The 56,705-nt window shown below is 72.9% G+C and carries 51 protein-coding genes (1 of these 51 cut by a window edge); 31 read left to right on the plus strand and 20 right to left on the minus strand.

The annotated features are described in order from the left end of the window. Positions 1-50 precede the first annotated feature (50 nt). Entirely contained in the window at positions 51-3,074 is a 3,024-nt protein-coding gene (locus ACFU97_RS23925; protein ID WP_384259863.1) for a glycosyl hydrolase, read from the minus strand. 138 nt (positions 3,075-3,212) lie between these two features. Continuing rightward, positions 3,213-4,640 (minus strand): DHA2 family efflux MFS transporter permease subunit, encoded by a 1,428-nt coding sequence (locus ACFU97_RS23930; protein ID WP_384259865.1) that lies wholly within the window; start codon positions 4,638-4,640, stop codon positions 3,213-3,215. A gap of 111 nt (positions 4,641-4,751) precedes the next feature. Between ACFU97_RS23930 and ACFU97_RS23935 the strand changes: the two genes are divergently transcribed. Further along, positions 4,752-5,153 carry a winged helix-turn-helix transcriptional regulator gene (locus ACFU97_RS23935; protein WP_384259867.1) on the plus strand — a complete coding sequence of 134 codons (402 nt, stop codon included), beginning with the start codon at positions 4,752-4,754 and terminating at the stop codon, positions 5,151-5,153. Between the two features lie 36 nt (positions 5,154-5,189). Here ACFU97_RS23935 and ACFU97_RS23940 read toward each other — a convergent pair whose 3' ends face one another. From ACFU97_RS23940 to ACFU97_RS23955, 4 genes are all read right to left on the minus strand, one after another. Next, positions 5,190-5,612 (minus strand): acyl-CoA thioesterase, encoded by a 423-nt coding sequence (locus ACFU97_RS23940; RefSeq protein ID WP_384259870.1) that lies wholly within the window; start codon positions 5,610-5,612, stop codon positions 5,190-5,192. A 64-nt stretch (positions 5,613-5,676) separates the two neighbouring features. Next, positions 5,677-6,312 (minus strand): hypothetical protein, encoded by a 636-nt coding sequence (locus tag ACFU97_RS23945; RefSeq protein ID WP_384259873.1) that lies wholly within the window; start codon positions 6,310-6,312, stop codon positions 5,677-5,679. Positions 6,313-6,362: 50 nt separating this feature from the next. After that, positions 6,363-6,962 (minus strand): histidine phosphatase family protein, encoded by a 600-nt coding sequence (locus tag ACFU97_RS23950; protein WP_384259875.1) that lies wholly within the window; start codon positions 6,960-6,962, stop codon positions 6,363-6,365. Between the two features lie 43 nt (positions 6,963-7,005). Further along, the gene (locus ACFU97_RS23955) at positions 7,006-8,214 is read right to left on the minus strand and encodes a pyridoxal phosphate-dependent aminotransferase (protein WP_384259877.1); all 1,209 of its coding nucleotides are present in this window, start codon (positions 8,212-8,214) and stop codon (positions 7,006-7,008) included. Between the two features lie 82 nt (positions 8,215-8,296). On the opposite strand from ACFU97_RS23955, the gene ACFU97_RS23960 reads away from it, so the two are divergent. Beyond that, positions 8,297-8,923: a winged helix-turn-helix transcriptional regulator gene (locus ACFU97_RS23960; RefSeq protein WP_384259880.1), complete on the plus strand. Its 627-nt coding sequence runs from the start codon at positions 8,297-8,299 to the stop codon at positions 8,921-8,923. A gap of 112 nt (positions 8,924-9,035) precedes the next feature. Here the strand turns inward: ACFU97_RS23960 and ACFU97_RS23965 are convergent, their stop codons facing one another. Genes ACFU97_RS23965 through ACFU97_RS23975 form a run of 3 tightly spaced genes read right to left on the minus strand, consistent with a single transcriptional unit; the run spans position 9,036 to position 12,682 of the window. Beyond that, the gene (locus ACFU97_RS23965) at positions 9,036-9,845 is read right to left on the minus strand and encodes a hypothetical protein (RefSeq protein ID WP_384259882.1); all 810 of its coding nucleotides are present in this window, start codon (positions 9,843-9,845) and stop codon (positions 9,036-9,038) included. Next, positions 9,845-11,107 carry a VWA domain-containing protein gene (locus ACFU97_RS23970; protein ID WP_384259884.1) on the minus strand — a complete coding sequence of 421 codons (1,263 nt, stop codon included), beginning with the start codon at positions 11,105-11,107 and terminating at the stop codon, positions 9,845-9,847. Before ACFU97_RS23970 ends, ACFU97_RS23965 begins: the two co-directional genes overlap by 1 nt. Positions 11,108-11,152: 45 nt before the next feature. Next, positions 11,153-12,682: an IucA/IucC family protein gene (locus ACFU97_RS23975; RefSeq protein ID WP_384259887.1), complete on the minus strand. Its 1,530-nt coding sequence runs from the start codon at positions 12,680-12,682 to the stop codon at positions 11,153-11,155. A 93-nt stretch (positions 12,683-12,775) separates the two neighbouring features. Between ACFU97_RS23975 and ACFU97_RS23980 the strand changes: the two genes are divergently transcribed. Further along, positions 12,776-14,290 (plus strand): IucA/IucC family protein, encoded by a 1,515-nt coding sequence (locus tag ACFU97_RS23980; RefSeq protein WP_384259889.1) that lies wholly within the window; start codon positions 12,776-12,778, stop codon positions 14,288-14,290. 15 nt (positions 14,291-14,305) lie between these two features. Then, a complete protein-coding gene (locus ACFU97_RS23985; RefSeq protein ID WP_384259892.1) occupies positions 14,306-15,211 on the plus strand; it encodes a HipA family kinase in 906 nt (301 codons plus the stop codon). Between the two features lie 43 nt (positions 15,212-15,254). Here the strand turns inward: ACFU97_RS23985 and aceB are convergent, their stop codons facing one another. Further along, the gene (gene aceB / locus ACFU97_RS23990; protein WP_384259894.1) at positions 15,255-16,880 is read right to left on the minus strand and encodes a malate synthase A; all 1,626 of its coding nucleotides are present in this window, start codon (positions 16,878-16,880) and stop codon (positions 15,255-15,257) included. Positions 16,881-17,064: 184 nt separating this feature from the next. Further along, the gene (locus ACFU97_RS23995; protein ID WP_384259897.1) at positions 17,065-17,664 is read right to left on the minus strand and encodes an NTP transferase domain-containing protein; all 600 of its coding nucleotides are present in this window, start codon (positions 17,662-17,664) and stop codon (positions 17,065-17,067) included. 213 nt (positions 17,665-17,877) lie between these two features. Between ACFU97_RS23995 and ACFU97_RS24000 the strand changes: the two genes are divergently transcribed. After that, the gene (locus ACFU97_RS24000; protein ID WP_384260213.1) at positions 17,878-18,165 is read left to right on the plus strand and encodes a DUF5955 family protein; all 288 of its coding nucleotides are present in this window, start codon (positions 17,878-17,880) and stop codon (positions 18,163-18,165) included. A 74-nt stretch (positions 18,166-18,239) separates the two neighbouring features. Here ACFU97_RS24000 and ACFU97_RS24005 read toward each other — a convergent pair whose 3' ends face one another. Next, positions 18,240-19,037: an IclR family transcriptional regulator gene (locus tag ACFU97_RS24005; protein WP_384259900.1), complete on the minus strand. Its 798-nt coding sequence runs from the start codon at positions 19,035-19,037 to the stop codon at positions 18,240-18,242. Between the two features lie 253 nt (positions 19,038-19,290). Here ACFU97_RS24005 and allB point away from each other — a divergent pair, with 253 nt between their 5' ends. Then, the gene (allB, locus tag ACFU97_RS24010) at positions 19,291-20,631 is read left to right on the plus strand and encodes an allantoinase AllB (protein WP_384259904.1); all 1,341 of its coding nucleotides are present in this window, start codon (positions 19,291-19,293) and stop codon (positions 20,629-20,631) included. A gap of 47 nt (positions 20,632-20,678) precedes the next feature. Next, positions 20,679-21,794, plus strand: a complete 1,116-nt coding sequence (alc, locus tag ACFU97_RS24015; protein ID WP_384259908.1) for an allantoicase — start codon at positions 20,679-20,681, stop codon at positions 21,792-21,794. Between the two features lie 152 nt (positions 21,795-21,946). Here the strand turns inward: alc and ACFU97_RS24020 are convergent, their stop codons facing one another. Continuing rightward, positions 21,947-22,693 (minus strand): SDR family NAD(P)-dependent oxidoreductase, encoded by a 747-nt coding sequence (locus ACFU97_RS24020; RefSeq protein ID WP_384259911.1) that lies wholly within the window; start codon positions 22,691-22,693, stop codon positions 21,947-21,949. Positions 22,694-22,831: 138 nt separating this feature from the next. Between ACFU97_RS24020 and ACFU97_RS24025 the strand changes: the two genes are divergently transcribed. From ACFU97_RS24025 to ACFU97_RS24035, 3 genes are all read left to right on the plus strand, one after another. After that, on the plus strand, positions 22,832-23,641 hold the full coding sequence (locus tag ACFU97_RS24025) for an AIM24 family protein (protein ID WP_384259914.1): 810 nt from the start codon (positions 22,832-22,834) through the stop codon (positions 23,639-23,641). A gap of 88 nt (positions 23,642-23,729) precedes the next feature. Continuing rightward, positions 23,730-24,341, plus strand: coding sequence for a dihydrofolate reductase family protein (locus ACFU97_RS24030; RefSeq protein WP_384259917.1), 612 nt, complete (start codon positions 23,730-23,732; stop codon positions 24,339-24,341). Positions 24,342-24,464: 123 nt separating this feature from the next. Continuing rightward, on the plus strand, positions 24,465-24,869 hold the full coding sequence (locus ACFU97_RS24035; protein ID WP_384259919.1) for a ribonuclease domain-containing protein: 405 nt from the start codon (positions 24,465-24,467) through the stop codon (positions 24,867-24,869). Between the two features lie 58 nt (positions 24,870-24,927). Here ACFU97_RS24035 and ACFU97_RS24040 read toward each other — a convergent pair whose 3' ends face one another. Further along, entirely contained in the window at positions 24,928-25,128 is a 201-nt protein-coding gene (locus ACFU97_RS24040) for a hypothetical protein (RefSeq protein ID WP_384259922.1), read from the minus strand. A gap of 179 nt (positions 25,129-25,307) precedes the next feature. Between ACFU97_RS24040 and ACFU97_RS24045 the strand changes: the two genes are divergently transcribed. The 4 genes from ACFU97_RS24045 to ACFU97_RS24060 all read left to right on the plus strand — a co-directional run bounded on the left by ACFU97_RS24045 (position 25,308) and on the right by ACFU97_RS24060 (position 29,077). Next, entirely contained in the window at positions 25,308-26,555 is a 1,248-nt protein-coding gene (locus ACFU97_RS24045) for a sensor histidine kinase (RefSeq protein WP_384259924.1), read from the plus strand. Positions 26,556-26,605: 50 nt separating this feature from the next. Beyond that, positions 26,606-27,286 carry a response regulator gene (locus ACFU97_RS24050; RefSeq protein WP_384259927.1) on the plus strand — a complete coding sequence of 227 codons (681 nt, stop codon included), beginning with the start codon at positions 26,606-26,608 and terminating at the stop codon, positions 27,284-27,286. 70 nt (positions 27,287-27,356) lie between these two features. Continuing rightward, on the plus strand, positions 27,357-28,541 hold the full coding sequence (locus tag ACFU97_RS24055) for a cytochrome P450 (RefSeq protein ID WP_384259930.1): 1,185 nt from the start codon (positions 27,357-27,359) through the stop codon (positions 28,539-28,541). Between the two features lie 35 nt (positions 28,542-28,576). Next, positions 28,577-29,077, plus strand: coding sequence for a hypothetical protein (locus ACFU97_RS24060; RefSeq protein ID WP_384259933.1), 501 nt, complete (start codon positions 28,577-28,579; stop codon positions 29,075-29,077). Here ACFU97_RS24060 and ACFU97_RS24065 read toward each other — a convergent pair. Further along, entirely contained in the window at positions 29,070-30,092 is a 1,023-nt protein-coding gene (locus ACFU97_RS24065) for a Gfo/Idh/MocA family oxidoreductase (protein WP_384259935.1), read from the minus strand. The two genes, ACFU97_RS24060 and ACFU97_RS24065, sit on opposite strands and share 8 nt — an antisense overlap. A 129-nt stretch (positions 30,093-30,221) precedes the next feature. On the opposite strand from ACFU97_RS24065, the gene ACFU97_RS24070 reads away from it, so the two are divergent. From ACFU97_RS24070 to ACFU97_RS24110, 9 genes are all read left to right on the plus strand, one after another. Next, complete coding sequence (locus tag ACFU97_RS24070; protein WP_384260215.1) at positions 30,222-30,959, plus strand: GntR family transcriptional regulator; 738 nt, start codon at positions 30,222-30,224, stop codon at positions 30,957-30,959. A 185-nt stretch (positions 30,960-31,144) separates the two neighbouring features. Continuing rightward, positions 31,145-32,293 carry an ROK family glucokinase gene (locus ACFU97_RS24075; protein ID WP_384260218.1) on the plus strand — a complete coding sequence of 383 codons (1,149 nt, stop codon included), beginning with the start codon at positions 31,145-31,147 and terminating at the stop codon, positions 32,291-32,293. Beyond that, positions 32,290-32,868 carry a sugar kinase gene (locus tag ACFU97_RS24080; RefSeq protein WP_384259938.1) on the plus strand — a complete coding sequence of 193 codons (579 nt, stop codon included), beginning with the start codon at positions 32,290-32,292 and terminating at the stop codon, positions 32,866-32,868. The genes ACFU97_RS24075 and ACFU97_RS24080 overlap by 4 nt, the downstream gene beginning before the upstream one ends. Before the next feature lie 100 nt (positions 32,869-32,968). Further along, positions 32,969-35,794: an SNF2-related protein gene (locus ACFU97_RS24085; RefSeq protein ID WP_384259940.1), complete on the plus strand. Its 2,826-nt coding sequence runs from the start codon at positions 32,969-32,971 to the stop codon at positions 35,792-35,794. After that, the gene (locus tag ACFU97_RS24090) at positions 35,791-37,827 is read left to right on the plus strand and encodes an SWIM zinc finger family protein (RefSeq protein WP_384259943.1); all 2,037 of its coding nucleotides are present in this window, start codon (positions 35,791-35,793) and stop codon (positions 37,825-37,827) included. The genes ACFU97_RS24085 and ACFU97_RS24090 overlap by 4 nt, the downstream gene beginning before the upstream one ends. A gap of 144 nt (positions 37,828-37,971) precedes the next feature. Beyond that, complete coding sequence (locus ACFU97_RS24095) at positions 37,972-38,961, plus strand: hypothetical protein (RefSeq protein WP_384259945.1); 990 nt, start codon at positions 37,972-37,974, stop codon at positions 38,959-38,961. 103 nt (positions 38,962-39,064) lie between these two features. Continuing rightward, on the plus strand, positions 39,065-40,366 hold the full coding sequence (locus tag ACFU97_RS24100) for an alpha/beta fold hydrolase (RefSeq protein WP_384259948.1): 1,302 nt from the start codon (positions 39,065-39,067) through the stop codon (positions 40,364-40,366). 26 nt (positions 40,367-40,392) lie between these two features. Further along, positions 40,393-41,028 (plus strand): MBL fold metallo-hydrolase, encoded by a 636-nt coding sequence (locus ACFU97_RS24105; RefSeq protein ID WP_384259950.1) that lies wholly within the window; start codon positions 40,393-40,395, stop codon positions 41,026-41,028. A gap of 51 nt (positions 41,029-41,079) precedes the next feature. Then, positions 41,080-41,859 carry an exodeoxyribonuclease III gene (locus ACFU97_RS24110; protein ID WP_384259952.1) on the plus strand — a complete coding sequence of 260 codons (780 nt, stop codon included), beginning with the start codon at positions 41,080-41,082 and terminating at the stop codon, positions 41,857-41,859. 38 nt (positions 41,860-41,897) lie between these two features. Here the strand turns inward: ACFU97_RS24110 and ACFU97_RS24115 are convergent, their stop codons facing one another. After that, positions 41,898-43,658, minus strand: a complete 1,761-nt coding sequence (locus ACFU97_RS24115; protein WP_384259955.1) for a GDSL-type esterase/lipase family protein — start codon at positions 43,656-43,658, stop codon at positions 41,898-41,900. A 166-nt stretch (positions 43,659-43,824) separates the two neighbouring features. Here ACFU97_RS24115 and ACFU97_RS24120 point away from each other — a divergent pair, with 166 nt between their 5' ends. The 3 genes from ACFU97_RS24120 (at position 43,825) to ACFU97_RS24130 (ending at position 44,674) form a co-directional block, all read left to right on the plus strand. Then, positions 43,825-44,232, plus strand: coding sequence for a DUF6278 family protein (locus ACFU97_RS24120; RefSeq protein ID WP_384259957.1), 408 nt, complete (start codon positions 43,825-43,827; stop codon positions 44,230-44,232). 126 nt (positions 44,233-44,358) lie between these two features. Further along, positions 44,359-44,544, plus strand: coding sequence for a hypothetical protein (locus tag ACFU97_RS24125; protein ID WP_384260230.1), 186 nt, complete (start codon positions 44,359-44,361; stop codon positions 44,542-44,544). A 4-nt stretch (positions 44,545-44,548) separates the two neighbouring features. After that, positions 44,549-44,674 (plus strand): hypothetical protein, encoded by a 126-nt coding sequence (locus ACFU97_RS24130; RefSeq protein ID WP_384259959.1) that lies wholly within the window; start codon positions 44,549-44,551, stop codon positions 44,672-44,674. 36 nt (positions 44,675-44,710) lie between these two features. Here ACFU97_RS24130 and ACFU97_RS24135 read toward each other — a convergent pair whose 3' ends face one another. Continuing rightward, the gene (locus tag ACFU97_RS24135; RefSeq protein ID WP_384259962.1) at positions 44,711-46,276 is read right to left on the minus strand and encodes a CocE/NonD family hydrolase; all 1,566 of its coding nucleotides are present in this window, start codon (positions 46,274-46,276) and stop codon (positions 44,711-44,713) included. Positions 46,277-46,392: 116 nt separating this feature from the next. Further along, positions 46,393-47,154 carry a hypothetical protein gene (locus ACFU97_RS24140; RefSeq protein WP_384259964.1) on the minus strand — a complete coding sequence of 254 codons (762 nt, stop codon included), beginning with the start codon at positions 47,152-47,154 and terminating at the stop codon, positions 46,393-46,395. Between the two features lie 105 nt (positions 47,155-47,259). On the opposite strand from ACFU97_RS24140, the gene ggt reads away from it, so the two are divergent. Continuing rightward, the gene (gene ggt, locus ACFU97_RS24145; RefSeq protein ID WP_384259966.1) at positions 47,260-49,074 is read left to right on the plus strand and encodes a gamma-glutamyltransferase; all 1,815 of its coding nucleotides are present in this window, start codon (positions 47,260-47,262) and stop codon (positions 49,072-49,074) included. On the opposite strand, the gene ACFU97_RS24150 is transcribed toward ggt, so the two are convergent. After that, entirely contained in the window at positions 49,075-51,618 is a 2,544-nt protein-coding gene (locus tag ACFU97_RS24150; RefSeq protein ID WP_384259969.1) for an ATP-dependent Clp protease ATP-binding subunit, read from the minus strand. It abuts the gene before it with no gap. 157 nt (positions 51,619-51,775) lie between these two features. After that, positions 51,776-52,549: a type I methionyl aminopeptidase gene (map, locus tag ACFU97_RS24155; protein WP_384259971.1), complete on the minus strand. Its 774-nt coding sequence runs from the start codon at positions 52,547-52,549 to the stop codon at positions 51,776-51,778. A gap of 70 nt (positions 52,550-52,619) precedes the next feature. Between map and ACFU97_RS24160 the strand changes: the two genes are divergently transcribed. The 4 genes from ACFU97_RS24160 to ACFU97_RS24175 form a co-directional block, all read left to right on the plus strand. Further along, positions 52,620-52,871: a helix-turn-helix transcriptional regulator gene (locus ACFU97_RS24160; RefSeq protein WP_351500554.1), complete on the plus strand. Its 252-nt coding sequence runs from the start codon at positions 52,620-52,622 to the stop codon at positions 52,869-52,871. 134 nt (positions 52,872-53,005) lie between these two features. Beyond that, complete coding sequence (locus ACFU97_RS24165; protein WP_384259974.1) at positions 53,006-54,538, plus strand: hypothetical protein; 1,533 nt, start codon at positions 53,006-53,008, stop codon at positions 54,536-54,538. Positions 54,539-54,716: 178 nt separating this feature from the next. Next, the gene (locus ACFU97_RS24170; RefSeq protein WP_384259976.1) at positions 54,717-55,559 is read left to right on the plus strand and encodes a nitrilase-related carbon-nitrogen hydrolase; all 843 of its coding nucleotides are present in this window, start codon (positions 54,717-54,719) and stop codon (positions 55,557-55,559) included. Further along, positions 55,556-56,705, plus strand: partial view of an aspartate aminotransferase family protein gene (locus ACFU97_RS24175; protein ID WP_384259979.1) — the 5' portion only. 134 nt of this gene lie beyond the right edge of the window; only the first 1,150 of its 1,284 coding nucleotides appear in the window; its start codon is at positions 55,556-55,558; the stop codon falls past the right edge of the window. The genes ACFU97_RS24170 and ACFU97_RS24175 overlap by 4 nt, the downstream gene beginning before the upstream one ends.

Genomic DNA, 56,705 nt, shown 5'->3' on the forward strand with positions numbered 1-56,705 from the left:
GAGGAGGGGCGGGCGGGCAGCACGTCGCGCGGGTGCCGCCCGCCCGCCGCTCAGGCCACGCTCCGCTGGACGTACGGCACCAACTGCACCGGTCCGACCAGGCCGTACGCCTGCCGGGCCGCCGTGCCGAACACCGCGGGGTTGCTGACCCGCAGCCGGTTGAACAGCGGTACGGCCACCTCGATCTCGATGGTGTTGTCGCCCTTGCGCAGACGGCCGCCGAGGTCCACCACGGGGTTGACGCGGTCGACCGGATCGAGCCGGGTGCCGTTGACCGTGACCCGGCAGGTGTCGGTGACGGTGCCGAGCCGCAGCAGCGCCCCGTCGGCCGAGGACCAGGTCTTCGGCAGGGTGACCGTGGTCCGGTAGGTGCCGATGCCGCCGGCGTCGGCCAGCTCCGGTATCTGCGACCAGGGCAGCAGGGTGTCCAGGGTGAGGCTGTGCCGGACCACCTCGGTGCCGGTCGCGTCGGCGCCGGGCCGCCAGTCGTCGACCGAGAGCGCCCAGGTGCCGGGCGTGACGGCCGCGGGCACGTCGGCGACCTTCGTGGTGACCTTGCGCCCGGTCGACAGCGTGGTGGTGAAGGTGCCGGCCGCGAAGGCGCGCACGGCGGGCGAACCGTCCGCGAACAGCGCGCCGTCCGCGTCGGTCGCGACGACGTGCGGACGGCTGCCGTCGCGGTCCCCGAACAGGCCCGGCCGGCCCAGCGCGACCACCGTCGTCTCGCCCGGCTGCAACGTCACCCGGAACGTGAACGCGTCGCCGTCCTGGGTGTACCGGGCGAGCCGGGTGACCCGGCCCGACCACGGGTCCAGCAGGTACGGCACGGTGGCCGCGCCGGTGCGTACGGTGCTGCGCACCGTCACGTCGTGGTCGATCGCGGCGACGGGAGGCTTGACGGTCTCCGCGTGCTTGCCGTTGCACAGGTGGTAGAAGTCGCCGTCGTCGGTGGCCCGGTGGGCGTTCAGGAGCGTCGAGGACACCGCGTGGGTGACGTCGGGGGTCACGCCGAGCTCCGCGAACGCCGCGCCCACCAGCGTCTTGTCGGTGACCTTGCGGACGTTCGGCAGCGCCAGCAACTGGGCGGTCAGCGCCCGCACTTCGTCTGTCTCGCCGTCGTCGGGGACGCCCGGGGTCAGGGCCTGGTCGAAGGCGCCGAGCAGCACGGTGGGCAGCCCGGCGCGCGCGAACTTCAGCAGCCTGCGGGCGTCGTCCACGGCCAGCGTGGGCGTGGAGCCGTAGAAGAAGTCGCCCTCCAGGAACAGGGCCTTGTAGGCCGGGCCGTCCGGGGCGAGCCGCTTGCCGGACACCTTGGCGGCGGGCAGGTCGAGCAGCGGGCCGCTGAGGAACTGGTGGGTCCAGCCGAGCGGGACGCCGGTCGAGGTCAGCCAGGACGCGCCGATGCCGGTCGCGGTGTAGCCGGTCTGCCGGAAGACCGCGACGTCCGCGCGGGCGGTGCCCGACTGCAGCACCTGCTGGATCCGGCCGATGTAGCCCGCGACGTCGGCCACATGGTGCCAGGTGGGCTGCCTCGGCCCCCACGACTCGCCGTACCCGGGCGCCCCGCTGTACGGGCTGAACGCGGCGAAGCCGGGCCAGCTGACGCCGGGTGCGGTGGCGTAGGAGAAGCCGTGGATCACCGTCTGGTTGACGCCCGCCGCGTACGCCCCGCCCATGGTGCGCAGGAACTTGTCCCAGGTGGTGTTGTAGGCGCCGCCGGCGTAGGCCCCCGACTCGCAGGACAGCACGCGGCCGCCCGCCATGTCGCGGCCGCCGGCCAGGCAGCGGTAGTCGTCCAGGTTCTTGAAGCCGAGCGACTCGCCCTCGGGGATGTCGAGCAGGGCGGCCGAGGCGATGGCGTCGGTCTGCAGGCCGTACGGCTGCGAGCGCAGCTTCATGCCGTGTCCGTGGGCCCACGTCTTCAGCGCGCCGAGGTGGTGCTCGTTGAACAGGCCGGAGACGGTCTCCCAGAAGTCGTGCCGGATCTCCTGGGTGAGCCGGGCCTCGAAGGCGAAGACCTGGTTGCTGCTGTCGAGGATCACGGCGGGCAGATACGGCAGCAGGTCGCGCCCGGTGTGCGCGCGGAAGGCGGCGGGCAGTCCGGGCGTCCACTGCAGGCCCTTGGTCTCCAGCTCCACGGAGTCCTCGAAGAAGGCGCAGCCCGCCACCGTCAGCAGCTTGCGCAGCGTGGCGTCGAGGATCGTGGCGTCCCAGTAGCGGGTGACGGCGGCGGTGCCGGCCGCGCTGAAGTGGTCGACCACGTAGGCGGCGGGGGAGGAGTGCGGTCCCGCCTCGGGCTGCTGGCCCGAGCCGCGCTGCCAGTACGAAAGGATCACCCAGGTCGACGAGTCGGGCGGGGTCCAGCTCAGGCTGCCGCCCGACACCCGGCCGGTGAGGTCGGTGACGCTGTCGGCGTCCAGGCCGGTGGCCTTGCCGCTGGAGTAGGCGGTGTTGACGCGGGCCGCCTGCACGGCGAACAGCTTCTGCACGGTCACGCCCGAGGCGGCGTCGTGGACGGGGGCGGGCACCGGGCCGTCGAAGGCGGCGCCGCCGGCCAACGTGGCCTTGCCGTAGGCGAGTTCCTTGATCGCGGCCTCGTCGTCCGGGGTGACGCCCGGCACCGCGACCGGCCAGCTCGGGCCGAGCGTGAGGTCGACGGTCAGCCCGCGTCTCGCGGCCTGTCTCAGCGCCGCCTTCACACCCTCGCGCCAGGGGGCGCTGCCCCACCCGTGGTGGGCGGTGTCCAGCACGGAGGTGTCGGTCACGCTGTGGTGCACGGCCGCGATCTCGGCGCCGCCGAAGCCCGCGTCGGCCATCTGGTCGATCTCCCGGGCGATCTCGGCCGGGTCCACCAGCCCGTCCGGCCACCACCAGCGGAACTTCGGCCGGACCGCCCTGCCCGGAGCGGCGAACCAGCTCGCCGTGGGGGCGGTGCCGGCCGAGGCGGCGGTCCGCGCGGGGGAGGCGGCGGCGCTCGCCGCCGGGCCGAGTGCCGCGACAACACCGGTCGTCAGACCGGCCGCGAGCACGGACCGCCGTTTCATGCCGCTGCGGCGCGGGTGGGTTTCGTGCATGGTTCAGCCCCAAGTGGTCACGGGTGAGCGGGTATTGAATCGTTTCAAACACCATGAACTCGGGAACGGTAAATCGGTGCGGTGAGGGAGGTCAATAGGGTCGACAACGATTCAAAGGAGACCCGCCCAGGCCGCGCGTCAGCTCTTCGGGGTCCGCAGTGCGGTCGCCGCCAGGGCGAGGGCCGCCACCGCCACGGCCGTCGCCACCCGGAACGCCAGCCGGTACCCCTCCGCCGTGGCCGGGACCAGCTCCGCGCCATGGCCGAGCAGTCCGTCGGTACGGGTCGCCGCCAGCGTGCTCAGCACCGCAAGACCGAGTGAACCGCCCACCACCTGTGTGGTGTTGAAGAGCCCGGACGCCAGCCCCGCGTCCTCCTCCCGTGCGCCCGACATGGCGAGCTGGGTCAACGGGGGCATGGCGGCGGCGAATCCGGCGGCCAGCAGCAGCATCGGCGGCAGTACGTCGGTGGCGTAGGAGCCGTGCGCGGGGGCCCGGCTCAGCAGTGCCATGCCGCCCGCGATCAGTACGAGCCCGGCCAGCAGCACCCGGTACGCCCCGAAGCGGCCGATCGAGCGCGCGGAGAGGGTCATCATCAGGAGGCCGATCGCCACGGGGGCCGGCAGGAAGGCGAAGCCGGTCGTCAACTCGTCGTACCCCAGGACGCGTTGGAGGTAGAGCGCGCCGATGAACTGGAAGCCGTACATCGTCGCGATCATCAGGATCTGCACGGTGTTGGCGCCGGTGAGCAGCCGGGAGCGGAACAGGCTCGGCCGCAGCAGCGGGCGGGCGGTGCGTGCCTGGCGTACGGCGAACGACGCGAACAGGGCGGCGGCGAGCAGGGCGAGGAGCAGGGTCGTCGTGGTGCCGCGCTGGCCGGAGCCGACGATGACGTAGACCGTCAGCATCAGCGCACCGGTGACCAGGGCCGCGCCCGGGTAGTCGGCGCCGTCGCGCAGGCCGGCGCCGCGCTCCGGCGCGAGGATCCGGACCGCCGCCAGCCAGGCGGCGATGCCGATCGGCAGGTTGATGAGGAAGATCCAGTGCCAGCTCAGCAGCTGGGTGAGCGCCCCGCCGAGGAAGGTGCCGAGCGTCGCGCCCACCGAGCCGACCGCGCTGAACACCGCGATGGCGCGGGCCTGTTCGCGCGGTTCGGGGAACAGCGCCACCAGCATGCCGAGCACCACCGCCGAGGCCATCGCTCCGCCGGCGCCCTGCACGGCCCGCGCGGCGATCAGCAGGGCCTGGCTGTTCGCCGTCCCGCACAGCACGGACGCGGCGGTGAAGACGGCGAGGCCGGCCGTGAACATCCGCTTGCGGCCCAGCAGGTCGCCCAGCCGGCCGATCAGCAGGAGCAGGCCGCCGAAGGGGATCAGATAGGCGTTCACGACCCAGGCGAGGCCGGCCCGGCTGAAGCCGAGGTCGCTCTGGACGGCCGGCATGGCCACCGTCACGATGGACCCGTCCAGGATCGTCATCAGCGCGCCCGCGCACAGGACGACGAGGGACGCCCATCGGGAGTACGTCCGCTGCGGCTGTCTCGCCGGGGACTCGGTCAGGGTGGACATGGCTGCACGGCCTCCGTGTTCGCTACGGATCCAAGTCGTGTCCTTGGTGCACGACTTGTAACGGAGACCATCGTGAGTGACCATGAGGGGGCGAGGTAAGGAGGCAGTCCGATGTCCCAGAGGAACACCGGTGTAACCGTCCAGGTCGTGAACGCGCACGCGTGCCCGGTCCGCGAAGTTCTTGACAGGGTGGCCGGCAAATGGAGCGTCCAGATCCTGGTCGCGGCCGCCCACGGGCCCATCCGCTTCACCGAGTTGGAGCGCAGCATCGAGGGCATCAGCCGCCGCATGCTGACGCTCACCCTGCGCAACCTGGAGCGCGACGGCCTGGTCACCCGCACCGTCCACCCGACGGTGCCGCCGAAGGTGGAGTACGAACTCACCCCGGTGGCCCTGGAGTTGCACGAGACGCTGCAGCGCCTGACCGACTGGGCGGAACGCAACCGCGTCTACGTCGCGGAGTCGCGGGCGGCGTACGACGAGGAACACGCGCCGGAACTGACGGACGCGTGAGGGCGGTTGGCGGGAGTTCGGGCCTGGCCCCGACGGTCAGAGGCCGAACAGGGACGGGTCCGTGGCCAGTTCCTTGAAGTACTTCTGGGGGTCGGGGAGCAGGCGTCGCGCCTTGAGGTCCATCAGGCCGCCGACCGCGGTGATCTCGGCCGCCACCGTGCCGTCCGGCTTGCGGATCGTCTGCTCCATGCGGAACGTCTTGCCCTCGCCCCACAGGAAGGCGCACGTCACCTCGACCTCGTCGCCCGCGAGCAGCTCCCGCCGGTAGCGGATGGTCGTCTCCAGCGCCACCGGCCCGACGCCTGTGCCTATCAGCTCCGCCTGCCCGATCCCCGCCGCGCGCAGCAGCGACCAGCGGGCGTGCTCCGCGTAGTTGAGGTAGACGGCCTGGTTGAGGTGGCCCTGGACGTCGGTCTCGTATCCGCGGACGGTCACCGGGACGGAAAACGGCTCGCTCACTGCGTTCCCTTCTCGTACGGGGTTCTCGCACCTGCTGCAACGATCACTGATCTTGGCATGCGCCTCACGTCCTCAGGGGCGATGCCAGCAGATAGCGCGTTCCGGTGCGCGGCTCCGCGTACTCGCCGGCCTGCCAGCCGGCCCGCTCCAGCGTCGCCGCGCAGGCCCGCCGCGCCGCGTCCGCCGGTTCGTACACCGCGACCGCCTCCGGCTGCGGGGTCGCGCGCACCCGGTAGCCGTCCGTCCCCTCCGGCCCGGCCGGGCGGTGGCCCGCCGCCTCCAGGGCGAGTGCGGCGGCCTGCACCAGATGGGTGCGCTCCCAGCCGCACGGCCGCTCCACGGACCCGTCCGGACGGGTCATCCGGCGCAGCTCCAGCAGCCCCTGCCAGGCACTGTGCACCTCCCGCGCACGGGCCGGGCCGCTCTCCGGCGGCCGCTCCTCACCGCCGACGCGCGCGGTGAACACGCCCGGAGTGGCGGCGGGGGCCGCGGGCTCCGCCGGCGCCGGCCGATCGACGGTCTCCCGTATCCGATGGCCGGCCGGTGTCAGGAAGTGGTCGTGCGGCGGCCGCGGGTGCCGGAACGCGAGGCCCCGCTTCACCAGGGCCGCAAGCTGCGACTCCGTGCCCCGCAGCCGCCCGGTGACGGGATCGGCGTTGTCGATCACACGCCGCTGCGCGGCGGTGGGCGGTGGCGTCACGGCGTGCTCCTTCCCGGCGCTGGGTGTCCTGCTCCCACCTGCTTCGAAGGCTACGACGAGGGTCTGACATTCCACCCGGCGATCACCGGCCGCCCGTGCTCCGTCCCCAGCCGGCACACCGTGCCCGTCGCCAGCTGGAACAGGGCGCCGCCCGACGGCGGCAGCCCCAGCCGCCGGGCCGTCAGCACCCGCAGGAAGTGGCCGTGGGCGACGAGCACCACGCACCCCTCGGTGTTCGCGAACGCCGCGTCCACCTTCGCGAGCATCCGGTCCGCACGCTCGCCGACCTGCTCGGGGCTCTCCCCGGGGTGCTCGGGCGGCCCGGGCGCCACCCCGTCCCGGAACAGGAACCACTCCGGCCGCTCGCGCTGGATCTCGACGGTGGTGATGCCCTCGTAGCCGCCGTAGTCCCACTCCCGCAGGTCCACGTCGATCCGCACGTCCTGGAGCCCGATCAGCTCCGCCGTCTCCCGCGCCCGCTGCGACGGGCTGCAGAAGGCCGCCCCGATCCGGTGCGACCGGATCAGCGGCACCAGCCGCCGCGCCTCCTCGCGCCCGCGCTCGGTCAGCGGGACGTCGCTCCACCCGGTGTGCCGCCCGGACCGCGACCACTCGGTCTCACCGTGCCGGACGAGAAAGACGTCGCTCATGCCAACAGGCTAGGAGCCCGGCGGTCCGGGCGCCCGTCGCGCACTACTGCCGGTACCCGCTCAGGAAGCGGCCGATCCGGCCGATCGCCGCCTCCAGGTCGTCGGCGTGCGGGAGGGTGAGGATGCGGAAGTGGTCCGGGGTGGGCCAGTTGAAGCCGGTGCCCTGGACGACCTGGATCTTCTCCCGCAGCAGCAGGTCCAGGACGAACTTCTCGTCGTCCTGGATCTTGTGGACCTTGGGATCGATGCGAGGGAAGGCGTACAGCGCGCCCTTCGGCTTCACGCACGAGACCCCGGGGATCTCGTTGAGCTTCTCCCAGGCCACGTTCCGCTGTTCGTGCAACCGGCCGCCGGGCGCGGTCAGTTCGCGGATGGACTGGCGGCCGCCGAGCGCGGCCTGGATGGCGTACTGGGCCGGGGCGTTGGCGCACAGCCGCATGGAGGCCAGCATGGTCAGGCCCTCCAGATAGCTGCGGGCGTGCTGCTTGGGGCCGGTCACCACCAGCCAGCCCGAACGGAAGCCGGCCACCCGGTAGGTCTTGGACAGCCCGCAGAAGGTCAGGACGACCAGGTCGGGGGCGAGCGCCGCGGCCGAGTGGTGCACGGCGTCGTCGTAGAGGACCTGGTCGTAGATCTCGTCGGCGAAGACCATCAGGCCGTGGCGGCGGGCGAGGTCGAGGATGCCCTCGACGACCTCCTTGGGGTAGACCGCGCCGGTGGGGTTGTTCGGGTTGATGATGACCACGGCCTTCGTCCGGTCCGTGATCTTCGACGCCATGTCCGCCAGGTCCGGGTACCACTCGGCCTGCTCGTCGCACAGGTAGTGGACCGCCTTGCCGCCGGCGAGGGTCGTCACCGCGGTCCACAGCGGGAAGTCGGGTGCGGGTACGAGGATTTCGTCGCCGTCCTCGACCAGCGCCTGCACGGCCATGGAGACCAGTTCGGAGACGCCGTTGCCCAGGAAGACGTCGTCGACGTCCACCTGGAGGCCGAGGGCCTGGTAGCGCTGGGCGACCGCGCGGCGGGCGGAGAGGACACCGCGGGAGTCCGTGTATCCGTGCGCCTGCGGCAGCATCCGGATCATGTCCTGGAGGATCTCCTCCGGCGCCTCGAAGCCGAACAGGGCCGGGTTGCCGGTGTTCAGGCGCAGCACGCTGTGGCCCGCCTCCTCCAGCGCGTTGGCGTGCTCGATCACCGGGCCGCGGATCTCGTAACAGACCTCGCTGAGCTTGTTCGACTGCCGGAACTCCATTGCGCCCCTCCGGTATCTGGTGTTGCTTGGTTTTACCAAGTGGGTGCTTGGAAAGTCCAATGACATGTCTAGACTGCGTCGCATGTCACGACGCCGAAGCTACGACCAGTACTGTTCCGCGGCCCGCGCCCTCGACCTGGTCGGCGACCGCTGGACCCTGCTGATCGTCCGTGAGCTGCTGGCCGGGCCCCGCCGCTACACCGATCTGCACGCGGACCTGCCGGGCGTGAGCACGGACGTCCTCGCCTCCCGGCTCAAGGACATGGAGCGCGACGGCCTCGCGACCAGACGCCGGCTGCCGCCGCCGGGCGCGGCCTACGTCTACGAACTCACCCTCCGGGGGCAGGAGTTGCTGCCCGTGCTGCAGGCGCTCGGGACGTGGGGCGAGGCCGAGCTGGGGGAGCGGCGGGCGACGGACGCCCTGCGCGCCCACTGGTTCGCGCTCCCGCTGCTGCGCTCGCTGGAGGGCGAGGGGCTCGTCGAAGTCCGGCTGGAGGAAGGCGACTTCCATCTGCACGTCGGTGCCGCGGACGGTCCGGTGTACGGCGACGGGCTCGCTCCCCGCGAGCCCGACGCGCGGCTGGTCCTGGACGCCGGGACCTGCGCGGCGCTGGGCCGCGGCGAGCTGGCCCTCACGGACGCGGTACGGGACGGCCGCGTCACTGTGACGGGCGAGGGCACCTTGGCGAAGGCGCTGCGGGAGGTGTGAGCCGCGGGAGGTGTGAGCTGCGGGAGGTGTGAGCTGCGGGAGGCGTGAGAAAGGCCCGCCGTACCGAGTGCGGCGGGCCTTTTGCCGATCCCCAGGATCTTCTGAGAGACCGTCAGGCCCCGGGCGGCATCCGGGAAGGACGCCCCGACCCCCGCGTCAGCGCGTACCCGCCGATGCCCGCGAGCGCGGCCAGCGCCGCGCCCACCGCGGTCCACACCCAGCGGTCGGACCACCAGCCGGACGCCCAGCCGTCGTCCGGCTCGATGCCCGACAGCACCGCGGCCTTCGATGAATCCCTTTCGCCCTCCCCGGACTCGGAGGTGACGGCGATCCCCGGCACCAGCGGCTTCGCCAGCGAGCCGTCGACCGCGGCCGAGCCGCCGATGTCCTTGGAGCCGACCCGCACCGTGGCGCCGATCGGCTGCCCCAGGTCGGCGGTCGCCAGGTTCACCGCGGTCAGCCGCACGTAGTACGTGCCCGGCAGCGGGTCGTTGGCCCACTCCTCGGACCAGGAGCGCACCGTGCGCAGCGTGCAGGCCAGGTCGACCGAGGCCGCGCCCTGCGCCGCGGTGCGCGTCTGCGCCCCGTACTGGCAGGCCTGGCGGCGGCGCAGGCCGTCGTACACGTCGATCTGCCAGGTCTGCGCCGCGTGCGCGTCCGGCAGCTTCACCGTCGCCTCGACGGTGGGGCGCTGGCCGGCGTCGGCGGGGAACGACCAGTACAGGTAGTCGCCCGTGGAGGCGCTCGCCGTGGCCTGCTGGCCCTGGTCGATCTCGGCCGCCGTACGGAAGGACGTACCCGCCGCGGTCGGCGCGGCGTCGTCGCCGGACACGCTCGGCGACGGCGAGGAGTCGGCGGCGGCCGGTGTGACGGCCAGCCCGAACAGCAGCGCGGCAGCGCTCAACACATGTGTGATCCGCATCAGTTGGTCCTCCAGACCGCGACCCGCCAGCGAGACACCCAGCCCCAGACCAGACCCGCGAGGAAGCCGGTCAGCACCAGCACGCCGAGCAGCCACCAGCCGCGGCCGAGGCCGAAGGAGGCCACGTCGGACGCCTGTGACGGGCCGTCGACCACGTCCACGGTCAGTTCGACCGGCAGGCCCGGCGTGGTCTTCACACCGGACGCGGCCGAGAAGGAGTTGGTGACCTGAAGGCACACCGTCTCGGCCGGAGCCTCGTCGTCGCTCTGCGCCTTCGGGTAGCGCAGGCCCGTGGAGGCCACGTCCGTACGGCCGTTGCCCGCCGCCTCGCCGCGCACGATCTCGCGCCCGTGCGCCGTGACGGCCCGCAGCAGCACGCCGTGGCCGGGGTTCACGGCGCGGTCGGCCGCGACGCTCACCGAGGCGCGCAGCTCCTGGCCGGGTCGTACGTCGACCTTGTACCAGCGCTGCTGCCCGAACTCCTCGCGGTCGGTGTACAGACCGGACTTCAGGGCGGGCGCGTCGGCGCACTGGGCGGCGCCCTCGGTGGCCACCGGCGTCACCACCGGGTCGGCCGCGCGGTCCACCAACTGGTTGACCTTGTCGGTGAGTTCGTCGGTGTGCTGGACCGAGGTGTAGGTGCCGCCGGTCGCCTCCGCGATGCAGCTGAGCTGCTTGCGCAGTTTCGTGTTCGGGACCAGGCCGAGGGTGTCGATCGTCATGCCGATGCCCTTGGCCGCTATCTCGCGGGCCACCTCGCACGGGTCCAGCGGCGCGCAGGTGTCCTCGCCGTCGCTGATCAGCACGATCCGCTTGGAGCCCGCGCCGGTGCCGAGGTCGTCGGCCGCCTTCAGCAGGGCCGGGCCGATCGGGGTCCAGCCGGTGGGCGAGAGCGTGGCCACCGCGGTCTTCGCCTCGGTGCGGTCCAGCGTGCTGACCGGGTAGAGCTGCGCGGTGTCCTTGCAGCCCGTCTTCCGGTCCTCCCCCGGGTAGTTGGCGCCCAGCGTGCGGATGCCGAGCTGGACGTCCTCGGGCGTCGCGTCCAGCACCTCGTTGAACGCCTGCTTCGCCGCCGCCATCCGGGACCCGCCGTCGATGTCCCGGCTGCGCATGGAGCCGCTGACGTCGAGGACGAGGTCGACCTTCGGAGCGGCCTCGCCCGTGGGTTCGCCGGCGCTCGCCGCGGCCGGGAACGCGAGCCCGGCCGCCAGGGCGGCGAGCAGGGCGCACACTCCTGCCGCCAGCCGTTGTGTTCTGATCATCGGCGGATCTTATTGATCAGAGGTGCCGGGCTCCAAAACGGGACGTCACCAGGACCGATCCGGCAGGGGGTTGGGCAGCTCGGCCCACTGGTCCCCGGGTGTCCCGGGCGACATCCGCATGAGCGTCAGGGCCTTCGTGGGCAGCGGACCGCCGAGCAGCGCGGCCAGGTCGGGCGTGCGCGGCAGATCCCGTACGACCGTCTCCAGCGCGGCGCCCAGCGCCGCCGCCGAACCCGCCGTGGCGGCGAGGGACCCCGCCACCAGCGAGCCGAACAGCTTGCGCCGCAGGGCCGTTTCGTCGTCCGTGACGATCCGTCCGGTCAGCTGCGGGACCGGGACGCCGTGCCGGGCCAGCCGTGCCGGGCCGACCCGGATGTCGGCGAGGTCGCGGTACACCAGCCGCAGCGGGGCACCCGTGGCGGAGAGCACGACCAGGAGGTTCTGGCCGTGCGCCTCCAGCGCCACACCCAGCTCCAGCAGGCCCAGTCCGACGGTGAGGGCGAGACGGGTGAAGTCGGCCAGCCAGGAGGGGGATTCGGGCAGCGCGGTGGTCGCCAGCGCGGCCACCGGCACGACCCGTTCGCCCCGGTCCGTCGCCGCGTACGTCTGCGGCGACTCCCGCACCACGGCCGCGAGGTCGGGTGAACCGGCCGTGGCCGCGCCCCGTGTGCGCGTGACGTGCAGCAGACCGTCCGTACGCGCCGCCACCTCCTCGGCGAAGGACGACACGGTGGCCGACAGACCCACCGAGTAGACCGAGATGTCCCGTACGGAGGAGGTCAGCCGGGCGCTGAGCGCGGTCTTGACGTGGCTGCCGTCCGGCACGGCGAGAGTGCGCAGCGACATCAGCGGGTGCGCGGGGAACACCAGGTCGCGGGCCGCGCCGTCCCCGCCGTGCCCCTTGAGCACATGCTTCGCCTGCCACGGATGCACCGGCAGCAGCAGCCGCCCCCCGTCCCGCAGCGCGTCCGGCCAGGCACCGGTCACCAGGCAGTCCTCCGCGCGCACCGGCACCGTCCCCAGTTCCACCACCGGCCGGTGCTCGGGCCCGTACGCCAGCTGCTCTCCGACCGAGAAACCGGGCCTGGAGCGGCAGTTGGGGTGGAAGGGATGCCCGTCGACCACCCGCTGCTCCCACTCCCAGTCGAGGGTGGGCCAGTCCTCGGGGCCGTCCGGCTGTCCGGCCCGGGAGAGCGCCAACGACGCCACGCTGTGCCCGAGTTCGGCCGCGAACCCGTCACCGTGCGGCACACCGAGTCCGGTCATCAGCCGCGCCGGATGGTCGTGGGCCAGATCGTCCAGGTGCACGGCGGTGACGTACGCGGCGGTCGCGTACGGGTCCGCGGGCGGCCCGTGCAGCCGGCGGCCGTCCGTGAGACGCAGGGTGAGCCCCTCGCGGTCCCGCTCGCGGCCCGCGACCCACGGCAGCGGCTCGTGCGCGAGGGCGCGCCACAGCCGGGTCAGCACGGCCGCCCGGGCACCCGGCAGCTCGGCCGCGTACCGTGACAGCAGGTCCGGCCGGACCTCGGCCAGCTCGTCGGCGACCTCGGCCTCCGCGGGATGGGGACGGTGCACGGGCGGGCTCCTTGGGTACGAGTAGGGCGTCACGGACAGGGTGCGACGGCATCCATACTGATCGTCTCCGCCCTCACGGACTGCACGGAACGAGTGGATCGCGTGGATCTCATCCCCCCTCCGGACGGTGACGGCCTAGCCGCCCGCGCCGACGCCTACGCGGCCGCACCGCTGCTCAACTGCCTGCTGCGCGAGCTGGCGGAGCCCGTCGCCGAGGCCGGCGGCCTGTACACGTACCGGCTGCCCGGCGTGGCCCGTCTGCTGCGCGTCCGCGGTACCCGGCGGCCCGCCTTCCCCGAGGTGTTCACGGCGGGCCGCTGGCACCCCCTCGGCCACACCGAGCTGGTCAAGCTGACCGCCGAGGAACTGCGCCGCCACACCGGCCTGTCCAGCCACGACCTGCCCGCCGAGATGATCGACAGCCGGGAGGCGGTGGCCGCGCTGCTCGCCGCACGCGCGCGTGCCGAGGCGCCCGCGGACCCGTATCTGCGCTCCGAGCAGTCCCTCGTCACCGGCCACCCCCACCATCCGGCCCCCAAGGCGCGCGGCGGCGGCCCGGTGGCCGGCTGGCTGCCCTATGCGCCCGAGGCGTACGCCCGCTTCCCGCTGGTGCTGCTGGGCGTGCGCGAGGACCTCGTGGTGGAGGAGGGCGACACCTCGGCGCTGGACGCGCTGGGACAGGCCCCGCCGGGTTACCGGCTGCTGCCCGCCCACCCGTGGCAGCTCGACCTCGTCGGCCGGGACCTGGCGGAGGCCTTCGCGGACGGGCGGCTGCTGCGGCTGGGCACGACCGCCTCCGACGCCTGGCCGACGGCCGCGATCCGCACGCTGTACGCGCCTGATCGCGACCTGTTCCTGAAGTTCAGCCTCGACGTGCGCATCACCAACGACATCCGCCGGCTGTGGCGGCACGACCTGGAGAAGCTCGGCCGGACCGACACGGCGGCCGCCCGGGCGTTCGCGGGCGGGTCCGCCGCCTGGCTGAGCGATCGCGGCTACCGCACCGCCGCCTTCGCCTTCGAGGAGCTCGCCGTCCTCGTCCGCGACGGACTGGCCGGCCATCTGCTGCCCGGTGCGATCCCGTTGCTCGCCGCCGGCCTGGTGGAGGGCTTCGCGGGCAGCCCGCTGCAGAGCGCACCCGACCCCGGCGCCTGGTGGGAGGCGTATCTGAGGGCGGTCGTGCCGCCGGCGCTGGCCGCCTTCGCCGGGCACGGCGTCGTCCTGGAGGCGCATCTGCAGAACACGCTGGTCGCCGTCGACGCCGACGGGCTGCCCGTGCAGGCGCTGTTCCGGGACGCCGAGGGCGTGAAGCTGCTGGCGGACGTGGGCCGGGCGGCCGGCTGGGAGCGGCTCGTGTACACCCTGGTCGTCAACCACCTGACCGAGGTCGCCGCCGTCCTGGCCGAACACCATCCCGGCCTCGACCCCTGGCCCGCGGCCCGCCGCGCGTTCGCCCGCCACGACCTGCCCGAGATCGCCGGCCTGCTCACCGCGCCGACCCTGCCCGGCAAGACGAACCTGCTGCTGCGCTGGACCGGCGCGGACGGCGCCGCCGCCCGCTATCTGCCGCTGCCCAACCCGCTGGCCCGGCCGCTGCCGGAGCACTGACATACCCTGGCGGATGTGCTGCGCGACGTGACTGCCGTTCGATACGTGACCCCCCTGCGGTCGGGCGGCTCCGTGCCCGGAGTCTTCGAGGCCGACGACCTCGGCACGTACGTCGTGAAGTTCACCGGCTCCGCACAGGGCCGCAAGGCGCTGGTAGCCGAGGTGATCGTGGGCGAACTGGCCCGGGCCCTCGCACTGCGCTTCCCCGAGCTGGTGCTCGTCCACTTCGACCCGGCGGTCGCCGACGACGAGCCGCACCAGGAGGTGCGCGACCTGCACGCGGCCAGCGCCGGGATCAACCTCGGCATGGACTTCCTGCCGGGCGCCGAGGACTTCACGCCGGAGATCGCTGGGGTCTTCCCGGTCGACCCCGTGGAGGCGGGCCGGATCGTGTGGCTCGACGCCCTGACGGTGAACGTCGACCGCACGGTCCACAGCTCCAACCTGATGGTGTGGCCGACGCTCGGCACGGTGCCCCCGCACCTGTGGCTGATCGACCACGGCGCCGCACTCGTCTTCCACCACCGCTGGGACACCTCGGCGCCGCAGAAGGCGTACGACTTCCGCCACCACGCCCTCGGCGCGTACGGCCCGGACACCCGCGCGGCCGACGCCGAACTCGCGCCGTGCGTGACCGAGGAGCTGCTGAGGGAGATCCTCGCCATGGTCCCGGACGCCTGGCTCACCGACTTCGGCACGCCCGACGAGATGCGCGAGGCCTACGTCGGCTATCTGCTGGCGCGGGTGCGGGCCTCGGACCAGTGGCTGCCCACCGACTTCCCGGGCCGCGACCAGCTCGCCGCCGAGGAGGCCGCTCGCGCGGCCAGGACGCAGCAGGGCCGCCCGGCCTGGCTGAAGCGGGTCCCCGACCTGCACGGCAAGCCGGCGGCGGAACAGGACTGGTCGGCCCACCTCGGATGAGGGACGCCCGGCGAGGGACGTCCCTACCGACTCCTCGGAGGGCTCAGCCTTCGAGCTGCTGGTACGCCGGCAGCGTCAGGAAGTCCGCGTAGTCGTCGTCGAGGGCGACCGTCAGCAGCAGGTCGTGCGCCTGCTGCCAGTGCCCGGCGGCGAACGCCTCCTCGCCGATCTCCGCCCGGATGTTGTCCAGTTCCTCGGCGGCGACCTTGCGGGCCAGCTCCGGCGTGGCCTTCTCGCCGTTCTCGAACTCGACGCCCGCGTTGATCCACTGCCAGATCTGCGAGCGGGAGATCTCCGCGGTGGCCGCGTCCTCCATGAGGTTGAAGATGGCGACCGCGCCGAGGCCGCGCAGCCAGGCCTCGATGTAACGGGTGCCCACCTGAACGGCGTTGACCAGACCGGCGTAGGTCGGCTTCGCGTCGAGCGAGTCGACGGCGATCAGGTCGGCGGCCTCGACGTGGACGTCCTCGCGCAGCCGGTCCTTCTGGTTGGGCCGGTCGCCCAGGACCTTGTCGAAGGACTCCATGGCGATCGGCACCAGGTCGGGGTGGGCGACCCAGGAGCCGTCGAACCCGTCGTTCGCCTCACGGTCCTTGTCGGCGCGGACCTTCTCGAAGGCGACCTTGTTGACCTCGGCGTCCCGGCGCGAGGGGATGAAGGCGGCCATGCCGCCGATCGCGTGCGCGCCGCGCTTGTGGCAGGTGCGGACGAGGAGTTCGGTGTACGCCCGCATGAACGGGGCGGTCATCGTGACCGCGTTGCGGTCCGGGAGGACGAACTTGGCGCCGCCGTCCCGGAAGTTCTTCACGATGGAGAACAGGTAGTCCCAGCGTCCGGCGTTCAACCCCGAGGCGTGGTCGCGGAGTTCGTAGAGGATCTCGTCCATCTCGTACGCGGCCGTGATCGTCTCGATCAGGACGGTGGCACGGATGGTGCCCTGCGGGACGCCGACGTAGTCCTGCGCGAAGACGAAGACCTCGTTCCACAGGCGGGCCTCGAGGTGCGACTCCGTCTTCGGCAGGTAGAAGTACGGGCCCTTGCCGAGGTCCAGCAGGCGCTTCGCGTTGTGGAAGAAGTAGAGGCCGAAGTCGACGAAGGCACCGGGAACCTGGGTGCCGTCGGCGTCGACGAGGTGACGCTCGTTCAGGTGCCAGCCGCGGGGGCGCATCACGACCGTCGCCAGCTCCTCGGCCGGGCGCAGCGCGTAGGACTTGCCGGAGGCGGGGTCGGTGAAGTCGATGGTGCGGGTGTAGGCGTCGATCAGGTTGGCCTGACCGGTGACGACGTTCTCCCAGGTCGGCGCGGAGGCGTCCTCGAAGTCCGCGAGCCACACCCTGGCACCGGAGTTGAGGGCGTTGATGGTCATCTTGCGGTCGGTGGGACCGGTGATCTCGACCCGGCGGTCGTTCAGCGCCGCGGGGGAGGGAGCCACCCTCCAGGAGTCGTCCGCGCGGATCGCGGCGGTCTCCGGAAGGAAGTCGAGCGTGGAGGTGCGGGCGATCTCGGCGCGGCGCTCCGCCCGGCGGGCGAGGAGTTCGTCACGGCGCGGCGTGAACCGCCGGTGCAGCTCGGCCACGAAGGCGAGGGCCGCGTCGGTGAGGACCTCCTCCTGCCGGGGCAGGGGTTCGGCGTCGACGATGGCCAGCGGGGACGGCGCTGGTGCGGACATGAGCTGTCACTTCCTTCAGCGGTGGCACCGGGTGCCAGTCGAACCGGGTACGGCGAGGCACGCCCCTGGAGCGGTAGGGCGCTTCTGAACAGTGGATACTAGTTTCCTCATCGTGGAACTTCAATGGTTTGTTGATGTCGAGATTCTCTGGATCGAGGGAAGGTGGCGCTCAGTGCCATCCCGTTCACTCAAGGTGGACCAGATCGGCCGCCGTGTCGATGTCGTACGGCCGCGCCACGTCCCCGCACTCGACGAGCGTGATCGCCGCGGCGTGCTCCTTGAGGTAGGCCCGGGCCCCGCGGTCCCCCGTCGCGGTCTCGGCGATGCCCGCCCAGTGGGCGCGGCCGAACAGGACGGGGTGCCCGCGCACGCCGTCGTAGGCCGCCGACACCAGTGAGGTCTCGTCCCGGCAGGCGGCCAGCACCCGGCCGAACGCCTCGGGCCCGATCCCCGGCTGGTCGACGAGCGAGACGACGGCGGCCCGCGCCCCCGTCGCCGCGAGCGAGTCCAGCCCGGCCCGCAGCGAGGACCCCATGCCCTGCTCCCACTCCGGGTTCTCCACGAGTACGCACCCCTCCAGGTCGGCCCGCTCCCGTACGGCGTCGGCCCGCGCCCCCAGCACCACATGGACGCGGGAGCAGCCGGCCGCGCGCAGCACACCGACCGCGTGTTCGACGAGCAGCCGCCCGCGGTGTTCCAGCAGCGCCTTGGGCCGTCCGCCGAGCCGCCGACCGCCACCCGCCGCGAGCAGCAGCCCGGCGATCCGGTCTTCGTTCTCCGTCATGTGTTCTGCATACCTGACGCCGGGGCGAGTGCCCGGTTTCCGAGGGCTGAATTTCCGTCCGCACTGTGGCGGAGGCCGCATCGGGTGGCGTTTACTGACCCGCGGCCCCTGGCACCCGACCAGTGTCCCGGGGTGTTCGGCGGGATCACGCGTGACTGCGCACAAGGGCGTGCGAGGGGGAGTGCTGGGTTGCGGAGCTTGAGGCAGAGGTCAGTGATCGGCAGCGACGAGGACCCGAGGGTGGCCGGACTGCGGACCGCCGTGTCCCGGCTGCGTCGCGAACTCGCCGCCCACCCGGCCGAGTTCCCCGACCGCGGCATCGCGGAGGACGAGCTCGCCGCCCTCGCCGCGATGACGGCGGGGGGCACCCCGGAGATCCGCCGCCTGCGCCGCTCGCTGCTGCTGATCGCCGGCGCGATCGGCTCCGTCAGCGCGCTGGCCCCGGGGCTGTCGGACGTGCGCGACGCGGTGGACCTGTTCGGGGACCCGCCGCGCGGCTGACGGAATTTGCTCTACGGGAACATTTGCTCGGCCGGGGCGCCAGGGACTGTCCCGGAACCCGTGCGGAATGGGCGTCAGGCGGCCGGCCCCGAGCTGGCCAGGGCCTCCGAGAGCTCCGACGCCACCTGCTGGAGCACGGGGACGATCGTGTCCGTCGCCGCCTCGGTGACCCGGCCCGCCGGGCCCGAGATCGAAATGGCGGCGGCTGTGGGGGAGTTGGGCACGGAGACCGCGAGGCACCGGACGCCGATCTCCTGCTCGTTGTCGTCGACCGCGTAACCGGCCCGGCGCACGTCCTCCAGGGCGGCCAGGAAGCCCTCCGGGGTGGTGATCGTCTTCTCCGTCGCGGCGGGCATGCCGGTGCGCCGGAGCAGGGCGCGCACCTCGTCGTCCGGGGTGTTCGCGAGCAGGGCCTTGCCGACGCCCGTGGAGTGCGGCAGGACCCGCCGGCCGACCTCGGTGAACATGCGCATCGAGTGCTTGGACGGCACCTGGGCGACGTAGACGATCTCGTCCCCGTCGAGCAGCGCCATGTTCGCCGTCTCGCCGGTCTCCTCGACCAGGCGGGCCAGATAGGGGCGGGCCCAGGTGCCGAGCAGGCGGGACGCGGACTCGCCGAGGCGGATCAGGCGCGGGCCGAGGGCGTACCGGCGGTTGGGCTGCTGGCGGACGTAGCCGCAGGCCACGAGGGTGCGCATCAGGCGGTGGATGGTCGGCAGCGGAAGCCCGCTGCTCGCGGACAGCTCGCTCAGGCCCACCTCGCCGCCCGCGTCGGCCATCCGCTCGAGCAGGTCGAAGGCGCGCTCGAGTGACTGGACCCCGCCGCCGTTGGACCTGGCGGAGTCGGTGGTGCTGGCGCTGGACGTCGGCACGGCGCGTTCCTTTCGGGACTGGCGGGAGTCGCTGAAGCCTACCCGGCAGTCGGTTGACTCCCCGGTTGTGCGTAGCTACGTTCTGCTTGCCGGAATTCTAATTCCGCCTTGTGGAAACGTCCAGAGTCGGCGGGGAAGGCGCACTCTGAAGAAGTGTGCCCTTGACGGCTCGGAACCGGGAGTGAAGACTCCTTCAACAGAACGTTGAAATCCGTTCCGTGGAAGTACCTCACGGCGGCTGAGAGGGGTTCGGGTGTCCGACGTAGAACTGGTGCTGCGCTCGACGCGCGTCATCACGCCCGAGGGGACGCGCGCCGCCTCCGTGGCGGTCGCCGGCGGGAAGATCGCGGCCGTCCTTCCCCATGACGCCGCCGTACCGTCCGGCGCCCGCCTGGAGGACCTCGGCGACGACGTCCTGCTGCCCGGCCTGGTCGACACGCACGTGCACGTCAACGACCCCGGCCGCACCGAGTGGGAGGGCTTCTGGACCGCCACGCGCGCGGCGGCGGCCGGCGGCATCACCACCCTCGTGGACATGCCGCTCAACTCCCTGCCGCCGACGACGACGGTCGACCACCTCCACACGAAGCAGAAGGTCGCCGCCGACAAGGCGCACATCGACGTCGGCTTCTGGGGCGGCGCCCTGCCGGACAACGTCAAGGACCTGCGCCCGCTGCACGAGGCCGGGGTCTTCGGCTTCAAGGCGTTCCTGTCCCCGTCGGGCGTGGACGAGTTCCCGCACCTCGACCAGGACCGGCTCGCGCAGTCCCTGGCGGAGATCGCCTCCTTCGGCGGCCTGCTGATCGTGCACGCCGAGGATCCGCACCACCTGGACGCCGCCCCGCAGCACGGCGGCCCCAAGTACGCCGACTTCCTCGCCAGCCGCCCGCGCGACGCCGAGGACACGGCGATCGCCCAGCTGATCGCGCAGGCCAAGCGGTTCGACGCGCGCGTGCACGTGCTGCACCTGTCGTCGTCCGACGCGCTCCCGCTGATCGCCCGGGCGCGGGCGGAGGGCGTGCGCATCACCGTCGAGACCTGCCCGCACTACCTCACCCTCACCGCCGAGGAAGTCCCGGACGGCGCGAGCGAGTTCAAGTGCTGCCCGCCCATCCGCGAGGCCGCCAACCAGGACCTGCTGTGGCAGGCGCTGGCCGACGGCACCGTCGACTGCGTGGTCACCGACCACTCGCCCTCCACGGCCGACCTCAAGACGCCCGACTTCGCGACCGCCTGGGGCGGCATCTCCGGCCTCCAGTTGAGCCTCGCGGCCGTGTGGACCGAGGCCCGCAAGCGCGGTCACGGCCTGGAGGACGTGGTCCGCTGGATGTCGTCGCGCACGGCCGAACTGGTGGGCCTGGACACCCGCAAGGGCGCCATCGAGGCGGGCCGCGACGCCGACTTCGCGGTCCTCGCGCCCGAGGAGACCTTCACCGTCGACCCGGCGGCCCTCCAGCACCGCAACCGCGTGACGGCGTACGCGGGCAAGACGCTGCACGGCGTCGTGAAGTCCACCTGGCTGCACGGCGAACGCATCGTCGCCGGCGGCGAGTTCACCGGGCCGAAGGGCCGGCTGCTCACCCGCACCCCCTGATCCACCCGCACCGCAGCGGCGAGTACGACGAGAAAGAAAGGAACGACGTGACGGCGATACCGAGTTTCACCGGTGACGCGAACCCTTATGGAGGCGGCGACCCGTACGCGGACTACCGCACCGCCGACTTCCCCTTCACCCAGTACGCCAACCTCGCCGACCGGCAGCTCGGCGCCGGTGTCATCGCCGCCAACGACGAGTTCTTCGCCCAGCGGGAGAACCTGCTGGTGCCCGAGCCGGCCGTGTTCGACCCCGAGCACTTCGGGCACAAGGGCAAGGTCATGGACGGGTGGGAGACGCGCCGCCGCCGCGGTGCCTCCGCCGGCCACCCCTGGCCGACCGCCGACGACCACGACTGGGCGCTGGTCCGCCTCGGCGCGCCCGGTGTGATCCGCGGGATCGTCGTCGACACGGCCCACTTCCGCGGCAACTACCCGCAGGCGGTGTCGGTCGAGGCCACCTCCGTGCCCGGCTCGCCCTCGCCCGAGGAGCTCCTCGGGGACGACGTGAAGTGGACGACGCTGGTGCCGCGTACCCCGGTCGGCGGCCACGCGGCCAACGGCTTCGCCGTCTCGGCCGAGCAGCGCTTCACGCACCTGCGCGTCAACCAGCATCCCGACGGCGGCATCGCGCGCCTGCGCGTGTACGGCGAGGTCGTACCGGACCCGCGGTGGCTGCGTACCCTCGGCACGTTCGACGTGGTCGCCCTGGAGAACGGCGGCCGGGTCGAGGACGCCTCCAACCTCTTCTACTCCCCGGCCACCAACACCATCCAGCCGGGCCGCTCCCGCAAGATGGACGACGGCTGGGAGACCCGCCGCCGGCGCGACCAGGGCAACGACTGGATCCGCTACGGCCTCGCGGCCCAGGCCGAGATCCGCGCCGTCGAGATCGACACGGCGTATCTGAAGGGCAACAGCGCGGGCTGGGCGTCGGTCTCGGTGAAGGACGGCGAGAGCGGCGAGTGGCGCGAGGTCCTGCCGCGCACCCGCCTCCAGCCCGACACCAACCACCGCTTCGTCCTGACGGCCCCGGCCGTCGGCACGCACGCGCGCGTGGACATCTACCCCGACGGCGGCATCTCCCGTCTGCGCCTGTACGGCTCCCTGACGGAGCCCGGCGCGACGGGCCTCGCGGCCAGGCACCAGGAACTGGGCGGCTGACCCGAACTCCTCGATCGCCGGACGGGCCCCGATCCTTCAGCCCGTCCGGCGATCGAGGACGAGGCCGTTCAGGCCGAGGGGGGTCTGGGGGCGGAGCCCCCAGGGACGCGGGGCGCGACGCACCCGCACCCACCGGCCGGCCCGACGGAGGCTCAGGCCGCGTGGCCGCCGTCCACCGCGAACTCCGCCCCGGTGACGTAGTCCGCGCTCGCCAGGTACGCGACCGTGTCCGCCACCTCCTCGGCCGTCCCGAACCGCCCCAGCGCCGTCATCGCCGCCTGGTCCGGAGCGTACGGCCCGTCCGCGGGATTCATGTCGGTGTCCGTCGGCCCGGGGTGCACGATGTTCGCGGTGATCCCGCGGGCCCCGAGCTCGCGCGCGAGCGCCTTCGTCAGGCCGACCAGCGCCGCCTTGCTCGTCGCGTACAGCGTCCCGCCCGGCCCCGGCACCCGCTGCGTCATGCAGGTGCCGACGGTCACGATCCGCCCGCCGGCCGGCATCCGCGCTGCCGCCGCCTGGGACGTCAGGAACACGCCGCGGACGTTCACCGCCAGCACCCGGTCGACGTCGGCGAGCGAGAGCCCCTCCAGCGGGCCGAGCACACCCACGCCCGCGTTGTTCACCAGCACGTCGAGCCCGCCCAGCGACTCCACGGCACGCCCGACCGCGCCCGCCGCCTCGTCCGCGTCCGCGGCGTCCGCGCGCAGGGCCACCGCCCGGCGCCCCAGCGCCTCGATCCGCCGTACGACGTCCTGCGCCGCCTCCTTGCCGTTCACATAGGTCAGGGCCACGTCCGCGCCCTCCCGGGCGAGCCGCACCGCCGTCGCCGCCCCGATGCCGCGGCTGCCGCCGGTGACCAGGGCGACCTTGCCGTCGAGTGTTCCGTACGTCGTCGTCATGGCTCCATCCCAGCCGCCGCCGCCCGCGAACGCCGGCGGCGGACGGACACCGACGTCGGGTGGCCGGAACACACCGGGTGGCCGGAACGCACAGGTTCGGGCCGGAACTCTTTGCTCCACCTTTCGCGTTCTCCCCTCGTGACCCTTCAGCAAGAGATCGTCGGCAACGCCATGCAGATGGCGGTCGTCAACCTGAACCCCGGCCAGAGCGTGTACTGCGAGGCGGGGAAGTTCCTCTTCAAGACGACGAACGTGACCATGGAGACCCGTCTGTCGGGCCCGTCGAACGGCGGGTCCCCGCAGGGCGGCGGAGGCGGCATGGGCGGCATGCTCCGCCAGGCCATGGGCACGGCCATGCAGGCCGGCCAGCGCATGCTCGCGGGCGAGTCGCTGGCGTTCCAGTACTTCAGCGCCCAGGGCGGCGAGGGGACCGTCGGCTTCGCGGGCGTGCTCCCCGGTGAGATGCGCGCCCTCGAACTCGACGGCACACGCGCGTGGTTCGCCGAGAAGGACGCCTTCGTCGCGGCCGAGTCCACCGTCGACTTCGGCATCGCCTTCCAGGGCGGCCGCACCGGCATGAGCGGCGGCGAGGGCTTCGTCCTGGAGAAGTTCACCGGCCGCGGCACGGTGATCATCGCGGGCGCGGGCAACTTCATCGACCTGAACCCGGCCGACTTCGGCGGCCGCATCGAGGTCGACACGGGCTGCGTCGTCGCCTTCGAGGAGGGCATCCAGTACGGCGTCCAGCGCGTCGGCGGCCTCAACCGCCAGGGCCTCATGAACGCCGTCTTCGGCGGCGAGGGCCTCTCGCTCGCCACCCTGGAGGGCAACGGCCGGGTGATCCTGCAGTCCCTCACCATCGAGAGCCTCGCCAACGCCCTGCGCAAGGCGCAGGGCGGCGACAAGCAGGGCCCGACGGGCGGGCTGTTCTCCACCCACTCGGGATGAGCGGCCGCACGGCCCGCCGATGAGTTGCGGGCCCCGTCGGGGTCTGAGGTGATGGCAGCAGACATCGCTTCAGGAAGGCACACCCGCCATGGGCAAGCTCGTCTCCACGATCTTCGTCACCCTCGACGGCGTCTACCAGGCACCCGGTGGTCCCCAGGAGGACACCCGCGGCGGCTTCGAGCACGGCGGCTGGAGTTTCCCGTTCGGCGACGACGACTTCGGACGGTTCGTCACCGAGGTCTTCGGCCGCCCGGGCGCGTTCCTCCTCGGCCGCCGTACGTACGACATCTTCGCCTCGTACTGGCCGAACATGACCGACCCGGGCGACCCGGTCGCCGCCAAACTGAACGGCCTGCCGAAGTACGTCGCCTCGTCCACCCTCACCGACCCCGGATGGGCGGGCACCACCGTGCTCGGCGGCGACCTCGCCAAGGAGGTCACCGCCCTCAAGGAGCGCATCGACGGCGAGCTCCAGGTGCACGGCAGCGGCGCCCTCGTCCAGTCCCTGCTGGCGCTCGGCCTCGTCGACACGCTTCATCTGCTGACGTTCCCGGTGGTGCTCGGCACGGGCCTGCGCTTCTTCGCGGAGGGCGCCCTGCCGACCCGGTTCCGGCGCGCGGGCGGGAGCATCACCTCCACGGGCGTGTCCATCCAGACGTACGAGCAGGCGGGACGCCCGGAATACGGCTCGTACGCGTGATCCGGCGACGTCCTGTGAGGCGGCCGTGGGCAGGTTAACGCGCGGAAAACTCATCGGACGTCAAAGGAAAATCTCCGGGCTTGTCATTGACATGCCACTGTCTACGCGCGTCATCATGAACCCATGAGTATCCCCCCACGCACCACTCGTATCGGCGCCGCGGCAGCGCTCCTGTCCGCCCTCCTCGTGGGCGGCACCGTCTCCGCGGGCACGGCGGACGCCTCCGTGGCCTCCGCCGCCTCGGTCGGCAGCATCTGCTACGGCGCCCTCCCCTCACAGGCGCACGACACCCTGGACCTGATCGCGCAGGGCGGCCCCTACCCGTACGAGCAGGACGGCACCGTCTTCTCGAACCGGGAGGGCGTGCTGCCCAGCCAGTCGTCCGGCTACTACCACGAGTACACGGTCAAGACGCCGGGCTCCTCCACCCGCGGCGCCCGCCGGATCGTCACCGGTGAGCAGGCCCAGGAGGACTACTACACGTCCGACCACTACGCCACGTTCGACCTGATCGACTTCGACTGCTGAGCGACTTCCCCCGCTCGGCACCAGGAACGGCGCCATCAGCCGGAAGTCCGGTCCGCAGTCAGCCGGACTTCCGGCTCTCCGCGGCGGCGAACAGCGCGAACGCCAGCACCACCAGCGTGACGCTCGCGTAGACCCCGTAGCCGTCGAGGAAGCCGAGCCGCTGCACGAGGCCGACATGCCAGTCGGTGAACTCGTGCACCAGGCCCAGCACGCCCTGCACCAGGGCGACGAAACCGAGTACCTCCAGCAGCTGCTTCATGGCCACGAGCCTCGCCCCGCGGTCCCCCCACGGACATCGGCCGCGGGGCGAGTCGTGCCCGCCGTAAGTCCCCTGCCCCGCAGGGGACCCGCGCCGAAAGTCTCCGGCGGTGCGACTTTGGTCGGCGATGCCCCGCGCGGAGCGGTGACGGCGGGCATTCCTGCGTAGATTTGTCGACCGTGAGCAAGGACAAGGCGACGCCGGCCGCGGCGGCGGTCATAGGGCGCAGATGGCTGTTCCCCTCGGCCCTGCTGCACGAGCTCGACCCCGACGCGGAGCGGACCGGACGGCGGCCCCGGCGCACCGCGCGCGACTGGGTCGTCGACTTCACCTGCTTCCTGCTCGCCGTCGCGCTCGGCCTCGCGGCCGCCGACACCCTGAGCAACGACCCCCACACCCCGCACGCCCTCGCCGTCGTCGACCAGCTGCTCGGCGCGCTGGCCTGCGCCGCGGTGTGGCTGCGCCGCCGCTGGCCGCTCGGGCTCGCCATCGCGATGATCCCCGTCGGCCTGGTGTCGAACACCGCGGGCGGCGCCGGCGCCGTCGTCCTGTTCACCCTCGCCGTGCACCGGCCCTTCCGCTACGTCGCCTGGATCGGCGGCATCGCGATCGTGCAGATCCCGCTGCAGTTCTGGCTGCGCCCGGACCCCGACCTGCCGTACGCGGGAGCCGTCGCCTTCACGGAGCTGGCCACCCTCACCGTCATCGGCTGGGGCATGTTCGTGCGCTCCAAGCGGCAGCTCATGATGAGCCTGCGCGAGCGCGCCCGGCGGGCCGAGACGGAGGCGCAACTGCGCGCCGAGCAGGCGCAGCGGCTGGCCCGCGAGGCCATCGCCCGCGAGATGCACGACGTCCTCGCGCACCGCCTGACCCTGCTCAGCGTGCACGCGGGCGCCCTGGAGTTCCGGCCCGACGCGCCCCGGGAGGAGATCGCGCGGGCGGCCGGCGTCATCCGCGAGAGCGCCCACGAGGCATTGCAGGACCTGCGGGAGATCATCGGCGTCCTGCGCGCGGGCGAGCCCGACGACGCGGGCCGCCCGCAGCCGACGCTCGCCGCGCTGGACGCGCTGGTCGCCGAGTGCCGCGAGGCCGGCATGAAGGTGACCCTCGCGAGCCGCGTCAGCGACCCCGCCGACGTCCCCTCCTCCGTCGGCCGCACCGCGTACCGCATCGCCCAGGAGGCCCTGACCAACGCCCGCAAGCACGCCCCCGGCACGGAGGTCACCGTCTCCGTCACCGGCAGCCCGGGCGACGGCCTCGTGGTGGACGTCCGCAACCCCGCCCCGGAGGGTGACGTGCCCGCCGTCCCCGGCTCCGGGCAGGGCCTGATCGGGCTCACCGAACGGGCCACGCTCGCCGGCGGCCGGCTGGACCACGGGCCGGACGCCGACGGGGGGTTCCGGGTGCGCGCCTGGCTGCCGTGGTGATGCCGCGACCCGCGCACGGCGGACCCGCCGGCCGTGATTACGTAAGGCCCATGACTGCGATCAGAGTGCTCCTCGTGGACGACGACCCCCTGGTGCGGGCGGGCCTGTCCCTGATGATGGGCGGGGCCGACGACATCGAGATCGTCGGGGAGGCCGCCGACGGCACCGAGGTCGAGGCACTGGTCGACCGCACCCGCCCGGACGTGGTCCTCATGGACATCCGGATGCCGTCGGTGGACGGCCTCACCGCCACCGAGCGGCTGCGGGGCCGCAAGGACGCCCCCCAGGTCGTGGTCCTCACCACCTTCCACGCCGACGAGCAGGTGTTGCGCGCCCTGCGCGCGGGCGCCGCCGGGTTCGTCCTCAAGGACACGCCGCCGGCCGAGATCGTCGACGCGGTGCGCCGGGTCGCGGACGGCGATCCCGTGCTGTCGCCCACCGTCACACGGCAGTTGGTGGAGCACGCGGTGGGCAACTCCGCCGACACCCGCCGCACGCACGCGCGCGTGCGCATCGGCGCGCTCAACGACCGTGAGCGCGAGGTCGCCGTCGCGGTCGGCCGCGGCCTGGCCAACGCCGAGATCGCCGCGACGCTCTTCATGAGCGTCGCCACCGTCAAGACCCACGTCTCCCGCATCCTGGCCAAGCTCGACCTCAACAACCGTGTGCAGATCGCCCTGTTGGCCTACGACGCGGGCCTGCTGGAGGAACCGGGGGCGGACGGGCACTAGCGGCACCCGCCGCGCGTTGTCCCTGCACCGGGAGGAAACCCGGCGGGGGACGGGGCGGGACGGGGCAGGCATGGCCGAAGCGATCGACCTGGGGGAGTTCGGCGACGGGTTCCGCACGGACCCGCATCCCGTGTACGCGCGGCTGCGCGAGCGCGGCCCGGTGCACCGGGTGCGGCTGCCGGTGCCCGACCAGCACCACGAGACCTGGCTCGTCGTCGGGTACGAGGAGGCGCGCGCCGCCCTCGCCGACCCGCGGCTGTCCAAGGACGCCGACAAGATCGGCATGGTGTTCCTGGACGAGGAACTGATCGGCAAGTACCTGCTGGGCACCGACCCGCCGCAGCACACGCGCCTGCGCGCCCTGGTCTCACGGGCCTTCACCATGCGCTGCGTGGAGCAACTGCGGCCGCGCGTCCAGGAGATCGCCGACGAGCTGCTCGACGTCATGCTGCCGCTGGGCCGCGCCGACCTCGTGGAGTCGTTCGCCTACCCGCTGCCCATCACCGTCATCTGCGAGCTGCTCGGCGTGCCCGAGATGGACCGTACGGCGTTTCGCGCGATGTCCACCGAGGCGGTCGCGCCGACCGGCGCGGACAGCGAGCACGACGCGTTCGTGCGCCTCGCCGCCTGTCTCACCGAGCTCATCGAGGACAAGCGGTGCGCCGGACCGGGCGACGACCTGCTCAGCGACCTGATCCGCACCACCGCCGAGGACGGGGACCGGCTCTCCGCGGGCGAACTGCGCGGCATGGCCTTCGTGCTGCTCGTCGCGGGCCACGAGACGACGGTCAACCTCATCAGCAGCGGCGTCCTCTCCCTGCTCCGCCACCCGGACCAACTCGCCGCCCTGCGGGCCGACATGAGCCTGGTCGACCGGGCGGTGGAGGAGACGCTGCGCCACGAAGGACCGGTGGAGAACGCCACGTTCAGGTTCGCCGCCGAGCCCCTGGAGATCGGCGGCACGGCGATCGAGCGCGGCGACGCGGTGATGATCGGCCTCACCGCCGCCGACCGCGACACGCTGCGCTACCCCGACCCCGACCGCTTCGACCTGCGCCGCGACACCCGCGGCCACCTCGCCTTCGGCCACGGCGTCCACTACTGCCTGGGCGCGCCCCTGGCCCGCCTCGAAGCCCGTACGGCGCTGCGCACCCTGCTGGCGCGCGCCCCCGGCCTCGCCCTCGACGGCCCGCCCGGCGAGTGGCTGCCCGGCATGCTGATGCGAGGGGTGCGCAGTCTGCCGGTGCGCTGGTAGAACACCCTGATCCACAGGCATTCAGGGGGGAAGACGTGCTGCGCACCGCGGAGATCACCGCCGAGCTGACGGGAGAGCTGGGCGGCGACAACTTCCACAATCTGCACTGGCGTTCCAAGCTGGAGTTCAGCGTGGACTGCTTCATCTGCGAGCGGACCGGCCGCACCACGGTCTTCGAGCGCGGCGCGGAGCGGGCCCTGTGCTCGGGCAGCCGCAGCGGTTTCCAGCGCCACTACACGGCGGGCCGGATCGCCGCGTACGACACGACGTCCGGCAAGGACCGGCTGGCGCTGCGGGCCCTCGTCGACTTCTGGTGGTCGCCCTTCGAGGACGCGCGCGACGGCCGGCGCGGCCAGGCGCCCACCAGCCACCCCTGGGTGCGCCTGCACATCGGCTACTACTGCCCGAAGACCAAGGAGCCCGGCAAGAACAGCGTCCAGACCAACCTGGTCCGGCCCTGTGCACTGCGCTGCGCCCACTGCGACGCGGTGATGGCCACGGACACCACCGCGCCCGCCGTGCGCCTGCTCACCTGAACGCGGTCTCGGCGCGCCCCGGGATCTCCGCGAGGGCCACCGGTCTGCGCTCCCGTCGGGAGACCTCGCACGCTTCGGCGATCCGCAGCGCCTGCAGCGCCTCGCGCCCGTCGCACGGATTGGCCCGCAGCCCCATCACGACCTCGACGAAGGCGCCCAGCTCGGCCTCGTAGGCGGGCCCGAAGCGCTCCAGGAAGCCGGTCCACGGCTTGTCCGCGGCGGGCGGTCCGGTCGGTTCGGTGGAGGCGATCGGCGTGCGGTCGTCCAGGCCCACCACGATCTGGTCGAGCTCCCCGGCCAGCTCCATGCGGACGTCGTAGCCGGCGCCGTTGAGCCGCGTCGCCGTGGCGGTGGCGAGCGTGCCGTCGTCGAGCGTGAGGAGCGCGGCGCCGGTGTCCACGTCGCCCGCCTCCCGGAACATCGCGGGTCCCGCGTCGGACCCGGCGGCGTACACGTCGACGACCTCGCGCCCGGTCACCCAGCGCAGCACGTCGAAGTCGTGGATCAGCGTGTCCCGGTACAGTCCGCCGGAGAGCGGCAGCCACGCGGGCGGGGGAGCGCTCTGGTCGGACGTGAGGGCCCGTACGGTGTGCAGCCGCCCGAGCCGGCCCGAGAGCACCGCGTCCCGGGCCCCCTGGTAACCCGTGTCGAAGCGGCGCTGGAACCCCATCTGCAGGATGGTCCCGGCCGCCTCGACCTCGCCGATGGCGTGCAGCGTGCCCGGCAGATCGAGCGCGATGGGCTTCTCGCAGAACACCGGGAGCCCCGACCGTGCTGCCCGACCGATCAGTTCGGCATGGGCCGCGGTGGCGGTGGTGATCACCACGGCGTCCACGCCCCAGCGGAAGATCTCGTCCACCCCGGGCGCCGCCGTCTCCCCGAGCCTGCGGGCGAGCTCCTGGGCCCGCGCCGGATCGACGTCCGTGAGGATCAGGGACCCCACGTCGCGATGACGGCTGAGGGTGTTCGCATGAATGGCGCCGATCCGCCCCGTACCGATGACCCCGATGCGCATGGAAACAAAGTGAGGGTTCCGTGCGTACGCTGTCAATGCATATGTCAGGACAATCGAACTACACAACTTCCCGTCAACAACGCCTGGAGCTACGCTCGCCCCGTGCCGAAACCAGAAGTGGACCCCACCGTGTCGCTCGACCTCAGTGTGGACCGGAGCTCACCGGTGCCCCTGTACTTCCAGCTCTCCCAGCAGCTGGAGGCCGCGATCGAGCACGGCGCGCTCACGCCCGGCAGCCTGCTGGGCAACGAGATCGAGCTGGCCGCCCGGCTCGGCCTGTCCCGGCCCACCGTCCGCCAGGCCATCCAGTCGCTCGTCGACAAGGGCCTGCTGGTGCGCCGCCGCGGCGTCGGCACGCAGGTCGTGCACAGCCAGGTCAAGCGCCCCCTGGAGCTCTCCAGCCTCTACGACGACCTGGAGGCGGCCGGGCAGCGCCCCGCGACCCGGGTGCTGGTCAACACGGTCGTCCCGGCGACCGCCGAGGTCGCGGCCGCACTCAACGTCGCCGAGGACAGCGACGTGCACCGCGTCGAGCGGCTGCGCCTGGCACACGGCGAGCCGATGGCCCACCTGTGCAACTTCATCCCGCCCGGCCTGCTCGACCTGGACACCGAACAGCTGGAGGCCACCGGCCTGTACCGGATGATGCGCGCCGTCGGGATCACCCTGCACAGTGCTCGCCAGACCATCGGCGCCCGCGCGGCGACCGCCGCCGAGGCCGAGCGCCTCGCCGAGCCCGAGGGCGCCCCGCTGCTCACCATGCAGCGCGTCACCTTCGACGACACGGGCCGAGCGGTCGAGTACGGCACGCACACGTACCGCCCGTCGCGCTATTCGTTCGAGTTCCAGCTGCTCGTGAGGCCGTGACGGTCGCAGCCGTGTGCGATTCGTCATGACGTCCGGACAATGCAACACGGTCAAGGGGCGCGGGAAACCGCGCGATCAACCCAAGACAACCCGCACCCGGCACCGCACCCGCACCCCCTTCCGCGGCCCCGATCCCGCCGCCGGATTCGGCACAGCCGGTACGCGTGCGGCAGAATCGGGCCTTGATGAGCACCTACGGCAACTTCACCGCGCCCATAGGCTCCCGCCGCGCCCCGGCCCTGCGCACGGTCGGCACGAGGGAGCGCCGCTCCCACCTGACCGCGCCCCGGGTGCCGACGGTGGGCATCGACATCGGCGGCACCAAGGTGATGGCCGGCGTCGTGGACGCCGACGGCAACATCCTGGAGAAGGTCCGCACGGAGACGCCGGACAAGTCCAAGAGCCCCAAGGTCGTCGAGGACACCATCGTCGAGCTGGTGCTGGACCTGTCCGACCGGCACGACGTGCACGCGGTGGGCATCGGCGCGGCCGGCTGGGTCGACGCCGACCGCAACCGCGTCCTGTTCGCCCCCCACCTGTCCTGGCGCAACGAGCCGCTGCGCGACCGCCTCGCGGGCCGCCTCGCCGTGCCCGTCCTGGTGGACAACGACGCCAACTCCGCCGCCTGGGCCGAGTGGCGCTTCGGCGCCGGCCGCGGCGAGGACCACCTGGTCATGATCACGCTGGGTACCGGCATCGGCGGCGCGATCCTGGAGGACGGCCAGGTCAAGCGGGGCAAGTACGGCGTCGCGGGTGAGTTCGGCCATATGCAGGTCGTGCCCGGCGGCCACCGCTGCCCGTGCGGCAACCGCGGCTGCTGGGAGCAGTACAGCTCCGGCAACGCGCTGGTCCGCGAGGCCAAGGAGCTGGCCGCCGCCGACTCCCCGGTGGCGTACGGGATCATCGAGCACGTCAAGGGGCAGATCGGCGACATCACCGGCCCGATGATCACGGAGCTGGCCCGCGAGGGCGACGCGATGTGCATAGAGCTCCTCCAGGACATCGGCCAGTGGCTCGGCGTCGGCATCGCCAACCTCGCCGCCGCCCTCGACCCGTCCTGCTTCGTCATCGGCGGCGGGGTGTCCGCGGCCGACGACCTGCTGATCGCCCCCGCGCGCGACGCGTTCAAGCGCCAGCTCACCGGCCGCGGCTACCGCCCCGAGGCCCGTATCGTCCGCGCCCAGCTCGGCCCCGAGGCCGGCATGGTGGGCGCCGCCGACCTGGCCCGGCTGGTCGCCCGCCGCTTCCGCCGCGCCAACCGGCGCCGCGTCGAGCGGCACGAGCGCTACGCCCGCTACACGGAGGCCCGCCGGTCCCAGCGGGACAGCGCATGACGGCCTCCCTGCCGCACCAGTCCGAACCCTCGGACGGGCAGCGGCCGCCCGAGGACCGCCGCCACAAGATCCGCCGCCGCGCGCTCACCCTGCTCATCATCGTGCTGCTCATCGGCATCCCGGCCGGCTACCTGGCGATCTCCGCCAACCAGAGCCGCAACAGCGGCAAGGACAAGGAGGCCAAGTACGCGGCGACCGGCCTCACCAAGGGCTGGCCGTCGAAGGTGCAGCGCCGCCTCTACCAGGTGCCGATGCCGCACCCGTCGGGCAAGGTCGCGGCCTACGAGACCAACAACTGGAAGACCAGCCGGCTCTACGTCCAGTTCCAGACCCCGAAGGCCAACCTGGACGTCTTCCTGAACGACCTGGGCGTCACGCGGTCCGACCTGAGGAAGGGCCTCGTCACCATCGGCGCCCGCGACCAGAAGATCACCGGCTGGGACTTCACCAGCCCGGGTCCCTGGTACGGCCTGGTCCACAAGCAGAAGGGACCGAAGCCGACCCAGGACGTCATGGTGAGCATGGGGAACAGGAACAACCCGTTCATCTACGTCGTCTCCCGCACGGTTCCCTAGGCGGCCCCGCCCCGGCGCCGTCGCCGGAGCCGATTGTCGGACCCCGCCCGTAGAGTCGAAGACGTCTGATCCGATTCACGGGCGGGAGGTGACAGGTCGTATGGGCGACACCACTGCGCCGGCCGAGCGCGAGGGGAGCGCGGAGGTGTCCGTGCCCGTCCGGCTCGCGGCCGTCTTCCTGCCCGCGCCCCTGCCGAGGGACGGCCGGTTCGCCTTCTGGGACCCCGACGGCGGTCCGCTGCCCGCCGGGGACACCGAGCTCACCCTGGTGCGGCCGCACGGCTCGGGCGTGCGGCGCAGGACCGCCCCGGCGCTGTCGCTCACGGTCGGCGAGGCCCTGCCCCACCTCGTCCGCGCCCGGCGCGACCCCGCCGCCCACCCCGCCACCGCCTGCTGGGGCGCGGCGGCCCTGCACGCGCTGCGGCTCACCGCGCGCGGCCGCCTGCTGCCCGGCCTGACGGCCACCGGCCACGACGCCTGGCGGGCCGGCCCCCTGGACCCGGACGACATCGCGCATGTCCGCGCCGTCGCCGCGGCCCTTCCGTACGAGGGCCATGCCGTCCCACTGCCCGGACCGGGCCCGCTGCGGCTGCCCGAGCCGGAGGCGCTGATGCGCGCCTTCCTGGACGCGGTCGCGGACACCCTCCCGCGCACCCCCGCCGCACCGCACGCGTCCGGCCGGCCCTTCGCGGACCGCCGCCCGCAGCGGCTGCCCGACGCCCAGGACTGGGCCGCCGAGGTCGCCGCCGGCATGGACGCGGGCGTGCGCATCTCGCTCCGGCTCGACCTGTCGGCCTACGAGTTGTTCGACCGGGGCGAGGGGGTGCGTACCGCGGGCGCCGCGATCGTCCAGGTGCACAGCCTCGCCGACCCCACCCTGGTCGCCGACGCGGCGGCCCTGTGGGCAGGCGAGGCGGACGCGGCGTTCGGGCCCCGCGCGCGCGTCGACGCGGCCCTCGCCGTGCGGCGAGCGGCGCGGATCTGGCCGCCGCTCGACCGGCTCTCCGAGCAGGACGTGCCCGACGTCCTGCCGCTGTACGACGAGGAGCTGGGCGATCTGCTCGGTGTCGCGGCGACCCGGCTCGCGGCCGCCGGGGTCGCCGTGCACTGGCCCCGCGACCTCGCCCAGGACCTGAGCGCGACCGCCGTGGTCCGGCCCGCACCGGGCTCCGCGACGGACGGCACCGCCTTCTTCGACAGCGAGGAACTCCTGCAGTTCCGCTGGCAGTTGGCGATCGGCGGCGATCCGCTCAGCGAGGCCGAGATGGACTCCCTCGCGGAGGCGCACCGCCCGGTCGTGCGGCTGAGGGACCGCTGGGTGCTGGTCGACCCCGCCCTCGTCCGCAAGGCCCGCAAGCGGGAACTCGGCCTGCTCGACCCGGTGGACGCGCTCTCGGTCGCGCTCAGCGGCAGCGCGGAGGTGGACGGCGAGACGGTCGAGGCCGTCCCGGTCGGCGCCCTGGCCGGCCTCCGCGACCGGCTCACCGCGGGCGTCGCTCCCGCCGAGCCCCCGGCCGGCCTGCGGGCGACCCTGCGCGACTACCAACTCCGGGGCCTGGCCTGGCTGGACCTCATGACCTCCCTGGGCCTCGGCGGCTGCCTCGCCGACGACATGGGCCTCGGCAAGACCATCACCGTCATCGCGCTGCACCTCAAGCGCGCCCGCCGCGAACCGACCCTGGTGGTCTGCCCCGCCTCGCTGCTCGGCAACTGGCAGCGGGAGATCGGCCGCTTCGCACCCGGCGTCCCCGTGCGCCGCTTCCACGGCCCGGACCGCACGCTGGACGATCTGACCGGCGGCTTCGTCCTGACGACGTACGGCACGATGCGGACCACGGCGCCGCGACTGGCCGAGCAGCACTGGGGCATGGTCGTCGCGGACGAGGCGCAGCACGTGAAGAACCCGTACTCCGCGACGGCGAAAGCCCTGCGCACGATCCCCTCCCCGGCGCGCGTGGCGCTCACCGGCACCCCTGTGGAGAACAACCTCTCCGAGCTGTGGGCCCTGCTCGACTGGACCACCCCGGGCCTCCTTGGCCCGCTGAAGTCCTTCCGCGCCCGCCACGCACGCGCGGTGGAGAACGGCGAGGACGAGGAGGCCGTGCACCGGCTGGCCCGTCTGGTCCGGCCCTTCCTGCTGCGCCGCAAGAAGTCCGACCCCGGCATCGTGCCCGAGCTGCCGCCCAAGACCGAGACGGACCACCCGGTGCCCCTCACCCGCGAACAGGCGGCCCTGTACGAGGCGGTGGTGCGCGAGTCGATGTACGCCATCGAGACCTCGGAGGGCATCGCGCGCCGCGGCCTGGTGCTGAAGCTGCTCGGCGCGCTGAAGCAGATCTGCGACCACCCGGCGCTGTATCTGAAGGAGGAGGCCGCCGCCGACGGCCGCCTGCTCGCCCGCTCCGGCAAACTGGCGCTGCTCGACGAGCTGCTGGACACGCTCCTCGCGGAGGACGGCTCGGCGCTCGTCTTCACGCAGTACGTCGGCATGGCCCGGCTGATCGCCGCCCATCTGGCCTCCCGCGCCGTCCCGGTGGACCTGCTGCACGGCGGCACGCCGGTGGTGGAGCGCGAGCGCATGGTGGACCGCTTCCAGAGCGGCGCGACACCGGTGCTGGTGCTCTCCCTGAAAGCGGCCGGCACCGGCCTGAACCTCACCCGCGCGGGGCACGTCGTCCACTTCGACCGCTGGTGGAACCCGGCCGTCGAGGAGCAGGCCACCGACCGCGCCTACCGCATCGGCCAGACCCAGCCGGTCCAGGTGCACCGCCTCATCACCGAGGGCACGGTCGAGGACCGTATCGCCGAAATGCTGGAGGCCAAGCGGGCGTTGGCCGACGCGATCCTCGGCTCCGGCGAGACGGCCCTCACGGAGCTGACCGACCGTGAGCTCTCCGACCTGGTGTCGCTGCGGAGACCGGCATGAGTCCGGGCCCGGCCGACGAGGCCCGCCGGGCCCTGCGGGAGGCGCGGGAGCGGGAGGGCGCCGCCCAGCAGAAGCCGGCCTCCGACGCCGGGGAGGCGACTGCCGTGCCCGGGGCGTCCGAGGCGTCCGACGCACGCGGCCTGACTGATGCGCCCGACACGCCCAAGGCTCCCGGCGCTCCCGCCGCCCCCGCCGCAACCGGCGCGCCCGACGAACCCGACGCGCGCGATGAAGCCGAGCCGCCCGAACCCCTCGCATCCCCCGTACCCCCGGAGCCGCGGCCCGGAGACGCCGCCCGTGCGGCGCTTCGCCGCAGGAGCGCTTCGGTGCCGCCGAGCGAGACGCCGGACGAGAAGGCCCCGGAGCCGGGGGAGGAGGAGCACCGCCCCGGGCCGGCCGACCCGGCCGCGGCGCGTCCCGGTGACGTCGCGCGCGAGGCGCTGCGGGCCGCGCGGGCGGAGTCGCTGCGCGCACGGGAGGAGGCCGTGCGCCCGCCGCGGCGTCAGGCAGCCGACAGGACCCGGGGCGTTCCCGGCCGCCGTACGCCCGGCCTCCAGGCGCGCGGCATACGGGAGTTGGTGGCCGACGCCTTCCGTATGCCCGACGAGGCGGCCGGACCGGACGAAACACACGAGGACGGCGCTCACGAGGACGTGGCACGCCGCGGGCAGGGAACCGGTCCCGCTCGCCCCCCTGCCCCCGCCCACGAGCCCCACCGGCCGGACCCCGATCCCGACCCCGCGCCCACGCGCACGTCGTCGATGGCCGCCCCCGGCCGCGACGGCGAACTGCGGCGTACGTTCCCGGCGTTCCCGTCCCGGACCGCTGACTCCGTGGGCGACACCCGGTTCGCCGCGACCTGGTGGGGCAACGCCTGGGTCACGGCGCTGGAGGAGGGCGCCCTGGACGCCAAGCGACTGGCGCGGGGCCGGAGTTACGCCGAGCAGGGCAACGTGGACGCCATCACCGTGACGCCCGGACTCGTGCTCGCCTACGTGCAGGGCAGCCGCCCGCGCCCGTACCGCGTGCAGGTGCGGCTGCGCACGCTGGAGCACGCCGACTGGGCGCGGTTCCTGGACACCGCCGCCGAGCGCCCTGCGGACATCGCGGCCCTGCTCGACAAGGAGCTGCCCCAGTCCCTCGCCGACTGCGGAGTGCCGCTGCTGCCGGGACCCCGCGACCTCGACCCCCACTGCAGCTGCCCCGACCGCGGCCACCCCTGCAAACACGCCGCCGCGCTCTGCTACCAGACGGCCCGTCTGCTCGACGCCGACCCCTTCGTGCTGCTCCTGCTGCGCGGCCGCGGCGAGCGCGAGCTGCTCGACGCCCTGTCCCGGTTGAACGCCACCCGGGCGGCCCGCGCCGCCCGGGAGCAGGCACCCGCGCCGCTCCCGGGCGTGCGTGCCACGGACGTGCTCACGCGAGGCCAACTCCCACCCCTTCCCGCGCCGTTGCCGGTACCCGCACACCCCGGGCAGCCTCCGGTCTACCCGGCGGCGCCAGGCGGTCCCGACCCGTTCGCGCTGGACCAGCTGGCGACCGACGCCGCTGCCCGCGCCCACGCGCTGCTGACCACCGGCCGCGATCCGGTGGCGGAGCTGACGCTGTGGCAGGACGCGGTCCGGCTGGCCGCGGCCCGGCCCGGCTCCGGACTCACCGCCGGCTCCCGTTCGCTGTACGCCTCGCTCGCCTCCGCCGCGGACCGCACCCCCGGCGAACTGGCCCGCGCGGTCGCCGCCTGGCGGCAGGGCGGCATCGAAGGCCTCGCCGTGCTGGAGGAGCCCTGGGACCCGCCGGCCGGACGCTTCGACCGCGCCCGCCCGCTCCTGCTCGCCGCCGACCTGCCGGCCTTCCGCCCGTGGCGCAACCACCTCACCCACCCCCGCGGCCACGTCCAACTCCGCCTGGGACGCGACGGGTTGTGGTACGCGTACGAGTCGGAACCCGGCCACGACGACTGGTGGCCCCGCGGCACCCCCGACCTCGATCCGGTCGGTGCCCTGACCGGCCTGGGTGCTTCGCCGGAGGGCTGACGGGTATGCACGTACGGGGCGCGACGAACGAGGCGGTGCGGCCGTCGACGGACGCGGCCTGAGTCACCCGCCGTGCCACTACACTCCGCGGTGGCACCACAGGACACACACAGCAACGGGCCGAAGTCGAACGGGGAGAGCGGTATGGCTACGGGGGGATGGGGGCCGGGAAACGGTCCGGGACAGCCTGGCGGCAACGGCCCGGGAGGCCAGGGCTGGGGCGGCGGGCCGTACGGACCCCCGCAGGGCAACCCCTACGGACCCCCGCAGGGCGGCGGCCCCTACGGCCCGCCCCCTCCGCATCCGGGGCCGTACCCGAACCCGTACCCCTACGGCCCTCGGCCCACCCGTCGGGTACCCGTCGCGAGCCGCGGCGGCTGTCTGCGCTTCGTCTCGCCGTTCTGGCTCGTCGCCGCCGTCCTGCGCTCCGCGCACCGCGTCGCCACCCGGCTGTTCGTGCAGGAGGGCGAAGGCCGGATCGTCGACCGGACCGTGGACCGCGTCCAGGTGGCCCGCACGGTGCTCGGTGCCGCCGCCACGGTGGCCATCGTCTTCGTCTACAACGCGAACCCGGACCGCTGGTCGGACGCGGCCTACGGCGGCGCCGCCCAGATGCTCGTCGCCCCGGTCCTGCTGCTGGTCGCCGGGCCCCTGGTCATCCTCGGCTTCATCTACTACGCGCCCTCGCACCTGCGGCCGCACCTGCGCTCCCGCCTCGGTGCCCCGCTCAAGGCGGTCGGTTGGTACGTGCTGACCCTGGCCGTCCTCGCCGGGGGCCTGTGGGGGATCTCCGCGAGCGTGACGCAGGACCGGTCGAACTGGCTGAACTACGTGCTCGCGGTCGTCGGGATGGTCCTGATCTTCTGGGGCATCCCCTTCTTCGTCCTCGCGTCGCTCTACGCGGCCCGCAGCGCCTTCAACACCGCCCAGGTCCACCCGATGCTGCCGCCTGTGATCACCATGGCGCTGGTGTGGGTGTTCGCGGTCTTCAACGCGATCGGCGACGGCCTGCCGGAGGGGCCGCCCGCCGTCCAGTACTGCTCCATGCTCGGCGGCCCGCTGTCGGTGACGGCCGTGGCGCTGTGGGAGCTGCACCGGATGAAGAACCGGTTCGGGGTCACCCTCCGCGCCTGACGGTGAAGGTGGTGTGAGGGTTCGCCGATGATCCGCGGGAGTCAGGTGTAAGGACGTGGGGCCCCACATCCGGAGGGCCGGAACGGGCGGTTAGCGTGGAGCGGTGAACGAGACGAAGACCCCTGCCCTCCAGTACCGCTTCGACGGCCCGGAAGACGCCCCGGTCCTCATCCTCGGTCCCTCGCTCGGTACGACCTGGCACATGTGGGACCGCCAGGTGCCCGAGCTGACGAAGCACTGGCGCGTCTTCCGCTTCGACCTGCCCGGCCACGGCGGCGCGCCCGCGTACCCGGTCGGCTCGGTCGACGACATCACCACCCGGCTGCTGGCGACGCTGGACGCGGTCGGCGTCCACCGCTTCGGCTACGCGGGCTGCGCGCTCGGCGGCGCGGTCGGCCTCGAACTGGCGCTGCGCCACCCCGACCGGATCGCCTCGCTGGCGCTGATCGCCACCTCACCGCGGTTCGGCACGGCGGACGAGTTCCGCCAGCGCGGGGTGATCGTACGCACCAACGGCCTCGACCCCATCGCCCGCAGCTCGCCCGACCGCTGGTTCACCCACGGCTTCGCCGCCGCGCAGCCCGCGATCACCGACTGGGCCGTGCAGATGGTGCGCACCACGGACCCCGGCTGCTACATCGCCGCCTGCGAGGCGCTGGCCTCGTTCGACGTACGGTCCCAGCTCGGCGGTGTCGGGGTGCCGACCCTCGTCCTGGTCGGCTCCGAGGACCGGGTGACCGGGCCCGCGGAGGCCCGCACCCTGGTGGCCGGCGTCCCCGACGCCCGCCTCGCCGTCGTCCCGGGCGCCTCCCACCTGGTGCCCGTCGAGCAGCCGGCCGCCGTCACCGACCTGCTGGTCCGGCACTTCTCCTCGCCCTGGAAGGCCGCCTACGACGCGGACACCGGCCAGATGGCCATCCCCGCCCCGCCCCTCAAGCCGGTGCTGGTCGCCACTTCTCCGCAGCCCGCGCCCGTCGCCGAGATCGCGCCCCCGGTGATCGTGCCCGGGCAGCTGTCGGGCCGGCCCGACCCCTACGACACCGGGATCAAGGTGCGCCGCGAGGTGCTCGGCGACGCGCACGTCGACCAGACGCTGGCGCAGGCGGACGAGTTCTCCGGCGACTTCCAGGAGCTCGTGACGCGGTACGCGTGGGGCGAGATCTGGGACCGTCCCGGCCTCGACCGGCGCTCCCGCAGCTGCGTGACGCTCACCGCCCTGGTCGCCGGCGGCCACACGGACGAGCTCGCGTCGCACATCCGCGCCGCCCTGCGCAACGGCCTGACGCCCGCCGAGATCAAGGAGGTGCTGCTGCAGGCGGCCGTCTACTGCGGCATCCCGGCGGCCGGCGGCGCCTTCAAGGTGGCCCAGCAGGTCATAAGAGAGGAGACGACGCCCACCGAGTGACCCCGCGAAGGGGCACGATGGGAGTCATGAAGCTCACGAAGAAGTCGCACAGCTGCGTCCGGCTCGAGAAGGACGGGCGCACGCTCGTCCTCGACCCCGGCGGATTCAGCGAGGAGGACGCCGCGATCGGCGCCGAGGCGATCCTCGTCACCCACGAGCATCCCGACCACTTCGACGAGGGACGGCTGCGGGCGGCCATGGAGGCGGACCCGGCCGCCGAGATCTGGACCCTGAAGTCCGTCGCGGACCAGATCTCGGCCGCGTTCCCGGGCCGTGTGCACACCGTCGGGCACGGCGACACGTTCACCGCGGCCGGCTTCGAGGTCCAGGTCCACGGCGAGCTGCACGCCGTCATCCACCCGGACATCCCGCGCATCACGAACGTCGGCTTCCTCGTCGACGGCGGCAGCGTCTTCCACCCCGGCGACGCGCTCACCGTCCCCGGCCATCCGGTCGAGACGCTGATGCTCCCGGTGATGGCCCCCTGGAACAAGATCTCCGAGGTCATCGACTACGTCCGCGAGGTCAAGCCGCAGCGCGCCTACGACATCCACGACGCCCTGCTCACCGATCTCGCCCGGCCGATCTACGACCGCCAGGTCGGCGCGCTGGGCGGTGCGGAGCACCTGCGGCTGGCCCCGGGAGCCTCGGCGGACCTGTGACCGGACCCGGGCGGGACCGCGTTGTCGGACCCGCCCGGTAGGTTGTGGGGCATGCGCATCGCGACCTGGAACGTGAACTCGATCACCGCCCGCCTGCCGCGGCTCCTGGCCTGGCTGGAGAGCAGCAACACGGACGTGCTCTGCCTCCAGGAGGCCAAGCTGGCCGAGGAGCAGTTCCCGTTCGACCAGCTGCGCGAGGCGGGCTACGAGGCGGCGGTGAACGCGACCGGCCGGTGGAACGGCGTGGCGGTGCTCTCCCGCGTCGGCCTGAAGGACGTCGTCAAGGGCCTGCCCGGCGACCCCGGTTACGAGGGCGGGGTGGAGCCCCGCGCCCTCTCCGCGACCTGCGGCCCGGTCCGCGTCTGGTCGGTCTACGTGCCCAACGGCCGCGAGGTGGACCACCCGCACTACGCCTACAAGCTCCAGTGGTTCGAGGCGCTGAAGGCCGCCGTCGCGGGCGACGCGGCCGGCAGCCGCCCCTTCGCGGTGCTGGGCGACTACAACGTCGCGCCGACGGACGACGACGTCTTCGACCGGGCCGCCTTCGAGGGACTCACCCACGTCACCCCGGCCGAGCGCGCCGCCCTGGCGGCACTGCGCGAGACGGGCCTGACGGACGTCGTCCCGCGCCCCCTCAAGTACGACCACCCCTTCACCTACTGGGACTACCGCCAGCTCGGCTTCCCCAAGAACCGCGGCATGCGCATCGACCTGGTCTACGGCAACGAACCGTTCGCCAAGGCGGTCACCGACGCCTACGTGGACCGCGAGGAGCGCAAGGGCAAGGGCGCCTCGGACCACGCGCCGGTCGTAGTCGACCTGGACGTCTAGGCCCGTCCGGGTCGCCGCGTCGCCGGGTCTCCGGGGCGTCAGGGCACCAGGGCCCGCAGGTCCACCGACCCGGCCAGCGCGGCGAGCCCGGTGTCGCCCGGGTGCAGATGGTCCCCGCTGTCGTAGGCGGGCAGCATCCGGGCCGGATGCGCCGGGTCGCGCACCACGCGGTCGAAGTCGAGCACGGCGTCGAACACCCCGGAGTCCCGGATCCAGGCGTTCACCGCCGTGCGCTGGGCGTCGGCGGCGGCCGTGCACAGCGTCTCGCCCTCGCAGGGCAGGATCGTGGCGGCCACCATCCGCAGGCCCCGCGCATGCCCGCGCTCGGCGATCTCCCGCAGTCCGGCGACGATCTGCTCCGCGGTGTACTGCCACCGCACGTCGTTCACGCCCTCGAAGACGATCGCCGTACGGGCCGAGGTCTGGGCCAGCACGTCCCGGTCCAGGCGGTGCAGGGCGCTCACCCCGGACGTGTCCGTGGAGACCCCGTCGCCGGGGTACCGGTCGGTGACCACGCGGTTTCCGGAGATCCCCTGGTTGAGCACCCCGTAGCGGGGGACCGCGCGCTGCTTCAGCAGCCGTCCCGCCAGCACGTCGGGCCACCGCCGGTTGGCGTCCATCGTGGACCGGTCGCCGTCGGTGATCGAGTCCCCGAGCAGCACCACCGACCCCGGCCCGCCGCCCACGTCCACACCGGTCAGCAGCGGCCACCGGGTCATCACCGTGGTGTACGCCGCCGCCGAGCCCTCCGCCGCGTGGTCGCCCGGCGCGCTCACGTACGACCGCTGCACCGCGAGCTGGTGCACGGGTGCCGCCGTCATCGCGTCGGGCAGATGGAAGCTCACCAGCAGGCTGGTCCGCGCGGGTACCGGGAAGGCGAGCGGATCGCTGAACGCCTGCGCCCCCGCCGGGATCCGGGTCCCGGCGGAGCCCGCGAAGGTCACCGGCACGGGCGCGCTGCGCGCCGTCGCCCCCTCGGCCTGCACGGCCACGGTCGCGCTCCCGATCCGCACCGGCGCCGCCGCGAAGGTGTTGTCGAACCGCAGCCGCACGCGTGGACCGCCGACCGAGGTGTGCACCACCAGCCGCACCGTCCGGTCGGCCCACGGCCCCACGGCCGGATACCCGGAGGTCGCCGCCGCCCAACTGCCGCTCCAGCCCGTCGCCGGGGCCCGCACGGTCAGCGCGAACACATGCAGCCCGGCGGTGCGCGGCAGCCGCACCGAGGCGACCTCGCGCCCCGGCACCAGCGGCACGGTGACGACGTACAGCCGTGCCTGTGCGGCGCGTTGGCCGTGGAGCGTGTTGATGTGCGGCAGCGCGACCGCCTTCGTGGCCAGCGGGCCGGTGAGCCAGTCGGGCACGCCCAGCCGGTACGTGGAGCGGGTGCCGTCGCGGTACGCCACCGAGCCCGTGCCGCCGACGTCGGTCCCGCGGGTGCCCGCGACCAGGAAGGCCAGCGCGTCGCCGCGCCCGCCGAGCCGTACGTGCTGTCCGTCGGCCCGTACGTTGTCCGGCCGGCCCGGCTGCCGCCGCGGCCAGGTCAGCCGGGCGCCCTGCACGGTGAGCGTGCGCCCCGGCGTCCAGCCCGCGGCCGTCAGGTCCTGCGCCGACAGGGAGGTGCCGGAGCCGTCGAAGTCCGCCCCTTCCGGACGGGCGTCGTCGCTGACCGCGGTGTTGTCGTAGAGGCGGTCCAGCGGCACCGGCTCCGCCGCGCCGCCGGCCCGTACCGCCGTGGCCGGCAGCAGGAACGCCAGCGAGGTGGTGACCACCACGAATCCCCGGACACGTCGACGCACGGCCGACTCCTCCCGCTCGCCGGTGGGACGAAAGACGCAGGGTGAAGCTAGAGAGACGGCAGAGACGCGTCAACGCGCCATGCACGGGTTCGGCGCGAAATCGCCCCGAAGTGACCGCCCGCGCGCCTGTGGTGCGCACGCGGGTGCGAGTGACACGCTGGGGGGTATGAAGATCCCTTTTCTGGGCCACCGGCAGGAGAGTCAGGGCGTCCCCGACCCGCGGGGCATCGCCGAACTACTCTCCGAGTGCGAGCTGCTGCGTTCCCAGGCGTCCCTGGACGGTGTCCAACTGGACGACTCCGCCGCCTCGTTGGAGGCGCTGGACCAGTTGCTGCCGCGCTGGCGGGACGACGAGGAGGTGCTGCACTGGCTCGGCAACGACGCCGGCCTGTACCTGGGAACCGTCATCGTGCGCACCGTGCCCGGTGCCGCGTGGGAGATCTGGCCGAGCGGACAGCCGGTCGTACGGCTGGCTTCCGGCCGCGAGTTCGACGTCGTCGCCTCCGGACACGAATGGGCCGCGAGCGGCGTGCCCGAACTCTCGCAGCTGTACGGCGAGGTCGCGGAGGTGTGACCCGATGGACCTAAGATCGACGTAAATACGGCTTATGCCCGAAAAGTGCGTGTCGTGCGATGGCTCCCTCGTGGTCCGGATAGTTTGCCGAGAGGACGACACAGCTGAAAGTGAGTTGGGCTGCGTATGGCCGTCGATCCGTTGATCGGACTCCATGACGTCAACACGTACTACGGGGAGCCGAATGTCCCGCAGGACATCGACCTCACCGTCGGCAAGGGGGAGGTGGTCGTGGTCATCGAAGGAGGACGCCGACGAGCGGTTCCGCCGGCTTACGGGCCAGGTGGGGCGCGCCGGCCGACCGGCCCGTGACGGCGTGACCGCACGCGCCGTCACGCACCGGCAGCACCGAAAGGGCTTCGCCCGCTCCGCTTCGAACCGCGGCGCCACCGGCCCGCGCAGCGAGCGTGCCCCCTTCCTGCCCGAGATCCTCAAGCACTGAGCCGAAGAGCCCCGCCCGCCCGGCCGCAGCCGGAGATCACTGCTTGCGCAGCGGAATCGACACGTACGACGGGTCGTCCGCCGGCGAGGAGAAGGTCAGCTGAGCGCCGGACGGGTTGTGCTCGATGTAGAGCGGGTCGACCGTGTCGACGACCAGGGCGAGCCGGTGCCCTGCCGGGACGTCGTAGGCCGTGGAGTACAGATCCAGGTCGAGACCGAACGGCTTTCCGGGCGTGAGCCCGTGGAAGGTGTACGGCGCGTTGCTGACCAGCTTGCCGAGGCCGAGCGGCCCCACGTCGTAAAGGTAGGCGACGAGGGTGCCGCTCTCCTTGGTAGGGGTGACCGTGGTGTGCAGCCTGGCCGTACCGCGGATCTGCTGGGTCGTGCCGTACTTCTCCGACTGCCACACGGCGGCCCAGCGGCGGGGGAGCAGGGGGATGGAGGCGACCGGGGGGAGCTTGGCCACCTGGTCGAGGATGCTGGAGAGGAAGACGATCCCGCCGTCCGCCCCGGAGTCGACGTTGGTGTGGATGGTGGTGGTGCCGCCGAGGGCGATCTTCCGTTCGGTCGCGGCCACCGACTTCCAGTCCGGGTAGCCCTCGTAGCCGCCCGTGGAACGGGACTTGAGCTGCACCGGCTGCTCCGTGTCGATCCCGTTCGCCGCGCCCTTGAGGTAGTGGTCGAACCAGCGCTCGGTGTCGCTCCACACGTCGTTGGGCAGTCCGAACAGCCCGGGCAGCTCGGCGGTCGCGTGGTCGCCGGGGCGGAACTCCAGCCGCTTCGGGCCCGTCAGCTTCTCGTAGAAGTCCGTGTACGTGTTGGGCGGGAAGACCGAGTCGCCCCAGGCGTTGGCCAGCATGACCGCCGCGCCGTTCTTGTTGAGCTGATCCACATAGGTCGCGGCCGAACGTTTCTTCCCCCAGTTGATGATGTCCTGCTCTCTGGTCAGGTTGGAGGCGTAGAAGTCGTCGAAGATCTGCCGGACTTCGGGGTCCTGGCGGCCGGTGACGACGCTCGCGCCGTCCAGCAGGCCCGCGGCCTGCACGTGCTGGGTGCGGCCGGAGTAGATCGAGCCGATGAGGTCGGACCAGCCGCTGAGCGACGCGACCGCCTTGACGCGCTTGTCGTGTGCGGCGGCGATCAGGCTGATGCCGGCGCCGTACGAGACCCCCGCCATGCCGATGTGCCGGGCGTCGGCGGGGGTGTTGGCGAGCGCCCAGTCGATGACCTTGGACGCGTCGGCTGTGTCGGGTGGTCCCGCCACCTCTATCTCGCCGCCGGACTGCCAGAAGCCGCGGACGTTGTAACTCACCACGACATAGCCGGAGTCGGCGAGCTTCCGGGCCTGGGCGAGGTACTCGACCTGGGGGAAGCCCCAGCTGGTGGGGAGCACCAGCAGCGGATAGCGGTGCGTGGCGTCGGCGCCGGCGGGCGTGACGACGTTCGCCTTCAGTACGGTGCCGCCGTCGCCGGTGATGTCGACGAAACGGACGGTGTCCGCAGCCTGTGCGGTGGGGGCGAGCCCGAGGGCGCTGCCGGCGATCAGTGTCGCCGACGCGGCGCCCACGGCGGTCGTACGCAGGGCCTTGCGATGGCTTCCCACGGGCCACTCCTCACTCGTGTCAGTGCAAAGTGACCAGACGGTAACCTCCGATCCTTACCGGAGGTAACCCGCCGGTAAGTTACGTGCCAGTAACGATTGTTGACCTGTGGTGGACCTCAGGACGCGCGGTGCGAACTGCGTGCGGACGTGCTCGTCGCGGGCAACTCCGTCTGCGCCGCTCTCGTCACGTCCGCGACCAGTTCGACGACGTCGGGGCCGTACGCCTGGGAGTTGACGACCTTCAGCAGCAGGGCGAAGGAGCTGTTGCCGTACTTGCGGGTGAGGCGTTCGTGGTTGCGGGAGAGATAGCGCGTCGCCGCCTGGTTGGTGATGGCGGTCTGGCCGCAGAAGAGGAAGACCGGGCGGGCGTTCGGGCTCTGCGCGGCCGTGAGACGGGCGAGCAGCGCGTACTCCTCCCGGCCCGGCTCCACGCGGTAGCGCTCGGTGCCGATCTGGAAGGCGCCGCGGTCGGGGCCGGGTTCGGCGTCCACGTTCACCCGCACACCGGGGAGCATGGAGGCCAGATGCGCCACCATGCGCCGGTTGGACGCCGGGCCGCCCACGCAGAACTCGGTGCGTTCGCCGAAGCCCTGGCGGGCCGCATCGTGCGGGAGTATCTGGGCGTGGGCGTTGCAGTCCTTGATGAGGGCGGCGAGTTCGAGCAGCGCGAACACGTCGTAGCGCATCACCGTCAGTTCGGGGCCGCCGGCGCCGCGGTTGACCACGAGCAGGGACTCGGAGTTGTCCGGCAGCCCGAAGAACGCCTGCTTGCGGCGCAGCTTCCGCTTCCACAGGTAGGTACGGGCCAGCCAGCCGAGCGTGGCACTGATGCCGGCGGCGACCACGCCCAGGACGATGTTGCGTACGTCGTCATTCATGGGCGCGCATGGTAGCGGGCCGCGGGAAACTCGTGTTCGAGCCGTTCCTGACGAGAACATGCCGGTGGATTAAGCTGCGCGGACGGTCCCTCACCGGAGGTGCGCATGCGTCGTCCTGTGGCGAAGAAACTGTCCGTCCTGGCGGTCTCCGCCGCCGTGGTGTCGGTGGGCGCGGCGGCGCCACCCGCCGCGCCGAAGGGCGGCACCCCCACGAAAGTCCCCGTCGCCGTCGGCTACGGCGGCGCCGTCTCGAGCGTCGACGCGGACGCGTCCGCCGCGGGCATCGAGGTCCTCAAGAAGGGCGGCAACGCGGTCGACGCGGCCGTCGCCACGGCCGCCGCGCTGGGCGTCACCGAGCCCTACTCCTCCGGCATCGGAGGCGGCGGCTACTTCGTCTACTACGACGCCAAGTCCCGTACGGTGCACACCATCGACGGCCGCGAGACCGCGCCGCTGAGCGCGGACTCCAACCTCTTCGTGGAGAACGGCAAGCCGCTCGCCTTCGCAGACGCCGTCAGCAGCGGACTGAGCGTGGGCACGCCCGGTTCCCCCGCCACCTGGCAGACGGCGCTCGACCGGTGGGGGAGCAGAAGACTCGGCTCGGTGCTGAAGCCCGCCGAACGGATCGCCCGGGACGGCTTCACCGTCGACGACACCTTCCGCTCGCAGACCGCGGCGAACGAGACCCGGTTCCGCTACTTCCCCGACACGGCGAAGCTGTTCCTGCCCGGCGGGCAGCTCCCGGTGGTCGGCTCCACCTTCAAGAACCCCGAACTCGCCCGCACCTACGAGGAGTTGGCGAAGAAGGGGGTCGGTGCGATCTACCACGGCGACCTCGGCGAGGACATCGTCCGCACCGTGAACAAGCCGCCGGTCGACCCCGCCTCGGGCTGGAACGCCCGCCCCGGCAAGCTCTCGGCCAAGGACCTCGCGGCCTACGGCGCCAAGCTCCAGGCGCCCACCAGGACCTCCTACCGCGGCCTCGGCGTCTACTCCATCGCGCCCTCCTCCTCCGGCGGCACCACCGTCGGCGAGGCGCTCAACATCCTGGAGAACACGGACCTTTCGAAGGCGAGCGAGGTGCAGTACCTGCACCACTACCTGGAGGCCAGCCGGATCGCGTTCGCGGACCGCGGGCGCTGGGTCGGCGACCCCGCCTTCGAGGACGTACCGACGAAGGAACTGCTCTCGCAGGAGTACGCCGACTCGCGGGCCTGCCTGATCAAGGACGACGCGGTGCTCACCAGCCCGGTGGCGCCCGGCGACCCGCGGCATCCGGCGGCCTGCGGCAGCGGCGGCACGGCGGCGCCCACCACGTACGAGGGCGAGAACACCACCCATCTCACGGTGGCGGACAAGTGGGGCAACGTCGTCTCCTACACGCTCACCATCGAGCAGACCGGCGGCAGCGCGATGACCGTGCCCGGCCGCGGATTCCTGCTCAACAACGAACTCACGGACTTCTCCTTCAGCCCGGCGAACCCGGCCGTGCACGACCCGAACCTGCCCGGACCCGGCAAGCGGCCGCGCTCGTCGATCTCGCCGACGATCGTGCTCGACCGGCACAACCGGCCCGTGGTGGCGCTCGGTTCGCCCGGTGGCGCGACCATCATCACCACCGTGCTGCAGACGCTGACGGAGTTCCTCGACCGCGGGCTGCCGCTCGTCGACGCGATCGCCGCGCCGCGGCTGAGCCAGCGCAACGCGGCCAAGACCGAGATGGAGCCGGCGCTCTACAACGACACCGGTTCCGCCGGCCTCAGGGCGCAACTGGAGGCCATCGGGCACTCCTTCAGTCTCAACCCCGAGATCGGCGCGGCGACCGGAGTACAGCGGCTGCCGAACGGTAAGTGGCTGGCCGCCGCCGAGAAGGTGCGCCGCGGCGGCGGCTCGGCGATGGTGGTGCGCCCCGCGCCCTGATCAGAGTTCCGGGGCGGTCGGCAGGTCCTCCGTACGGAAGGCCAGCCGGCCGTCCTCGACGTCCACCGTCACCCGGCCGCCCTCCTGGACGCGGCCGTCGAGCAGCAGCCGGGAGAGCTGGTTGTCGACCTCGCGCTGGATGGTACGGCGCAGCGGGCGGGCGCCGTACTCGGGCTGGTAGCCCCGCTCGGCGAGCCAGTCCACGGCCGGGTCGGTGAACTCGACCGTGACGCCCTGCGCCTGCAGCAGCCGGCGGGTCTTCTCCAGCAACAGGTGGGTGATCCGGCGCAGTTGGTCGCCGGTGAGCTGGCGGAAGACGACGATCTCGTCGATCCGGTTGAGGAACTCCGGCCGGAAGTGCTCGCGCAGCGGCCTGAGGATCTGCTCCCGTCGCGCCTCCTCGTCGGCGTCGGCGCCGCCCGACCCGAAGCCGATGCCGGCCGCGCGCCGGGTGATCGCCTCGGAGCCGAGGTTGCTGGTCATCACGATCACCGTGTTGGTGAAGTCGACCGTGCGGCCCTGGGAGTCGGTCAGCCGGCCGTCGTCGAGCACCTGGAGCAGGATGTTGAAGACGTCCGGGTGCGCCTTCTCCACCTCGTCGAGGAGCAGCAGCGAGTACGGGTGCCGACGCACCACCTCGGTGAGCTGGCCGGCCTCCTCGTGGCCGACGTAGCCGGGCGGGGCGCCGACCAGCCGGCTGACGGTGTGGCGCTCCTGGTACTCGCTCATGTCGAGGCGGACCATGCGCTCCTCGCTGCCGAACAGGGCCTCGGCGAGGGCGCGGGCGAGCTCGGTCTTGCCGACGCCGGTCGGCCCGAGGAAGAGGAAGCTGCCGATCGGCCGGTCCGGGCTGGCGAGCCCGGCGCGCGAACGCAGCACCGCCTCGGAGACCACGCCGACCGCCTCGTCCTGGCCGACCACCCGCTCGTGCAGATGTCCCTCCAGGCCGAGCAGCTTCTCCTTCTCCTCCTGAGTGAGGCTGCTGACCGGGATGCCGGTCTGCCGGGACACCACCTCGGCGATCGCCTCGGCCGTCACCTCCAGCTGCCCCTCGTCGGCCTTGTCCCCACCGCCGGTGTCCGCGATCCGCTGCTTCAACTCGGCGATACGGTCGCGCAGTTGCATCGCCCGTTCGTACTGCTCGTCGGCGACGGACTGGTCCTTGTCACAGGTCAGCTGGTCGATCTCGCGCTCCAGGGCGCGTACGTCGGTGCCCTTGGTGCGCGCCCGCAGCCGCACCCGGGCGCCGGCCTGGTCGATCAGGTCGATGGCCTTGTCGGGCAGACGGCGGTCGGTGAGATAGCGGTCGGACAGCTCCACGGCGGCCACCAGCGCCGCGTCGGTGTAGCGGACCTGGTGGTGGGCCTCGTAGCGGTCGCGCAGCCCGCGCAGGATCTCGATGGCGTCCGGCACGGTCGGCTCGGGCACCAGGATCGGCTGGAAGCGGCGGGCCAGGGCCGCGTCCTTCTCGATCCGCCGGAACTCCTCCAGCGTGGTGGCGCCGACGATGTGCAGCTCGCCGCGGGCGAGCGCCGGCTTGAGGATGTTGCCGGCGTCCATGGCGCCGCCGCCCTCGCCGCCGCCTCCGGCGCCGACGACGGTGTGCACCTCGTCGATGAAGATGATCAGCTTCTCGGAGTTGGCGCGGATCTCGCCGACGATGTTGTTCAGGCGCTCCTCGAAGTCGCCGCGGTAGCGGGTGCCGGCGACCACACCCGTCAGGTCGAGCGCGACCACCCGCCGCCCGAGCAGCACGTCGGGCACGTCCCCGTCGGCGATGCGCTGCGCGAGCCCCTCCACGATGGCGGTCTTGCCGACCCCCGCGTCACCGATGAGCACCGGGTTGTTCTTGCCGCGCCGGGAGAGCACCTCGATGGTCTGCTCGATCTCCTCGTCCCGTCCGATGACCGGGTCGATACGGCCCTGCCGCGCCAGGTCGGTCAGATCGCGGCCGTACTTGTCGAGGGTGGGCGTGTCGGTGCCGCGGGGGCGCTCGCCGCCGCGCGGCGGTGCCGCCTCCGGCGCCTCGGGCGGCAGCCCCGACGACGCGTAGCGGGCCGCGTTGAGGATGTGCCCGGCGGCCGAGTCGGGGTTGGCGGCCAGGGCGCTGAGCACGTGCTCCGGGCCGATGTAGCCGGCGCCGCTGGCCCGCGCCAGGTCGTGCGCGTCCAGCAGCGCCCGCTTCACGGCCGGCGTGAGGGAGAGCGAGGTGGGCGGCGGAGCCTCCTCCGCCGTGTGCTGGGCGGGGCCGGAACGCTCGTCGATCTCCGACGCCAGCGAGTCGGGATCCGCGCCGGCCCGGCTGAGCAGGCTCCGGGTCGGCTCGCTGGACAGCGCGGCGCGCAGCAGGTGCTGCGTGTCGAGGTCCCGGCTGCCGTGCTCGGCCGCGTACTGCGCGGCCCCCCGGACCAGCTCCCGGGCGGGCTGACTGAGCAGCCTCCCGATGTCGATCTGGCGGGGGCCCGGGCGCGGGCCGCCGAAGAACCGGGCGAGGAATTCACCGAAGGGGTCGTAGTCCTCAGGACCACTGAAGCCGCTGGTCATGGCCTTCCGTTCCGGCGTCCCGACGGGCGGCCCGGGACGCGCTCGCTGATCGACGTGCCGGCCCGTGCGGGTGCCCCAACAGGGCCCGGTCACACCACCTTCGCACGACCGCCGTACGGGGGCACGTCCAGGAGCGCGGGCCGTTTCCGGCGCGCCGCTACGGCAACCGCTCGGTGAGCACGCGCGGCCCGCTGCGGGTGATCGCCACCGTGTGCTCCACATGGGCCGCGCGCGAGCCGTCGTTCGTGCGCAGGGTCCAGCCGTCGGCCGCCTCGTGGTAGCCGTCCCGGCCGCTGCCGATCAGCATGGGCTCGATCGCGACGACCATGCCGTGCCGCAGCGGGAAGCCGCGGCCCGGGCGCCCCTCGTTCGGCACGTCGGGGTCCTCGTGCATCCGGCGGCCCACGCCGTGGCCGCCGAAGCCCTGCGGGATGCCGTATCCGGCCTCCCGGCACACCTTGCCGATCGCGTGCGCGATGTCGCCGGTGCGGTTGCCGACGACCGCCGCCTCGATGCCCGCCGCCAGCGCGCGTTCCGCCGCCTCGATCAGCCGTACGTCCGCCGGGCGTTGCTCGCCCACGACGAAGCTGATCGCCGAGTCGCCGGCCCAGCCGCCCAGTTCGGCGCCGCAGTCGATCGAGACCAGGTCGCCGTCGCGCAGGCGGTCGTGGGTGGGGATGCCGTGCACGATCGCGTCGTTCACCGAGGCGCAGATGACGGCCGGGAAGGGCGTCGGGGCGAAGGAGGGGCGGTAGCCGAGGAAGGGCGAGGTGGCGTCCGCGTCCCGCAGCACCCCCCGCGCCACCTCGTCCAGCTCCAGCAGGGAGACACCCACGCGGGCGGCCTTGCGCACGGCTGTCAGGGCCTGCGCGACGACCTGCCCGGCCTCGTACATGGCGTCGATCGATGTGTCCGTCTTCAGTTCCACCATGCCAATTAATATACCGGCTTGTTCGACCGGGTTAAAATACGGGACGGGAAGGCGGGATTAGAATGGGGTCATGGTGCGCACCCCTCTCACCCCCGAAGAGCGCGAACGCGGCGAGCGGCTCGGCCGGCTGCTCCGCGAGGCCCGCGGCGGGCGGAGCATGACGGAAGTGGCGGCCGCCGCCGGGATCTCCGCGGAGACGCTCCGCAAGATCGAGACCGGGCGGGCGCCGACCCCGGCCTTCTTCACCGTCGCGGCGCTCGCCCGCGCGCTCGGCCTGTCGATGGACGAGCTGGTCGAGCGGTGCGCGCTGGTCGTCGTCTGACGCCGCGGCTCGCCTCGGTCAAGATCCGGCAATGAGGCGCCCGCACGCTCGTCGAAAACTCCCCGTAGCGCCGCCGTAACACGGCTGGTGTTGCCTACGGAACCGGAGTGTTCCGGGCAGGTGGGAGTTGAGCGATGGCTGTGGATCAACTCCCGGGCAGGGTGCGGGAGTTCGTGAACTACCTGAACGGCCTGCTGGCCCATCTGGACCAGGGCGGCGGCTGGTGCGCGGTCTTCTGGCAGCGCGACCCGGACGGCATGCGCGCCTGTCTCGACGGGCGTGAGGTGCCGCCGTGGGACGTGGTCGAGGCGCTGCTCCAGGACCTGGCCGCCGTGTACGGTCCCGATGCCGCGGCCGGGGAGGCGGAGCGGGCCCGCCCGCTGCACGCCGCCGCGATCGCCGCCTACGACGGCCGTCCCGGCGGGCGCGACGCGCTCGGCGACCGCCTCGACGTCATGCTCCGCGAGCAGCGCCAGGCCACCCAACGCCGGCTCGACCTGGGCCGGTTGATCACGTCCGCCGCCTCCCGGCAGGAGGCCGAGGCCCTCCGCCTCGACCTCGCCTGGGCCCGCGACGACCACGAACGGGCCACCGCCCGCTGCGCCGAACTCCGCTCCCGCATCGAAGACCTGGACCGCCGCGCCTCGGGACTCGCCCCGCCGCCGGACTTCCGCGCCGCGTCGCCCACGCGGTCTGCCCCAGCGGGGCCCGTACCGCCCGAGCAGCAGGCTCCGCCCCGGGCGCTGCGTGCCGAGGCCGCCCCGCAGGAGCGCGCCTCGTCCAGGCTCAGCCGCGCCACCCCCACCGAACCGGCCCTCCGGCAGCCGGACCCCAGCTCCCTCCGCAACTCCAGCTCCCTCCGCAGCCCGAACCCCGCCCCCGAACCCCAGCCGCACCCCGACGCCGACTCCACCCCCGAACCGCCACCCGCCCCCAAGCAGCGCAAGCGGCGCCGTGGCAGCGCGCGGTTCGCCGGGATGGCCGACGAGGAGGCCGCCGCCGTCGTCGTGCCGCCCAGTGCCGGGCCCGCGCTGCCCGTTCCGGACGCCGGAGGGCGTACGCCGCGCGGGGCGCGCTTCGCCGGGGCCGCCGCCGAGGCGCCCGCACGCCCGCAGCCGCGGCCCGAGACGGTGGACGCGGCGGGCGCGCGCGAGGTCGCCGGAGCCGTCGCCGGGCTCGTACGGCTGCGGGCCGAGGGCCGCAGCGGCGAGGCGCACGTCCTGCTCGCGGAGGCCGCTCACTGGCCACCGGCCCGTCTGCCGCTGCTCGCCGAGGAACTCCGGCGGGCCGGCCTCGGTGCCGACTGGGCGACGCTGCTGTGGGAGGCCGCCTCGCTGCCCGCCGGCCGGCTGGTCGCCGCGGCGGACGCGCTGGTCGCGGCCGGCCGTGGGGCCGACGGCGAGCAGATCCTGCGCCAGGGCGTGGCCCGGCCCGCCACCGAGATAGGGCAGGCCGTGCTGGAGCTGGCCGCGGAGGGGCGCGGCCGCGAGGTGGCCGCCCTGCTCGACGCCTACGTCCGCGTCCGCACCCCCGAGGAGGCGGCCCGCAGTGCCGAGCCCGGGCCGCAGACCCTCGTACCGCTCCTCCTCGAGGCTGCGCAGGGCGTTTCCGAGGAGCGACACTGGGATCTGGTGCACGCCCTCCGGGTCGCCGGTTTCGCCACCTGACACCCCGACCACCCCGTGCAGGCAGCCCCGACGCTCACCCACAGGAGTGCGAAACGTGATCGACTTGGCGGGTTGACGGCGATGGTCTTGGCAAGGCTCTCCCGGAGGCTTACGTTCATCCCTCTACGGCCCGCTCTACGGGCGTAGAGGCTCTGACGACACGCCGAAGGAGCAGCTCATGGCCAACGTCGTACGCGCCGCTCTGGTCCAGGCGACCTGGACCGGCGACACCGAGTCCATGGTGGCGAAACACGAGGAGCACGCCCGGGAGGCGGCCCGGCAGGGTGCGAAGATCATCGGTTTCCAGGAAGTCTTCAACAGTCCCTACTTCTGTCAGGTGCAGGACGCGGAGCACTACCGCTGGGCCGAGCCGGTGCCCGAGGGACCGACCGTCAGCCGGATGCAGGAGCTCGCCCGCGAGACGCGCATGGTGATCGTCGTGCCGGTCTTCGAGGTCGAGCAGTCCGGCTTCTACTACAACACCGCGGCCGTGATCGACGCCGACGGCACCTACCTCGGCAAGTACCGCAAGCACCACATCCCCCAGGTCAAGGGGTTCTGGGAGAAGTTCTACTTCAAGCCCGGCAACGCCGGCTGGCCCGTCTTCGACACCGCGGTCGGCAGGGTGGGCGTGTACATCTGCTACGACCGGCACTTCCCTGAGGGCTGGCGCCAACTCGGCCTGTCCGGAGCGCAGTTGGTCTACAACCCGTCGGCCACGCACCGCGGGCTCTCGTCGTACCTGTGGCAGCTGGAGCAGCCGGCCGCGGCCGTCGCCAACGAGTACTTCATCGCCGCGATCAACCGCGTCGGCCAGGAGGAGTACGGCGACAACGACTTCTACGGGACGTCGTACTTCGTAGACCCGCGCGGACAGTTCGTCGGCGAGGTCGCCAGTGACACCAAGGAGGAACTCGTGGTCCGCGACCTCGACTTCGACCTGATCGAGGAAGTCCGGCAGCAGTGGGCGTTCTACCGCGACCGGCGGCCCGACGCCTACGAGGGGCTGGTGCAGCCGTGAGCGACCTGTACGCACGCCACCGCGCGGTCCTGCCCGACTGGGTGGCCCTCTACTACGAGGACCCGCTGGAGATCACGCACGGCGAGGGCCGGCACGTCTGGGACTCCGAGGGCAACAAGTACCTCGATTTCTTCGGCGGCATCCTGACCACGATGACGGCGCACGCGCTGCCCGAGGTCACCAAGGCGGTGAGCGAGCAGGCCGGGCGCATCCTGCACTCCTCCACGCTCTACCTCAACCGGCCGATGGTCGAACTGGCCGAGCGCATCGCACAGTTGAGCGGCATCCCGGACGCCCGGGTCTTCTTCACCACCTCCGGCACCGAGGCCAACGACACCGCCCTGCTGCTCGCCACCACCTACCGGCACAGCAACACCCTGCTGGCGATGCGCAACAGCTACCACGGCCGCTCCTTCAGCGCGGTCGGCATCACCGGCAACCGCGGCTGGTCCCCGACCTCGCTGTCCCCGCTGCAGACCCTCTACGTCCACGGCGGCGTCCGCACCCGCGGCCCCTACGCCTCCCTCAGCGACGACGAGTTCATCGCGGCCTGCGTCGACGACCTCAAGGACCTCCTCGGCCACACCCGCCCGCCCGCGGCCCTGATCGCCGAGCCCATCCAGGGCGTCGGCGGGTTCACCTCCCCGCCCGACGGCCTCTACGCCGCCTTCCGCGAGGTGCTCGCCGAGCGCGGCATCCTGTGGATCGCCGACGAGGTGCAGACCGGCTGGGGCCGCACCGGCGACCACTTCTGGGGCTGGCAGGCGCACGGGCGCAGCGGCCCGCCGGACCTGCTCACCTTCGCCAAGGGCATCGGCAACGGCAGCTCCATCGGCGGTGTGGTGGCCCGCGCCGAGATCATGAACTGCCTGGACGCCAACAGCATCTCGACCTTCGGCGGCACCCAGATCACCATGGCGGCGGGCCTCGCCAACCTCAACTACCTGCTGGAGCACGACCTCCAGGGCAACGCCCGGCGCGTCGGCGGCCTGCTCATCGAGCGGCTGCGGGCCGTCGGCGCGCAGGTCCCGCACGTACGGGAGGTGCGCGGACGCGGGCTGATGCTCGGCGTCGAGCTGGTGAAGCCGGGCACGGACGAGGCGGACCCGCAGGCCGCGTCCGCCGTGCTGGAGGCGGCCCGCGCGG

Origin of the sequence: Streptomyces sp. NPDC057616, from assembly GCF_042800575.1 — a bacterium.
Lineage (GTDB): Bacteria > Actinomycetota > Actinomycetes > Streptomycetales > Streptomycetaceae > Streptomyces.

What these genes read in the sequence shown, in the direction of transcription:
- ACFU97_RS23925 (WP_384259863.1), bottom strand. Translation starts at nt 3,074, where the DNA reads ATGCACGAAACCCACCCGCGCCGCAGCGGCATGAAACGGCGGTCCGTG.
- ACFU97_RS23930 (WP_384259865.1), bottom strand. Translation starts at nt 4,640, where the DNA reads ATGTCCACCCTGACCGAGTCCCCGGCGAGACAGCCGCAGCGGACGTAC.
- ACFU97_RS23935 (WP_384259867.1), top strand. Translation starts at nt 4,752, where the DNA reads ATGTCCCAGAGGAACACCGGTGTAACCGTCCAGGTCGTGAACGCGCAC.
- ACFU97_RS23950 (WP_384259875.1), bottom strand. Translation starts at nt 6,962, where the DNA reads ATGAGCGACGTCTTTCTCGTCCGGCACGGTGAGACCGAGTGGTCGCGG.
- ACFU97_RS23955 (WP_384259877.1), bottom strand. Translation starts at nt 8,214, where the DNA reads ATGGAGTTCCGGCAGTCGAACAAGCTCAGCGAGGTCTGTTACGAGATC.
- ACFU97_RS23960 (WP_384259880.1), top strand. Translation starts at nt 8,297, where the DNA reads ATGTCACGACGCCGAAGCTACGACCAGTACTGTTCCGCGGCCCGCGCC.
- ACFU97_RS23965 (WP_384259882.1), bottom strand. Translation starts at nt 9,845, where the DNA reads ATGCGGATCACACATGTGTTGAGCGCTGCCGCGCTGCTGTTCGGGCTG.
- ACFU97_RS23970 (WP_384259884.1), bottom strand. Translation starts at nt 11,107, where the DNA reads ATGATCAGAACACAACGGCTGGCGGCAGGAGTGTGCGCCCTGCTCGCC.
- aceB (WP_384259894.1), bottom strand. Translation starts at nt 16,880, where the DNA reads ATGTCCGCACCAGCGCCGTCCCCGCTGGCCATCGTCGACGCCGAACCC.
- ACFU97_RS23995 (WP_384259897.1), bottom strand. Translation starts at nt 17,664, where the DNA reads ATGACGGAGAACGAAGACCGGATCGCCGGGCTGCTGCTCGCGGCGGGT.
- ACFU97_RS24020 (WP_384259911.1), bottom strand. Translation starts at nt 22,693, where the DNA reads ATGACGACGACGTACGGAACACTCGACGGCAAGGTCGCCCTGGTCACC.
- ACFU97_RS24030 (WP_384259917.1), top strand. Translation starts at nt 23,730, where the DNA reads ATGGGCAAGCTCGTCTCCACGATCTTCGTCACCCTCGACGGCGTCTAC.
- ACFU97_RS24035 (WP_384259919.1), top strand. Translation starts at nt 24,465, where the DNA reads ATGAGTATCCCCCCACGCACCACTCGTATCGGCGCCGCGGCAGCGCTC.
- ACFU97_RS24040 (WP_384259922.1), bottom strand. Translation starts at nt 25,128, where the DNA reads ATGAAGCAGCTGCTGGAGGTACTCGGTTTCGTCGCCCTGGTGCAGGGC.
- ACFU97_RS24050 (WP_384259927.1), top strand. Translation starts at nt 26,606, where the DNA reads ATGACTGCGATCAGAGTGCTCCTCGTGGACGACGACCCCCTGGTGCGG.
- ACFU97_RS24055 (WP_384259930.1), top strand. Translation starts at nt 27,357, where the DNA reads ATGGCCGAAGCGATCGACCTGGGGGAGTTCGGCGACGGGTTCCGCACG.
- ACFU97_RS24065 (WP_384259935.1), bottom strand. Translation starts at nt 30,092, where the DNA reads ATGCGCATCGGGGTCATCGGTACGGGGCGGATCGGCGCCATTCATGCG.
- ACFU97_RS24075 (WP_384260218.1), top strand. Translation starts at nt 31,145, where the DNA reads ATGAGCACCTACGGCAACTTCACCGCGCCCATAGGCTCCCGCCGCGCC.
- ACFU97_RS24080 (WP_384259938.1), top strand. Translation starts at nt 32,290, where the DNA reads ATGACGGCCTCCCTGCCGCACCAGTCCGAACCCTCGGACGGGCAGCGG.
- ACFU97_RS24085 (WP_384259940.1), top strand. Translation starts at nt 32,969, where the DNA reads ATGGGCGACACCACTGCGCCGGCCGAGCGCGAGGGGAGCGCGGAGGTG.
- ACFU97_RS24090 (WP_384259943.1), top strand. Translation starts at nt 35,791, where the DNA reads ATGAGTCCGGGCCCGGCCGACGAGGCCCGCCGGGCCCTGCGGGAGGCG.
- ACFU97_RS24095 (WP_384259945.1), top strand. Translation starts at nt 37,972, where the DNA reads ATGGCTACGGGGGGATGGGGGCCGGGAAACGGTCCGGGACAGCCTGGC.
- ACFU97_RS24105 (WP_384259950.1), top strand. Translation starts at nt 40,393, where the DNA reads ATGAAGCTCACGAAGAAGTCGCACAGCTGCGTCCGGCTCGAGAAGGAC.
- ACFU97_RS24110 (WP_384259952.1), top strand. Translation starts at nt 41,080, where the DNA reads ATGCGCATCGCGACCTGGAACGTGAACTCGATCACCGCCCGCCTGCCG.
- ACFU97_RS24120 (WP_384259957.1), top strand. Translation starts at nt 43,825, where the DNA reads ATGAAGATCCCTTTTCTGGGCCACCGGCAGGAGAGTCAGGGCGTCCCC.
- ACFU97_RS24125 (WP_384260230.1), top strand. Translation starts at nt 44,359, where the DNA reads ATGGCCGTCGATCCGTTGATCGGACTCCATGACGTCAACACGTACTAC.
- ACFU97_RS24140 (WP_384259964.1), bottom strand. Translation starts at nt 47,154, where the DNA reads ATGAATGACGACGTACGCAACATCGTCCTGGGCGTGGTCGCCGCCGGC.
- ggt (WP_384259966.1), top strand. Translation starts at nt 47,260, where the DNA reads ATGCGTCGTCCTGTGGCGAAGAAACTGTCCGTCCTGGCGGTCTCCGCC.
- ACFU97_RS24150 (WP_384259969.1), bottom strand. Translation starts at nt 51,618, where the DNA reads ATGACCAGCGGCTTCAGTGGTCCTGAGGACTACGACCCCTTCGGTGAA.
- map (WP_384259971.1), bottom strand. Translation starts at nt 52,549, where the DNA reads ATGGTGGAACTGAAGACGGACACATCGATCGACGCCATGTACGAGGCC.
- ACFU97_RS24160 (WP_351500554.1), top strand. Translation starts at nt 52,620, where the DNA reads ATGGTGCGCACCCCTCTCACCCCCGAAGAGCGCGAACGCGGCGAGCGG.
- ACFU97_RS24165 (WP_384259974.1), top strand. Translation starts at nt 53,006, where the DNA reads ATGGCTGTGGATCAACTCCCGGGCAGGGTGCGGGAGTTCGTGAACTAC.
- ACFU97_RS24170 (WP_384259976.1), top strand. Translation starts at nt 54,717, where the DNA reads ATGGCCAACGTCGTACGCGCCGCTCTGGTCCAGGCGACCTGGACCGGC.